The following is a 56,542-nucleotide window of genomic DNA, read 5'->3' on the forward strand; positions in this document are numbered from 1 at the left end:
CCCGATACTGGGTGTATCGGGGTGATCCCGACAACGCGGCGAGCGTGCGTGCCGGGCGCCGCCGGGCAGGCGCCACTTTCGACACACGCCCTAGGGCGGGGCTCCTCAGCCGCTCACGCCGGCCGGGACAGGGTCAGGGCCACGGCCTGTCCCTCGATGCCCCGGGCCAGCGCCACCGCGTGCCGCGGAGCGGTCTCCCGGGCACTGCCGCGCACGAGGTCCAGGCCGGCCGCGCACCGGGGGTCGGGACGGTCGAGGTTCGAGGTCGCGGGCACGACCCCGTGGTGCAGGGCCAGCGCGGCCACCGCGGCGTTCAGCGCACCGCCGCCGCCGACCAGATGCCCGGTCTGCGGCTTGGGCGTGCTGACCGGGACCGCGCCGGCCGCCGCGCCGAGCGCGGTCCGCAGGGCGGCCGCCTCGCTCGCGTCGCCCGCGACGGTCCCCGAGCCGTCCGAGGCGATGTAGCCGACGTCGCCGGCGTCCAGCCGCGCGTCCTCGAGGGAGCGGCGCACCGCCCGCGCGAGACCGCGCCCGCCGGGGTCGACCGCCGGCGGCGTCCGCCCGTCGTGCCCGGCGCCGTAGCCGGTCACCTCGGCGTAGATCCGCGCACCGCGCGCCAGCGCCGCCTGCTTCTCCTCCAGGACCAGCAGCGCCGCGCCCTCACCGGGCAGCCCGCCGCTGCGGTCGAGGTCGTAGGGCCGGTAGGCCCGCTGCCCCTGCTCGTTGCGGGTGGTCAGGATCCCGAGCCGGTCCAGCAGCGTCATCGACCACCAGCTGGTGGCGTCGTCGTAGCCGCCGGCGATCGCCACGTCCGCGTCCCCGCGGCGCACCGCGCGCATGGCCCGGCCGATCGCGGTCGCACCGGCGTCCGCGTACCCCGCGAAGAAGGTGCTCGATCCCCGGATGCCGTACGTCTGGGAGATGTTGAACACCGCCCCCGCCGGCAGGCCCTCGACGAAGAACAGCGGCGGCATGATCACATCACCGTGCCGGGCCAGGTGCTCCAGGTCGGCCGTGCCGTCCGGGCGGCGGATCACCTTCAGTTCCTCGATCAGCTGCTCCATGCGGCCCAGCGACTTGTTTCCGCCGAGGTACAGCCCCGCCCGGTGCCCGAGCTCCCCGCCGCCGGCCTGCTTGTGCGCCAGACCGGCGTCGTCGAGCGCGAGCCGGGCCGCCGCCAGCGCGAGCCGGTCACCGCGGTTGACGGTGCGCAGCTGCCGCTTGGTGGCGTACCGCTCGGCGTCGAAGCCGCCGATCTCACCGCCCAGGCGGGTCTGCAGCGGCGCGGGGTCGTACTCCCGGATCGGGCCGATCCCGCTCTCGCCGGCCACCAGCGCCTTGAAGTTCGCCTCCGGGCCCTCGCCCAGCGCGGTCAGCAGGCCGATGCCGCTGATGACGACCTGACGTCCGCTGCCGCTCATCGCGCTCCTCCTGCGTGTCGCTGTCGGATGGTGGTGGTCATCGCTTCTCCTCGTAGCGGCCCACGACCAGCCCGACGTTGGTGCCGCCGAACGCGAACGCGTTGACGAGCGCGTGCCGCACCTGCCGCCTGCGGGCCGTGTTCGGGACGAAGTCCAGGCCGAGCCGCCGGTCGGGCGTCTCCTGGTTGATGGTCGGCGGCACCACGCCGTGGTTGATCGCCCCGACCGCGGTGAGCAGGCTCAGCGCCGCGGACGCCGCCGTGAGGTGACCGGTCATCGACTTCGGCGAACTGATCACCAGGTCCTCGGCGGCGTCACCGAACACCTTCTTGATCGCCGTGGTCTCCGACAGGTCGTTGCCCGGCGTACTGGTGCCGTGCGCCACGACGTAGTCGATGTCGCCCGGCTGGAGGCCGGCGTCCGCGATCGCCGCCTCGATCGACTCGATGGCCCCGCTGCCGTCCGGCGGCGAGTCCGTCATCCGCCAGGCGTTCAGACTGGTGCCGTAGCCCAGGACCTCGGCGAGGATCCGCGCCCCGCGGGCCTTCGCCGAATCCAGCTCCTCCAGGACCAGGACGACACCGCCCTCGCCCAGGACGAACCCGGACCGCTTGTCGTCGAAGGGACGGCTCGCCCGCTGCGGATCGTCGTTGTACTCCTTCGTCAGCGCGCCCAGCAGGCCGAAGCACAGCACGTCCAGCCAGGTCGTCAGCGAGTCGTAGCCGCCCGCCAGCATCAGCTTCGCGTCGCCCTCCTGCAGCGACCGGAACGCCTCGCCGACCGCGTGCCCCGACGCCGAGCAGGCCGTCGACACACCCAGCATCGGACCGGTCGCGTCCAGCATCCGCGCCATCGCCGCCGACGCGATGTTCTGGCTGTAGGCCAGCGACGCCTTCGGCGCGAACGTGGAGAACGCGTCCGCCCGGCCGGTGGCGTCGCGCAGCGCGCCGACGTCCACCAGCCACTGCAGCGGAGGCCGGTCCACACAGGCGCCCATGGCCACACCCATGTCCGCGCCGTCGTACGTGCCGGCGTCCACCCCGGCGTCGCGCAGCGCCTCCCACGCGGCGCCGACACCGAACGTCCCGGGCCGCAGCAGGTCCCGCAGCCCCACCGAGGCGGGCACCGCGTCCTGGACCCGGTAGTCCTTGACCTCACCGGCGATCGTCACGTCGAAACCGGTGGTGTCGATCGTGGTGAGCCGGCCCACCCCGCTGCGCCCCTCGACCAGCCCCTGCCAGGTGCTCGGCGCGTCGTTGCCCAGCGGCGTGACGGCACCCACACCGGTGATGACCACCCTGCGGCTCATCGCGGCGCCTCCGTCTCGTCCAGCCTCATGCCTTCTCGTCTCCTTCTCCCGAATCCGTCGTGTGGACTGGCGTGTCGTGCGGGGGCGCGGGCGTGCACACCATCACGGCGTGCGCGACGGCCAGACCGCCGCTGTGGCTCAAGGTGATGTCCAGGGAAGCCATCCCGAGGGACCGGGCCACCACCTCCACCTCGCCGTACAGCCGCACCTGGGGACGGCCGGCGCGGTCGTTGACGACCTCGATGTCCGTCCACTCCATGCGCGGGCCCATGCCGGTGCCCAGGCTCTTCAGCACGGCCTCCTTGGCGGCCCACCGGCCGGCGAGGTGCTCACCGGCCCGCTTGCGCCGGTAGCAGTAGGCCAGCTCGCGGGCGGTGAACACCCGCTCCCGAAGCTCCGGCTGAGAAGTCATCAGCTCCTCGACCCGGGAGACCTCGGCCAGGTCCATGCCGGTGCGCACCCGCAGCGGCGGCGGGGCGGTGGCGTGCGGTGACCCCCCCGCCCCCCGCTCACGCAGCGGCCGCGGCGAGGGCGGCACGCTCAGCCACCAGATCCGTCAGGTTCTGGACGGTGAACAGGGTCAGCACTTCGTCCGCCGTGATCTTGCCGGCGAGCTCCACGACGTCGATCTGCGGGAGCGACTTCTTCAGCTGCGCCAGACCGACCTCGTTGATGATGTCGTTCTCGTCGGCGAACTCCTCGTCGGGGATCCCGCCCTGGAGCAGCTCGGCGATGTCCGACACCTTGATCTTCACGTCCGCGGCCTTCTCGATGCGGAACAGCACGTCGAGCAGGTCGATCGACTCCGCGTCCAGATCGCCCAGGAGCGTCGCCTCGGGCACCGCCTCCTCGACGTCGATACCGAGCGCGTCGGCGACCGCCTGCTGCACGATCGCGCCGAAGTCCTTACCGTCGTACGACATCTCTCTCAACCCTTCGTAGAAAACTGCCGGAGGAACAAACCGCCGCGTGCGCGGACCGGCCGCGCACGCCGTGCGTCAGGCCACCGGCTCCGGCCACGTCGCCGGAGCCAGTTCGCCGTGGAGCGCCGTGAGCCGGCGCGGGTCCCCGGTGGATCGTGTGCGGGCCTCGCCCAGGGTGCGGCGGGCCAGCCCGCTCAGCACCCGGCCGGGTCCGATCTCGGTGTACGCGCCCACCGGGTGCCGTGCCGCGGTCCGCAGCACCTCCACCCAGCGGACGGGGCCCGTGAGCTGGCGGCGCAGCAGTTGCCTGGCCTCCTCGCCCGAGCCGACATAGGTGCCGGTGACCGAGCTGATCACCGGCAGCACCGGGTCGGCGAACGCGTGCAGCGACAGCGCGTGGGTGAACTCCTCCTCCACCGCCTCCATCAGCGAGCAGTGGAACGGGGCGCCCACGTCCAGGCGCACGACCTTCTCCGCCCCGGCGTCCAGCGCCGTCCTCCCGGCCGCCTCGACGGCGTACTCGTGCCCCGAGATGACGGTCTGCAGGGGCTCGTTGTAGTTCGCGACCTGCACCAGGCCGACGCCGCCGGCGCTCGCACAGGCGGCCAGCACGTCCTCCGCCGGCAGCCCCAGCACCGCCGCCATCGCCCCGGGCACCTCACGGGCCACCTCGCCCATCAGCCGCCCGCGCAGCCGCACCAGTTCGAGGGCCGACTCCAGCGACAGCACCCCGGCCGCCACCAGCGCCGGATACTCGCCCAGACTGTGCCCGGCCGTCGCCGCCGGCCGGTAGCCGGCCGACTCCAGCAGCTCCCACACCGCCAGGCTGGTCGTCGCGATCGCGGGCTGGGTGATCTCCGTGCGGCCGAGCTCCTCGGCGCCGCCGCTCACGCAGATCTCCGACAGCGGCAGGCCCAGGATCTCGTCGGCGCGGGCGAACAGCCGCCGCGCCGAGGGGTAGGTCTCCAGGAGGTGCCGGGCCATCCCGGGCCGCTGGGAGCCCTGCCCGGGGAACATCGCCAGGCACCCGGTCTGCGTACCGTCACCGGGGCCGGTCCAACCGGTCATCGGGTCGTCCTTTCACGATTCGTCGCGGGGGTCCGCTCCCAGCCGGCCGCGTCCGGCGCGTCGGCGGGCGGTGTACGGTGCCAGCCGGCCGGCCGGCCCCAGCGGCGCCGCCCGTCGCCGGGCGGCGGGGCCAGCTCGCCGGGACCGCCGCGCAGCGCGGCGAGCACCACGAGCAGTCCGGCCAGTTCCTCCGGTGTCGGGTTGCCCCGCAGCACCGTCAGCGGGACCGTCCCCGGCGCGCCTTCCGGCGCGCGTTGCGACACGCTTGGCGGCGTGCTCCCGGGCGTGGCTCTCGGGGCGCTCACAGGGGCTCGTTCCCGTGCTTGCGCAGCGGCTGCCGGGCCCGCTTGGTCCGCAGCATGTCCAGGGACTTGATCAGCACCCGCCGGGTCTCCGCCGGGTCGATGACATCGTCGACGTGCCCGCGCTGAGCGGCGACGAAAGGATTCATCAGCTGCTCGGTGTACTCCGCGACCAGCTCCTTGCGCAGCTTCTCCGGCTCCGCCGCCTCACGCAGCTGCCGCCGGAAGATGATGTTCGCCGCACCGTCCGCGCCCATCACGGCCGTCTGGTTCGACGGCCACGCGAACGACAGGTCCGAGCCGATCGACTTGGAGTCCATCACGATGTACGCGCCGCCGAACGCCTTCCGCAGGATCACCTGCACCCGCGGCACGGTCGCCTCGCAGTACGCGTACAGCAGCTTCGCCCCGCGCCGGATGATCGCGTTGTGCTCCTGGTCGGTGCCCGGCATGAACCCCGGCACGTCCACCAGCGTCACCAGGGGGATGTTGAACGCGTCGCAGGTCCGCACGAACCGCGCGGCCTTCTCCGAGGAGTCGATGTCCAGCACCCCGGCCATCGCCGCCGGCTGGTTGCCCACGATCCCCACCGTGTGACCGTCCAGCCGCGCCAGCGCGCACACGATGTTCGGCGCCCAGGACTCCTGGACCTCCAGGTAGTCGCCGTCGTCGACGATGTGCCCGATGACCGTCCTGATGTCGTACGGTGCCCGGTCGTCGACCGGCACCAGGCTCAGCAGCTCCTCGCACCGCCGGTCCGGATCGTCCTGCGGACGCTCGTACGGCGGCGTCTCGGCGTTGTTCGACGGCAGGTACGACAGCAGCTCCCGCACGTTCTCGAAGCAGAACTCCTCGTCCGGCGCCACGAAACTGGCCACACCCGTCCGCGTGCCGTGCGTGTACGCACCGCCGAGCTCCTCGTGCGTGACCTTCTCGCCCGTCACCGCCTGCACCACGTCCGGCCCGGTGATGAACATGTTCGCCATGCCCTCGACCATGAACGTGAAGTCCGTCAGCGCCGGCGAGTACACCGCACCGCCCGCACACGAACCGAGCACCACACTGATCTGCGGCACCACGCCCGAGGCGCGCACGTTACGGGCGAACAGCTTCCCGAACCCCGCCAGCGCGTCGATGCCCTCCTGGATCCGGGCCCCGCCACCGTCGTTGAGACCGATGACCGGCGCGCCGACGGAATCGGCGAAGTCGAGCAACTGGTGGATCTTCGCGGCGAACGTCGCACCCAGCGCGCCGCCGCGCACCCGGGCGTCATGGGCGAAGACGAAGACCGTACGGCCGTCGACCTCGCCCCAGCCCGTGATCACGCCGTCGCCCTCGGGATGCGAGTTCTCCATGCCGAACCCCACCGCCCGGTGCTCGGCGAACAGGCCCAGCTCGGTGAAGGTGCCCGGGTCGAGCAGCCTCTCGATCCGCTGGCGGGCCAGCAGCTTTCCCTTGGAGAGATGCCGGGCGTCGGCTTCCGGGTCGTGCCCGAAGTGCGCCTGCGCCCTGCGGGCGGCGAGCTCGCTGGTCAGATCGGTCATCGTGGCCGCACGTGCCGGTGTCGGAGGCCGGCTGTCCGAGTCGGTCCTGCCGAGGTCCGGCAGCACGGCTGCGGGAGTGTCCGGAGGCGTCATTGCGGTCCCACTCCTTCCTGCCCTGTCGCGTTGGTGGCTTCGAGAAGGACTCTCCACCGCCGGGGTGGGAGCGGGACTGGAGCGCCTCTTGAAGACCGGTGTACTGCCAGGTCGCCCCGCCTCACACGGCCGGGCACCCCGCCCCGCCCGCCTCACACGGCCACGGCCCGCCCCGCCTCCTCCAGCACGCCCCCGCGCCCCGCGCCCAGCTCCTGCGCGAAGCTGCGCTGCAGCCCGTCCAGCCGGTAACGCGTCGGCAGCTCCGCCCCCGCCGGCTCCGCCACACTCAGGAAGTGCGCCTCCACCAGCTGCTCACAGGCGTCCTCCACGGCCGCGAAGTCCTTGCCGAGCACCGGGCACACCAGATACGCGTCGAACTCCGGCACCGGCAGATCACCCAGGCACCGCAGCGCCTCCCGCGCGTCGTGCGGCAGCGCCTTGAACGAGGCCGTGAAACTCGCCCGCACACTCAGCGAACTGTGCGCCAGCTCGTCAAGCCGCCGCCCCTCGTCACCGAGCCGCTCCGCGTACCGGCTCAACGACCAGTGCGGCCGCCCGTTCAACCGCAGCGCCGCCGCCCGCAGCGCCAGCGGCAGCCCCCCGCAGTACCGGGCGATCGCCGCCGCCGCCACCGGCTCCCGCTCGACCCGCTCCGCCCCCAGCATCCGCGCCAGCAGCCGCACACTGTGCCCGTGCGGCAGATCCGGCAGCGCGAGCACCCGCGCCCCCAGCGGCAGCCCCAGCCGCCCCCGGCTCGTGATCAGCACCGCGACCCCCGCACTGTCCGGCAGCAGCGGCTGCACCTGCGCCTCGTCGGCCGCGTCGTCGAGGACCAGCAGCAGCCTCCGCCCCGCCAGCGCCAGCCGGTACACCTCCGCCCGCTCGTCGGGATCGACCGGAAGCCCGCCCGGATCCGTCCCGAGCACCCGCAGCAGCCGGCCCATCACCGCGTACGGATCCGCCGGCCGCACCCCGCTGCCCCGCAGCGCCGCGTACAACTGCCCGTCGGGAAAGGCGGACCGCACCCGGTGACCCAGCCGCACCGCCAGCGCCGTCTTGCCCACACCGCCGCCGCCGACCACCACCACCGCCGCCGGCCGCGCGTCACCCGGCCGCGTCAACGTCCGCTGCACCGAATCCAGTTCACGCTCCCGCCCGGTGAAGTCCGGCAGATCCAGCGGCAGCATCTGCGGCACCTGCGGCACACCCGGAGCCGCCGGCACGCCCGGAGCCGCCGTCGCGCCCGAAACCGCCGGCACGCCCGGAGCCGCCGTCGCGCCCGAAACCGCCGGCCGGGCCGGAAGCACCGGTACGGTCCCGCCGGCCGCCGGCGCCGCGTCCGCGCCCGGCACCGCACCCGGCACCGCGCCACCCGGGCCCCGCCCGGCCGGCACGGCCGGAAGCCCCGCCACGTCCCCGCGCAGGACCGTCTCGTACAGCCGCTGCAGCCGCCGCGACGGATCCGTCCCCAGCTCCTTGGAGATCAGCCGCCGCATCGACTGGTAGTACTCCAGCGCGTCGACACTGCGCCCCTCCAGGTACAGCGCCAGCATCAGCCGCTCGCACAGCTGCTCGGACAGCGGATCGGTCAGCAGCGCGGACCGCAGCTCCGCAAGAACCGCGCCGGGCCGCCCCAGCCGGATCTCGGCGTCCGCCCACTGGCTGAGCGCCTCGTGGTGCAGCTGCCGCAGCGTCTCGCGCAGCCGCGCCGCCCAGTCGCCCTGCATCCCGCCGAGCGCGTCGCCCCGCCACAGGTGCAGCGCCTGCTGCAGCAGCACACTGCGCTCCCCGTCCCCGAGCCCCTCCCGCTGGGCGCTCTTGAGCAGCCGCCGGAACCGCACCAGATCCACCGCGCCCGGATCGACCGAAACCTGATACCCCGCGGGCGTCCGCACCAGACCGACCGGCTCGGGCAGGCCGACCGACGCACGGGCCAGAGCCCGCCGCAGCCGCGTGATGTAGGTGTGGACGACATTGCGCACCCCCGCGGGCGGCATGTCCCCCCACACCCGGTCGACCAGCGACTCCAGCGTCACCGGCCGTTCCGGATCGACCAACAGGACACCCAGAACGCTGCGTTGGCGCGCGGGGCCCAGATCGGCCAGGGCACCGCCCGTCCACAGCTCTATCGATCCCAGTATCCGGAGCTCCATCGAAGATCCCCCATCCATCAGTGTCCGGAAAGCTAACCTCCGGCCGGTGCAGCGCCCCTTGATTCCCGCTCGCCGCCGGGGGCGGCCCGGGGCGCGGCGGGGAGCTGCGGGGGAGCGGGGCAGGAACCTGCGAGGGGGGCGAACTCCCTTGAAGATCAAGGCCGTTCAGGGCGGAGGCCGGGCACCGGGGGGCCGCTCGCGCGCTTGGTGAGTTTCGGCCAGACTTCGGTACATCTCCACCACGGCGGATGACTGACATTTATCGTAGCGGTCGGCAAGATCGGGACTCGATCCGCCGAAAACGGGGCCGACCGACATGATCAGGACGGGAGCGGCACAAGGGATGCGTACAACGGGGGAACCGGTCGCCACACCTTGCACGCCATCCGCCCAGCCGCCCACGCGGGCCCCGCGGACGCGCCCGGGAGCCACGCTCAGAAGGTGACCGCCCCGCCCGCGGCCCGCCCCGCGCACTGTTCACGCGGAGCCCGCACGCGCGTCACCGACACATGCGCAACGTAGTCCCAGAACGTCGACAGCGTGGTCGCACCATGCTCGCGCGCCCACACGAGGCAATGAAGTAGCCGTGCGGAGAAGGGGGAATGCGGAATGCCCAGGCCAGGCCGTTCGAGAACCCGGCACCCAGGACCGGAGAAACGGATCGGCACCCCGGGACGCGCGGGATGAATTTCCTCCCCCGCCACGGAAACACCGCATCGGGAATCCTCGCCGGTTTATCCCGCCACCCGGGCGCCGACCGACTCCACGTCCAGGCCGAACGGGAAAGCGAAAACCTCATCGCCTCCATGCCGCTGCCCGACCCCTTCGACTTCGACCGGCTCGTGGGAAACATGGCGGAGGCCAGCGGCCGGCGCATCGTCATCCAGCCCATTCCCGAGCACCTGACGGGACTCGACGGCGCGTGCGGCCTCCTCGTCCGGCACGACACCCACCCCGTCGACCTGATCCTCCACCCCGAGGGCTGCTCCCCCTCCCACGAACTGGAACTGAAGGTGCATCAGCTGGTGCACCTGTGGGCCGGGGACCACACCGGCGTCGTCCGCCCCGCCACCCTCCCCGGGCCACCCGCGACGGCGCCGGCCGCCGGGCTCGGCACCCCCGGACCGCTGGAGCGCGACGTGCTCGTCGAACTGCGGGCCGACAAGGCGGCGCGCTACATCAGCCGCAGACGCGGACAACGGCCCGTCGGCGCGGGAACCGCCGTACGCCCCTCGCTCCGCGCGGGAGCGCAGCCCATCAGGCCGTGAGCACCCGCGGGAACGAGGAGGCCCGGGCGGGCCGCCGCCCGGCGGGGAGCGCTACGCCGGGCGCCCGTGCTCCTCGGCGGCCAGGATCTCCCGCATCGTCTCGCCGATGAAGGCCCGCAGCTCGTCCCAGGGTTCGCCGGGCAGGTCCTGCCCCGCGCCGCGCGCGACCATCACGGTGAACTTGTTGCGCACGGCCCGGGTCGACAGGATCAGCGAGTCGACCTCGGGATCGTCCTGCCGGAAGTAGACCGGCGGCACGTCGAAGGCCAGCGCCAGCGCGTCGAGGGCCTCCCTTGCCGGCTCGGCGACCTCCCCGGCCCGCAGCGCCCGGACCACCGCCTCGGTGAGCACCTCGGAGCCGGCCTTGCGGTTGCCCTCGGCGGCCAGGTGCGCGTCGGACGGCGCGCTGCCCCCGTAGGCCTCGGTACGCAGCGACTCCAGCTTCCGCGCGACGCGGGCGCCGTCGGCGGAGGGCTCCTGCCCGGGCTCCTCGGGCTGCCCGAAGGAACGCCGCTGCGCGGCGAGGAGTTCGGCGCGGGTCACCCGGTAGGCGGCCGCCAGCGCGGTCACCGCCTGGTCCGACAGCGGCCGCCGGCCCTGTTCCGCGGCCCGTACGGGCATGGGGGAGGCGGTGAGGGTGTGCTGCGCCGTGTCGGTCTGGGTCATCCCGGCGTCGCATCTCAGGTCGGCGAGATTCGGAGGCCCGGAGCGCGGAAAGAGTTCGTCGAGATCGGCGTCCAGAAATGCGGCGATCGCGGACAGCCGTTCCGGAGGGGGAGACGCCAATCCCTTCTCCCACCGATAGACGGCGTTCACCTTCACGTGAAGCCCGACGGCCAGGCTGGTCTGTGAAAGGCCTTTGGCGACACGGAGGCGACGCAACTTATTGCCGTCGAACACGCGGTCGGGCATAGGGGGTACTCCGTAGCGATGAGGTGTGGAGAAATTATAGGGCCTGGGTGGCGGAAGGTCTTGATATTCGAGACTTCGGCATAATCTTGTGACCCCTCGGTCATGCCCCGCGCGGCGGTGCCGACGGGCCGCTCCGATTGCCGCGGGGCGCATTTCCCCCTTTTCGCCCCCCGGGAGTCCGCGGGCGCGGACGGATCCCCTTTCCCCGCCGGGGAGCGCGCCCCGGCCGCCCGGAAGGGGCACGGCCGCCCGGCCGCCGGCCCACCTTCGCGCGATCCGGTCGAGTCACCCTCGCGCGATCCAGGAGAGCTTGACGCGATCGCAAGAAGTAGATAATTTCTACTCCAGGTGATCGGGGTCGTGGTGTCGCACGGCCTCCCACCCACCCCGGCCGGGGAGAGGGCACGAGCTCAGCGCCCCCTCCCGGGCGCCCGCAGCGTGCCCGTCCCTCGCAACCGCATGTGCGCCACGTCCGAAGAAACACCGGTGCGACAACACCGGCCCTTTTCGGGCGCCACGGTCGACGGCCCCCTTTTTCCGGGCCCGCCCCATCCGTCCGGTCTTCGACCACACCGGACGGCGTTGCCGAAATTCCCGCGTATCCGCACCGGGCGGAATACGGAAGGCCCGTTTTCGCCGCACCGCGGCCAAGCGGGGCCGGAACGCACCGACGCGTTCCGGAAAACCCTCCGCCGCCCGCCGGACATTCCTTTCCCTCTTTTCTGGTTTCCGCGTCGTCACAGGAGGCGATCCGTCATGCCCGCCATCTCCGTCGGTAACTCCCGCATCCACTACACCGTGACCGGCGAGGGTCCGGCCCTGGTGCTGGTCCACGGCGTCGGCAAGGGCGGCCAGGTCACCTTCGGCCACCTCGTCGAGGAGTTCGCCCGCCGCAACACCGTCATCCTCCCCGAGCTGTCCGGCAGCGAGGCCGCGACCGACGACGGCACCCCCCTGACCGTCGAACAGCTCGCCCACGAGGTCGCCGCCGTCATCGAACACGCCGGCCTCGGCCCCGTGGACCTGGTCGGCTTCTCCCTCGGCGGCGCCGTCGTCGCCGCCACCGCCGCCCTCCACCCCGCCCTCGTCCGCCGCCTCGTCCCCGTCGGCGGCCTGGTCAAGACCGACCTCTACATCGAGAACCTCATCGGCCTGACCCTCAGCCAGAAGCACGACCCCATGGCCTTCGGACGCGTGCTCAGCACCACGGCCTTCAGCCCCCGCTTCGTCCGCAGCCAGCCCAGCCTCAAGGACGTCGAGAACCTCGGCGCCGAACTCAGCCCCTCCCCGGGCCGGATCCGCCAGCTCGAACTCCTCGTCAACGTCGACATCCGCGACCTCGTCGGCCAGGTGCGGGCCGAGACCCTCGTCCTCGCCCCGTACCCGGACTCCGCCGTCCCCGCCGAGCACTCCCGCGAACTGGCCGCCGCCATCCCGGACTCCTCCTACACCGAGATCGACAGCGGCCACATGGTCATCTTCGAGAAGCCGGTCGAGTTCGTGAAGCTCGTCCAGGACTTCATCCACAAGCCCTGACCCACCCGGCCCGCCCCCACCAGACCCCACCGCGCCCACCGCACCCCGCAGCGACCTTCCGGGAGGAACCATGGCCAAGATCCTGCTCGCCGTCAGCAGCCACGAGACCCTGGGGGAGACCGGCCAACGGACCGGCTACAGCGTCTCCGAGGCCGCCCACCCCTACAACGTCTTCACCGCCGCCGGCCACGACGTCGACTTCGTCTCCGTGCGCGGCGGCGAACCGCCCGCCGTCGTCTTCGACGGCGAGGAGAACGACCCGGAGATCACCGGCTTCCTCGCCGACGAGACCGTCAAGGCCAAACTCGTCGCCACCCGCCGCGCCGCCGACGTCGACCCCGCCGCGTACTCCGCGATCTTCTACGTCGGCGGCCACGGCGCCATGTGGGACTTCCCCGACTCCCCGGACCTGGCCCGCATCGCCATGGACATCCACGGCCGCGGCGGCGTCATCTCCGCCGTCTGCCACGGCCCGGCCGCCCTGGTCAACCTCCGCCTGCCCGACGGCACCCCCCTCGTCCGCGGCAAGCGCGTCGCCTCCTTCAGCAACGAGGAGGAGAACTCCCTCGGCCTCGTCGAGGTCATGCCCTTCCTCCTGGAGGACCGGCTCAAGCAGACCGGCGCCCTGCACACCAAGGCGCCCATGTACGAGGCCCACACCCAGAACGACGGCCGGGTCGTCACGGGGCAGAACCCCGCCTCCGCCGCCCCCGTGGCGCGCCTCGTCCTCGCCGAACTCTCCCGCACCACCGGCTGAACAGCGGCCACCGGGCCCACAGCCCCACCGGGCCCACAGCCCCACCGGGCCTACAGCCCTCCGGCACGCACCCCGCCGTCACCGCACCGCCCCGCATCCCATCCGTCGCAGACCGGCCCCGGCCCCGCCGCCCGGGCCCCATGGAGGCAGACATGTACGGCTTGATCCAGGTCGCGGGCGTCATCGACCAGTCCGAGGCCGACCTCATCATCGAGGAGGGCGCCGACTGGCTCGGCTTCGCCCTGCGCCTGCCGGCCAAGAACGAGGACCTCTCCGAGGCCGACGCCGCCGCCATCGTCAAGGCGATCCAGCCCGCCACCAAGGGCGTCATCATCACCTACCTGACCGACGCCGACGAGATCGCCGCCTTCTGCGCCGACATGGGCGTCGGCGCCATCCAGCTCCACGGCGACGTCACCCCCGCCGAACTGCGCCGCCTGCGCACCCTCGCCCCCGACCTGTACGTCCTCAAGAGCCTCGTGGTGAAGACGGACAACATCGAAGAACTCCGCGGGATCGTCGAGAGCTCCGCCGAGTGGGTCGACATGTTCATCACCGACAGCTTCAACCCCGCCACCGGCGCCAAGGGCGCCACCGGCCTGACCCACGACTGGTCCGTCAGCGCCGAACTCGTACGGATCTCGCCCAAGCCCCTGATGATGGCCGGCGGCCTCACCCCCGACAACGTCGCCGCCGCCATCGAGGCCGTCCGCCCCGCCGCCGTCGACGCCCACACCGGCCTCGAGGACCCCGCCACCCGCCGCAAGGACCGCCTCAAGGTCCGCACCTTCGTCCGCGAAGCCCGCGCCGCCTTCGCCAAGGTGGCCGCCGAGGACGGACGGAACGCCTCCTGATGGCCACCCACACCGCGCCGCTCCAGGGCGTCACCCACCTCCTGCCCCAGACCGACCGGCTGCGCGCCCTGCACACCGTCGTCCGCGACCGCCAGGCCCGGCGCGAGGAGTTCGTGCCCACCGCCGCCCGGATCATCCGCCAGCTCCTCGACGCCGCGCTCGGCCTGCTCCCGCACGAGCCCCGCGACGTCACCACCCCCGTCGGCCGGACCTACCACGGCCTCGCCCCCGCCGGACCCGTCTACGGCGTGTCCGTCGCCCGGGCCGGCGACAGCATGGAGTCCGAACTGCGCCTGATGGCGCCCGCCACCCGCCTGGGCAAGATCCTCATCCAGCGGGACAAGACCACCAAGCTCCCGCACCTGCACTACGCCGCCCTGCCGGCCGGCATCGGCGAGGGGCACGTCCTGCTCCTCGACCCCATGCTCGCCACCGGCGGCACCGCACTGGCCGCCCTCGGCGTCCTCCTCGACCACGACGTGCCCGAGGAGAACATCGTCTTCGTCAACCTGCTCTCCGCACCCGAGGGGATCAAGGCCGTCCACGACCGCCACCCCGCGGTGCGGATCGTCACCTCCTCCGTCGAGGAACGCCTCAACGAGAACGCGTTCATGCTCCCGGGCATCGGCGACTTCGGCGACCGCTACTTCGGAACCGACGCCCCCGCCTGACCCCGCCCCCTCCGCACCCCGCCGGAGCGCGCGCGACCCCCGTACCCGCCCCGTACGGGGGAAGACCGCCGCTCCGGCCCTCGCCCCAGGAGCACTCCCGTGTCCACCACCGGCGCGTCCTCGCCGACCACGAAGATCTCCATCGTCTACTACTCCGGCACCGGCAACGTCCACACCCTCGCCCTGGCCGCCGAGGAGGCCGCCGCCAAGGCGGGCGCCGAGGTCCGGCTGCGCCGGGTCCCCGAGTACGTCGACGTCTCCCTGGCCCCCGAGTTCACCGAGTGGACCGAAGCGTGGCGGGAGAACGCCGCCGCCATCGCGCACGTCCCGGCCGCCACCGTCGACGACCTCGCCTGGGCCGACGCGCTCCTGCTCGGCGGCCCCGGCCGGTTCGGCATGATCCCCGCCCCGCTCAAGCACTTCATCGACCTCGCCTGGCCCCTCAACGCCCGCGGCGGCCTCGCCGGCAAGGTCATGTCCTCGTTCACCTCCACCGGCGCCCCGCACGGCGGCCAGGAGGCGACGATCCTCTCGCTCAACACCGTCTTCTACCACTGGGGAGGGATCATCGTGCCGCCCGGCGTCACCGACGACATCATGAAGACGCCCAGCAACGGCAACCCCTACGGCGTCAGTTCCGTCTCCGGACGCCAGGCCGTCCCGGGCCGGCTCGCGGAGAACGTCACCGACGACAACCGCGCCGCCCTCGCCCACCAGACCCGCCGGATGCTCGACGTCGCCGACGCCCTGCGCAGGGGCCGCACCGCCCGAGCCGCCGCCGGCCGCTGACAGCACGCCGCCGACCACACGCATTCCCAGGGGGACTTCACCTTGCCTACCGACGCGTCCGGCCGGGGCCCGGCCATACGCCCCTTACTCCTGCCCGACCTGCTCCTGCGCACCGCCGCCGAACGCCCCGGCGACACCGCGGTGATCAGCGGCGACCAGCAGCTCACCTTCGCCGAGCTGGTCGGACGAAGCCGAGGACTCGCCGCGCGCCTGCGGGAGACCGGCGTGGCGGCGGACAGCCGCGTGGGACTGTTCGTCGAACCCTCCGCCGAGCTGGTGACCGGCGTCTGGGGCGTCCTGTTCGCGGGCGGCGCCTACCTGCCGCTCGCCCCGGAGTACCCCGAAGAACGACTGCGCTACATGATCGAGCACTCCGGCACGAAGGTGATCGTCGCCCACGGCCACCTCGTCGAACGCCTCACCGCCCTGGCCCCCGCCGACACCGTGATCCTCCGCATCGAGGACGCCGACCACCCCGCCCCCGACGCCGGAACGGACACGGACACGGACGCGGGGAGGGCCACGGGGACGGAGCGGGACGCGGCCGTCGACCCCGCCTCCCTCGCCTACGTCATCTACACCTCGGGAAGCACCGGCCGCCCCAAGGGCGTCATGATCGAACACCGCAGCATCGCCTCCCAGATGACCTGGCTGCGCACCGACCACGGCATCGACCGCACCCGCGTCATCCTCCACAAGACGCCGATCAGCTTCGACGCCGCCCAGTGGGAGGTCCTCGCCCCCGCCGTCGGCGCCCTCGTCGTCGTCGGCGGCCCCGGCATCCACCGGGACGCCGAACGCCTGCTGCACACGATCAGGGTCCACGCCGTCACCACCCTCCAGTGCGTCCCGACCCTCCTCCAAGCACTCCTGGACACCGAGGAGTTCGGCACCTGCACCTCGCTGCGGCAGGTCTTCACCGGCGGCGAGGTCCTCTCCAAGACCCTGGCCCGCACCTTCCTGGAGACCCTCCCCGGCTGCGAACTGGTCAACCTGTACGGGCCGACCGAGTGCACCATCAACTCCTCGTCGTTCCGCGTGCCCCACTCCACCCTCGACGACGGCCCCCGCTCGATCTCCATCGGCGCCCCGGCCGCCGCCACCGAGTACCACATCCTCGGCCCCGGCCCCGGACTCACCGAACTCGCCGCCGGCGAGACCGGCGAGCTGTACATCGGCGGCGTCCAGGTCGCCCGCGGCTACCTCCACCAGCCCGACCTCACCGAGGAACGCTTCACCGACAACCCCTTCGGCCCCGGCCGGCTCTTCAGAACCGGCGACCTCGCCTCCTGGAACGCCGACGGCACCGTCCAGTTCGTCGGCCGCGCCGACAACCAGGTCAAGCTGCGCGGCTTCCGCGTGGAACTCGACGAGATCCGCCTCGCCATCGAGACCCACGACTGGGTCCGGCACGCGGCCGTCCTCGTCAAGGACGACCCGAGGACCGGCTTCCAGAACCTGATCGCCTGCGTCGAGCTCGACCCGAGGGAAGCCGCCCTCATGGACCAGGGCAGCCACGGCGCCCACCACCAGTCCAAGGAGAGCAAGCTCCAGGTCAAGGCCCAGCTGTCCAACCCCGGCATCCGCTCCGCGGCCGACCTGAGGGGCCTGCCCTCCCTCGACCTGCCCGGCCGCACCGCCACCCCGGCCCAGCGCGCCCAGGCCTTCGCCCGCAAGACCTACCGCTTCTACGAGGGCGCCGCCCCCGTCACCGAGGCCGACCTCCTGAAACTCCTGGCCCGCCGCCCCGCCCCCGCCCCCCGCGCCCGCCCCCTCGCCGACCTCGGCCTCACCGGACTCGGCACCATCCTGCGCACCCTCGGCCCCCACCTCAGCCCCGACCGGCTGCTCCCCAAGTACGCCTACGCCTCGCCCGGTTCCCTCTACGCCACCCAGGTGTACGTGGAGATCACCGGCTTCCCGGGAATCGCCCCCGGCATCCACTACCACCACCCCGTCGACCACCGCCTGGTCCTCGTCTCCCCGGCGCCCGAAACCCCCCGCGCCCCCGGCGCGCCCGGGGCGGAGGAGACGGGGCCCCGGATCCGGATGCACTTCCTCGGCCGGCACGGCGCCATCGAGCCCGTCTACAAGAAGAACATCAGGGAGGTCCTGGAGATCGAGGCCGGGCACATCGTCGGCCTCCTCGAAGAGGTCCTGCCCGCCCACGGCCTCGGCATCGAGGCGGCCCCGTTCGCCCCGCGGACCAAGGAGCGGCTGCGGGCCGCCGCCGCCGACCACTACCTCGGCGCCTTCGACCTCGTGCCCCACCGCGACCCCCGCACCGGCACCCGTACGGGCAGCGGCGCCGACGACGGTGCCGAGGTCGACCTGTACGTCCAGATCCACCCCGGCCGCGGCCTCGACAAGCCGCCCGGCCAGTACCTCCACCACGACGGCCGGCTCCTGCCGGTCTCCCCGGACCTCGTCCTGCGCAAGCACGTCATCGCCATCAACCAGGCGGTCTACGACCGGGCCGGGTTCGGGATCTCCGCGATCAGCCGCACCCCCGAGCGGTGGCGGCGCCACATCGACCTCGGCCGCACGCTCCAGCGGCTGTCGATGAACGACCTCGACCTCGGTTTCATGTCCTCCGGCTACAGCTCCCACAGCGGCGACGACCTGCCCTCCGCCCGCCGCATCGACACCGTCCTGAAGGACCTCGACCGGCCCCGCGGAGCGTCGTACTTCTTCGTCGGCGGACGCGTCAGCGCCGAACAGCGGCGCCACGAGGGCATGCGCGAGGACGCGGTCCACATGCGGGGCCCCGCGGAACTCATCCGCGACGACCTCGTCAACTACCTGCCGGACTACATGATCCCGAACAAGGTCGTCGTTTTCGACGCGCTGGCCACCACCGCCAACGGCAAGATCGACCTCAAGGCGCTCGCCGCCCTGGACCAGGTCGACGTGGGCGCGGCCGACCGGCCGTTCGTCGCCCCCCGCGACGAGACCGAACGCCGCGTCGCCCAGCTGTGGAAACGCGTGATGAAGCAGGAGAGCGTCTCCGTCCAGGACGACTTCTTCGCCTGCGGCGGCAACTCGCTCCTCGCCGTCTCCCTGATCCACCACGTCAACCGGGCCTTCGGGACCTCCCTGCCCCTGGAGACCGTCTTCACCTCCCCGACCGTGGAAGGCCTCGCCCGCCGCCTCGGCGGAGAGCAGACGCCCTCCTCCTCGCGCCTGGTCGTCCTGCGGGAAGGCCCCGGACGCCCCGTCCACTGCTGGCCGGGCCTGGGCGGCTACCCCATGAACCTGCGGCTCCTGGCCGAACGCGCGGGCCTGGACCGGCCGTTCCTCGGCGTGCAGGCGTACGGCATCAACCCCGGCGAGGCACCGTACGAGACGATCCGGGAGATGGCAGCCGAGGACGTCAAGGCCCTCACCGAGCGGCAGCCGGAAGGCCCCTACACCCTGTGGGGCTACTCCTTCGGCGCCCGCGTCGCCTTCGAGGCCGCCTACCAGCTGGAGCGGGCCGGCCACACCGTCGACCACGTCTTCCTCATCGCGCCGGGCGCCCCCAGGACCCGTACCCAGGGCCCCGGCCGGCGCACCGCCTCGTACACCGACGCCGTCTTCGTCGCCATCCTGCTCTCGGTGTTCACCGGCCGGATCGACGAGGAACTGACGGCCCGCTGCCTCGCCGAGGCCGCCGACGAGGAGGGCTTCGCCGCGTTCGTCGCCGACCGGGTCCCCGGCGCCGACCGCGACTTCGTCCTGCGGATCATCCGGATCGTCGCGCTCACCTTCGAGTTCAGCTACACCTTCCGCGAACTGCGCGAGCGGCGGGTCGCGGCCCCGCTGACCGTCTTCACGGCGCAGGGCGACGAGTACGGGTTCCTCGACGACGGCGGCGACTGCTTCACCACCCCGCCGACCGTCGTCGAACTGAGGGCGGACCACTACTCCCTGCTCAGGGACCCGGACGTCGACGAACTCGCGACGGCCATCCGCCGGCGCCTGAAGAACCGGAAGGACACCGTCATGCCGCACATCAGCATCAAGCACTTCCCGACGCCCCTCAGCGACGCGCAGCAGTCCGAGCTGGTGGCCTCGGTGACCAAGGCCGTGACCGACGCCTTCGGCTGCGACGAGGGGGTGGTGTCGATCGCGATCGAACCGGTCGACAAGGAGCTGTGGACCGAGGAGGTCTACATCCCGGAGATCCTCAACCGCCGGCACGTCCTGAGCAAGGTGCCCGACTACGGCCCCGACACCGACACCGCATCCGCCCCCGACACCGACCTCCACTGAGAAGGCGACCGTGAGCACTTCCTCCCTCCCGGACATCCCGCTCGTCCTCGGCGACGAGGTGGCCGACGCGCTGAACGAGGGCCGCCCGGTGGTGGCGCTGGAGTCCAACGTCATCACCCACGGCCTGCCCTACCCCGACAACGCCGCCACCGCCCGCAAGGTCGAACAGGCCGTGCGCGCGGGCGGCTCCGTCCCCGCGACCATCGCCGTCGACGCCGGCCGGATCGTCGTCGGCATGAGCGACGCCGACATCGACCGCTTCGCCTCCACCCCCGGCATCCCCAAGGTCAGCAGCCGCGACATGCCCGTCGTCCTCGCCCAGGGCCGCATGGGCGCGCTGACCGTCGCCTCCTGCCTGGTGGCGGCCGAACGCGCCGGCATCGCGTTCTTCTCCTCGGCCGGCATCGGCGGCGTCCACCGCGGCGCCGAACGGACCATGGACATCTCCTCCGACCTCGTCCAGTTCACCCGCTCCAAGGTCGCCGTCGTGTGCGCGGGGGCGAAGAAGATCCTCGACCTCGGCCTGACACTGGAGTACCTGGAGACCCAGTGCGTGCCCGTCGTCTCCTACCGCTCCGACGACTTCCCCGCCTTCTACTGCGTCTCCAGCGGCTTCCCCAGCCCGATGCGGCTGGACGACGACGAGGTCATCGCCCGGGCGGTCGAGAACCACTGGGCGCTCGGCAGCAACAGCGCGTTCCTCGTCACCACCCCGGTACGGCCCGAGGAGGCGATCGACAGCGACGAGGTGGACGCCGCGATCACCGAGGCCATGGCCGCCGCCGACCGCGACGGCATCCGGGGCCAGGCCATCACCAAGTACCTCATGCGCGCCGTCGACGCGGCCACCCAGGGCCGCTCCTCCCGGGCCAACATGGCCGTCCTCGTCAGCACCGCCGAGGTCGGCGGCCGCCTCGCCGCCGCCCACGCCCGCCTCAAAGCCGCCTGACTCCCACCACAGGAAAGGGACACGACACCATGACGAAGCTCGACACCCAGTCCACCGCCCGGGCCGCCTCCTACCGCCCGCTCATCTCCTCCGAGCGCGTGAAGGAGATCGAAGGACTGCGCCGGACCATGGCCGCGCACTCCGGCGGCGAGGAGGGCGAGCAGACCCACCCGTTCCTCGGCCTCACCCTGCGCGTCCCCGCCCAGGTCATGACCCCCTGCCCCGTCTCCCCGATGCTCGGCGGCGCCGTCTTCGCCGAAGTCCGGCCCGGCGACAAGGTCCTCGACATGGGCACCGGCAGCGGCTCGCTCGCGCTGATCGCCGCGAAGAAGGGCGCCGACGTCCTGGCCGTCGACCTCAACCCGCACGCGGTCGCCGCCGTCGCCGCCAACGCCCGGCTCAACGGCGTCGAGAGCCAGGTCGAGGCCCGCGAGAGCGACGTCTTCGACGCCGTCGAGGGCCGCTTCGACCTGATCGTCTTCAACCCGCCCTTCCAGTGGTTCGCCGCCGCCGACTACGCCGACGTCGCCGGAACCGACGCCGGCTACCAGGCCCTGACCCGCTTCTTCCGCGAGGCCCGCGCCCACCTCACGGAGAACGGACGCATGATCATGTTCTTCAGCACCATGGGCGACGTGGAGTACTTCGACAAGCTGATCGCCGACAGCGGCTTCGACCACACGGTGGTCCTCTCCACCACCCAGCCCGTCTTCGACGTCCCCGTCGACTTCACCGTGCACCGCCTGTCCTGACCTGACCCGCACACCCCCGCACAACCCGTTCGTGGCCCGGGGCCTCCCTCCCTCTCCGGGGGAGGCCCCGGGCCACGCCCCTTGTCCGCCCGCCCGTACGACGGGAGAGACCGGCCACCCATGAACATCGCCGTCACCGGGTCCATCGCCACCGACCACCTGGCGACCTTCCCCGGCCGCTTCACCGACCAGCTCCTCCCCGAACACCTCGCGACGATCTCCCTGTCCTTCCTCGTCGACGACCTCCAGGTCCGCAGCGGCGGCGTCGCCGCCAACATCTGCTTCGGCCTGGGCCGGCTCGGCCTCACCCCGCTGCTCGTCGGCGCCGCGGGCACCGACTTCGCCGACCACGACGCCCGGCTGCGCGCCTGCGGCGTGAACACCGCCGCGGTGCGGCGCAGCACCACCCGCCGCACCGCCCGCTTCATGTGCACGACCGACACCGACCACAACCAGATCGCGTCCTTCTACCCGGGCGCCATGACGGAGGCCCGGGAGATCGACCTCGCCGAGGTCGCCGACCGGGCGGGCCCCCTCGACCTCGTCCTCGTCGGCCCCGACGAACCGGAGGCGATGGTCCGCCACACCCGCGCGGCCCGCACCGCCGGCATCCCCCTCGCCGCCGACCCCTCCCAGCAACTCGCCCGCCTGGAAAGGGAATCGGCCCGCCTGCTCGTCGACGGCGCCCGCTTCCTGTTCACCAACGCCTACGAGAGCGCGCTGCTGCGGCAGCTGACCGGCTGGAGCGAGGACGAGGTACTGGCACGGGTCGGGACGTGGATCGTGACCCGCGGCGCCGACGGCGTCTCGCTCCTGACCGCCGGCCGCCCCGCCGCCCACGTCCCCGCCGTCCCCACGGACCGGCCCGTCGACCCCACCGGCGTCGGCGACGCCTTCCGCGCCGGATTCCTCGCGGGCCACGCCCGCGCACTCCCCGACGAGCGCGCCGCCCAACTGGGCTGCGCCCTGGCCGCGGTGGTCCTGGAATCCACCGGCACCCAGGAGTACACCCTGCGCCCCGGCGACCTGACCGACCGCCTGCTGCGCGCCTACGGGCCCCGGGCGGCACAGGAGAGCGGGCCGTGGCCCGGGCGGCGGGACACCCGACCGCAACCCGCCCCGGCCTGAGCCCCCCGGCCCCAGCCCCTCCGCCCCTCTGCACCCCGGCATCGCGGCACCCCGGCATCGCGGCACTCCGGCAGCCCGGCATCGCGGCACCCCGGCATCGCGGCAGCCCGGCACCGGGCCACCGGCCCGCCTCAGCCCGAGGCGGGCCGACCCGTCCCGGCCGGCTCCTCCTCGATGCCCAGCAGGTCCAGGAACGCCGCGCCCGCCGGCGTACGGCCCTCACGGCCCCAGATCACGTACTCGGCGCGCGACGGCGCGTCCGCGACCTCGATCGCCACCAGACCGGTGAGACCCGCGACGTACGTCGGCGGGAGCAGCGCCACCCCGAGACCCGCCCCGACCAGCCGCGCCAGGTAGTCGGCGTTGGTCACCTCGAAGGCGACCTCGCGGGTCAGACCGGCCGCGGCGAACGCCAGGTCCGACTGGGCCCGCCCGGCGGTCTTCGCCGGCAGGTCCACGAACACCTCCGCCGACAGCCGCCGCAGGTCGACCGCGCTCTCACCGGCCAGCGGATGATCCGGCGAGACCACCGCCACCAGCCGCTCCCTGGCCAGCTCCCGGGCCATCACCCCCCGGGGGCGGGCCGTCACCGGAATGCCGAGGAACGCCACCTCGACCTCGCCCAGCCTGACCCGCTCGACCAGCTCGTCACTCGCCCCCACACCGAGACTGACCTGCGCCTTGGGATGACGCCGGTGGAACTCCCGCAGCACGGCGGGAACATCCACGGCGGCGACGGTGGGGATCAGCCCCAGCGCGAGACGGCCGCGGACCTCCCCGACGGTCGCCGCGACGTCGGCCGCCGCCCGCTCCGCCGCGTCCAGGCACTGCCGGGCCTGCGGCAGGAACGCCGCCCCCGCCTCCGTCAGCCGCACCCGGCGACTGGTCCGCTCGAAGAGCCGCGCCCCCAGCTCCTTCTCCAGGCGCGCGATCTGGTGGCTGAGCGCCGACTGCACCACCAGACAGCGCTGGGCCGCCCTCGTAAAGCTGTTCGTCTCGGCCACGGCGATCACGTACCGCATCTGCTGAAGCTCCATCACCCCATCCTGATCCATCTCGATACGCGATGCACAGCGTGACAAGCATGTGTTGGACTCATCAATACCGGGGGGCCGACACTGATCAGGACCGCACGCGCGGCAGGTCCACCACAGGCCGCCGCCACGCGGCCGCGCCCTCCCCTTCCCGCACCTGAGCGCACCCCCGGACAGGCCCTCCCCGGCCGCCCGGGTCCTGCCCGCGCGCCCACGTGCCCGCGACACCGAAAGGACGAGCACCCGCCATGAGCACCAGCACCAGCACGAGCACCACGCCGGCGCGCACCGAGACCGCCACCACCATCGCCGACATGTGGGTGGACCCGCGCTGCCCCTGGGCCTGGATCACCTCGCGCTGGATGCTGGAGGTGGAGCAGGTCCGCCCCGTCCGGACGCGCTTCCACATCATGAGCCTGTCGGTCCTCAACGAGGGCCGCGAGGTCCCGGAGAAGTACCGCCAGGGCATGATCGACGGCTGGGCCTGCGTCCGCGTGTGCGTCGCCGCCCAGCACCACCACGGCGAGGCCGTCCTGCGCCCCCTCTACGAGGCCATGGGCCGCCTGATCCACCACGAGAAGGCCGGCCTGGGCCACGACATGATCAGCGCCGCCCTCGCGGAGGCGGGCCTGCCCGCCGACCTCGTCGACGCCGCCGAGGACACCTCCTGGGACCCGAAGCTGCGGGCCGTGCACCACGAGGGCATGGACCCGGTCGGCTCCGAGGTCGGCACCCCCGTCATCCACGTACCCGGCCCGGACGGCGAACCGATGGCGTTCTTCGGCCCCGTCCTCACCCCCGCCCCCCGCGGCGAGGCCGCCGGGAAGCTCTGGGACGGCGTGCTCGCGGTCACGAGCACCGACGGCTTCTTCGAGCTCAAGCGCGGCCGCGACCGCGACCCGATCTTCGACTGACCCGGCGGGAGCGAGGCGAGATGAAGACGGGATGCGAGGCGAGATGAAGAACGGACAGAACGTCCTGACGGCGGCCGTGACCGGCCTGGCGCCGGCCGTCTGGGGCAGCACCTACCTGGTGACCACCGAACTGCTGCCGCCGGACCGGCCGTTGCTCGCGACCACCATGCGGGCCCTGCCCGGCGGCCTGGTCCTGCTGGCCCTCGGCCGCAAGCTCCCGGCCGGCGTCTGGTGGTGGCGCGCACTGGTCCTCGGCGTGCTGAACATCGGCGCCTTCAACTTCCTGCTCTTCGTCGCCGCCTACCGGCTGCCCGGCGGCATCGCCGCCATGATCATGTCGGCGCAGCCCATGTTCGTCGTGATCCTCGCCGCCCTCTTTCTCGGCGAACGGCTCAGAGCCCTGTCCGCCGTGGCCTGCGTCATGGGCGCCGTGGGCGTCGTCCTCCTCGTCTTCAAGGGGACGGTCACCCTCGACGCGGTGGGAGTCCTCGCCGCGGTCGGCGGAGCCCTGTGCATGGCATCCGGCATCACCCTGACCAAACGGTGGGGCAGGCCCGAGGGCGTCAGCCTGCTCACCTTCACCGGCTGGCAGCTCACCGTGGCCGGCCTGCTCCTGCTCCCGTTCTGGCTGACCCTCGAAGACCTCCCCGACGGCCTCACCGGCACCAACGTCGCCGGCTTCGCCTACCTCATCACCTTCGGCGCGGTCCTCAGCTACATCATCTGGTTCCGGGGCATCGAACGCCTGCCGGCCGTCGCGGTCTCCTTCCTCGCGCTGGGCAGCCCGGTCGTGGCCGCGCTCCTCGGCTACCTCTTCAAGGACCAGACGCTGTCCGCCCTCCAGCTCCTCGGCGTGGCCGTCATCTTCCTGGCGATCCTGCTGGGCCAGCCCCGCGCGCCGAAGAAGAAGCCCGAGGACCCCGGCGTGCACGAGCACGGGGAAACCCCCGGGAAGAACCCGGCACCACCCCTCGCCAGCACCCAGCGGATCACGGCGGGCGCACCTCACCACGGCGGGAACCCCGCCGACCCCGCATCCGGAGAGATGACATGACGATTCAAGAAGAGACCAACGCGCCCGTCGCGCCGCCGCAGCAGGTGTCCCCGGCCAGGGGATGGCTGGGCGTGGCCGCCATCACCGCCAGTCTGTTCGTCTTCCTCACCACCGAGCTGATGCCGATCGGCCTGCTCACCCCGCTCAGCGAGAGCCTGCACGTCTCCGTCGGCGCGGCCGGCCTGATGGTGACGGCCCAGGGCGTCGCGGCCGGACTCGGCGTCCCGTTCATCGTGGCGTGGACCCGCCGCGTCAACCGCCGCCGCCTGCTGACCGCGCTCCTCGCCGTCCTCGCCGTCGGCAACCTGGTCACCTCGATCGCCCCGAACTACCCCCTGATCCTCGGCACCCGCCTGATCATGGGCTTCGCCAGCGGCGTGTTCTGGGCGATCGGCGTCAGCATGGCGATGCGGATCGTCCCCGAGAAGCAGGCCAACAAGGCCGCCGCCGTGGTGATGTCCGGCATCGCGATCGCCACCGTCGTCGGCATCCCGCTCGGCACGCTCCTGGAGAGCGCCGGCGACTGGCGCACCACCTTCCTGATCTGGTCCGGACTGAGCGCGCTGGTCTTCCTCGCCGTCGCCTTCACGATCCCCTCCCTGCCGTCCGCGAACGCGGTCTCGGTCCGCGAGGTCTTCTCCCTGCCCGTCAAGAACGTGCAGCTGCGCGTCGTCCTGATCATGGTCGTGCTCTTCGTCCTCGGACACTTCGGCGCCTACACCTTCGTCCGCCCCTACCTGGAGGAGACCACCTCCGCCACGGTCGGCTTCATCACCGTCGTCCTCATCGTCTTCGGCGTCGGCGGCGCGATCGGCAACTTCGTCGGCGGCCAGACCGTCAACAAGAGCCTCAAGGGCAGCTTCGTCGCGGGCGGCCTGCTCCTGATCGCCGCGCTCGGCATGCTGCTGCTCATCGGCACGAGCGACATCGGCGTCATCGCCGCCATGGTCCTGTGGGGCGTCGCCTTCGGCGTCGTCCAGCTCAGCCAGATCAACATGACCCTCGCCGCCGCGCCCGAGACCTTCGAGGCCGCCATGTCGCTCAACACCATGGCGTACAACACCTGCATCGCCCTGGGCGCCCTCATCGGCGGCCTCTTCGCCGACCACACGGGCGTCACCAGCGTCGTCTGGCTCGGCATCGTCCTGGTCGCCCTCGCCGTCCTCCTGCGCGCCGTCGCCGGCCGCAAGGCCGCGGCGACGAGCTGACGGCCCCACCCCGAGACCACCGAAGCGCGGCCCCGTACCCCGCCCGAGCGGGGCACGGGGAAGGACCCGGCGCCCGCCCCCGTCGCAGGGTCCACCCCGCCTTCGGTGCCCGTGGGCGCGTACTCCTCCCGGCAACGAGGAGTACGCGCCCACCACGCTTTCCCGCCCCATGAAAGGCAGACTCACTCCCATGAAGTCCCCCGCCCCCACCACCCCCACCAGCCCCGCCGACCCCACCGGGACCGGGACCGCCGCGGTGACGGCCGCCGGTCTGGCGGCCGACCTGTCCGTCGACCTGACGGCGGGCCGCTGGACGCCGACCCACCTGGACCGGCGCCTCGCCCAGCTCCTCGTCACCGCCTCGGCGGGCGACGGCCAGCTCACCCCCGAGCGCCTGCGCACGGCCCTGTGGGAGGGCGGCGAACCGTTCCTGCGCCAGCCGGACAACCGTTTCGCCCAGCTCCTGACCCACCTGACCGGCACGCCCCCCGCCCCCCGCGACACGACGGTCCCCACCCTGCTCCACCGCCTGGCCCGCTGACCCGCACGGACCGCACCCAAACCCCGCTGACCTCGCCACCCGCCGACCCGCCCGTACGGCCCCGGGAACCGCGGAGCGCGCTGCCGGCGTCCGTCTGTCCGGGAGTTCGCAAGATCACGAACGGCGGACCCCCGGACGACCGCCCCCGGACGACCGCCCCGGACGATGCCCCTGACGAAGGACGTGCCTGTGACGGCAACAGCCGCCCGCTACCTGTACCTGACCCGCCACGGCGAGGCCTCGCCGGACGAGACGACCCTGACCGACGCCGGCCGCCGCCAGGCCGTCCTGCTCGGGGAACGGCTGCGCGGAGCCCCGCTCGCGGCGATCCACCACGGCCCGCTCGCCCGCGCGGAGCAGACGGCACAGCTGGTCGGCGAGCAGCTCGACGGCGTCGCCCTGCACCGCTCCGCACCAGCCGGCGACTACATCCCGTACATGCCGGGCCGCGAGGAACTGCCGCCGGAGTCGGCCGACGCCATGCTCGGCCACCTGGCCCTGTTCCCGGCCGAGGAGCGCGAACAGGGCCCCGGCCTCGCCCGGGAGGCGGTGGCCCGCTTCACCGGACCCGTCGCCGGCGACGTACCGCGCCACGAACTGGTCGTCACCCACAACTTCCTCATCGCCTGGCTGGTCCGCGACGCCCTGGAGGCCCCCGAGGCGCGCTGGATGGGCATCAACCACGCCAACGCCGCGCTCACCGTGATCCGTTACGCGCCCGGCCGCCCGGCGTCGGTCCTGCTGTTCAACGACACCGGCCACCTCCCGGCCGACCTGCGCTGGACGGGCTTCCCGCCCGAACTCCACATCTGACCGCCGGGTGCCGCCGTCTCCGCGTGCACCGCCCCGCTCCCGGCCCTACGGTGACGGCATGAGCGACCCGGAGCGGAACAAGGCCACGGCCAAGGCCTTCTACGACCTGATGTTCAACCAGTGCCGCCCCGCCGAGGCCGTCGAGCGGTACGCCGGCGACACCTACATCCAGCACAACCCGCACGTCGCCGACGGCAAGCAGGCGTTCGTCGACTACTTCGAGCGGATGGCCGCCGAGTACCCGGGCAAGCACGTCACCTTCCGGCGCGTCCTCGCCGAGGGCGACCACGTCGTCCTGCACTGCCACCAGACGTGGCCCGACGAGGAGTACGCCGGAATCGACATCTTCCGCTTCGACGCCGACGGCAGGATCGTCGAGCACTGGGACGTCCTCCAGGTCGTCCCGCCCACCAGCGCGAACGACAACACCATGTTCTGACGGGCGGGGAAGCCCACCGGCTCGGAGACTGTCAGCCATGGGTGGAGGACAGAACAGGACCAGCGGCAGGGCCAGCGGCAGGACCAGCGGCGAGGGCGGCGAACCGTGCGACGGGACGACGGCCGACGACGACGTACTCGACCTGGTGGGGCGGCTGGCCGGCCTCCTGGTCGCGGGCGGTTACGAGGGGACGCTCCGCGCGGAGGAACGGCTGCGCGCGGTGGCCGCGGCGTACGGCCGCGAGGCGGAGGTGACCGTCCTCGCCGACTCGGCGGTCGTGACGGTCGGCGGGGCGACCCGGGTCGTGGCACACGCGCCGGACGTCCCGGTCCTCGCGCGGGTCAGCGAGTTGAAGCCGTGGCTCGCCGAGGTCGCCACCGGCCGGGTCCCCGCCGGCGAGGCCCGGCGGCGCCTGGAACGGATAGCGGCGGCCCCCCATCCGTACGGGCCCTGGCTGCGCCTGCTCGGCGTGGTGCTGTTCTCGGTCGGCTTCGGGGTGTCGATCCAGCCGACCTGGCAGGAGGTGTGGATGACCGCCCTGCTCGGCCTCGTCGTCGGAGCGCTCCACGTGGGAGGGCAGGTGACGGGCCGGCCGGGATGGCTCGCGCCGCTCGCCGCCTCGGGGATCGTGGGGACCGTGGTGCTCGTGGCGGCCCGGGAGGGCTGGGTGACGGGCGGCACGATCGAGCTGATGATCCCGGTGCTGTTCGTGTTCATCCCCGGGGACGCGATCACGATGGCGATGGTCGAGCTGTCGGTGGGCCGGATCACGGCCGGCGCGGCCCGTCTCGCCCAGTCCCTGGCCCTGCTCGGGGCCCTGGCGTTCGGGCCGGTCCTCGCGGCGGCGGCGCTCGGCATGGACCAGTCGGAGATCTTCGACGAGCCGGTGGCGCCCGAACTGGGCGCATTCGCGGGCTGGTTCGCCTGGGTGGTCTTCACGGTCGGCGTGATGCTCGTCTTCGGGATGCGCGCCAAGGACCTGCCGTGGTCCCTGGCGCTCGTCCTCGTCACCTACGGGACGCAGCTCCTGACCGTACGGGCGCTGGGCACGCTCGCCGGGACCTTCGCCGCGGCGGCGGTCATGGCCGCGATCTGCCTGCTGCTGGGCCGCAGGCCCGGCGCCCCGCCGCCGTACGTGCTGTACCTGGCGGCGTTCTTCGTCCTCACACCGGGCTCGCACGGACTGCGCGGCATGGACGCGTGGCTGGGCGGCGACCCGGTGCGGGGGGTCCAGGACGTGGCGGGCATGTTCGGCCTGATCGCCGCGATCGCGCTGGGCATGCTGGCCGCGGCGGTGACGGTGGGCACACAGACCACACAGACCACACAGGACACACAGACCACGCGAGCCACACAGACCGCACGGGCCGCACCGAGTGCACCGAGCACGCCCTCACCCGAACGGCCCAACGAGCCCACCCGCCCCTGACATCAGTCGAGACAGAACTCGTTCCCCTCGGGATCGGTCATCACGATGAACCCCTCGCTCAGCGGGGGAGCGGGCTCGTCACGCCGCACCCGCTTCGCTCCGAGCGCGACGAGCCGGTCGCACTCGGCCTCCAGCGCGGCCATCCGCTCCTCCCCGCGCAGCCCGGGCGCCGCGCGGACGTCGAGGTGGACACGGTTCTTGGCGACCTTGTCCTCCGGCACCTGCTGGAAGAACACCCGCGGACCGTCCCCGTCCGGGTCCTCGATGGCGGACCGCGTGTTGCGCTGCGACTCCGGTACGCCGATCCGCGCGAGGAACTCCTCCCAGGCGGCCAGCGGGTCGGCCCCCTCGGGCAGGTCGACCCCGGGCGGACCGGGATGGACGTACCCCAGGGCGTCGCGCCAGAAGGACGACAGGGCCCGGGGGTCGTGGGCGTCGAAGGTGACCTGGAAACTGCGGCTCATCACGATGCTCCGTTCGTAGCGGCTGTTCGTACCGGCCGTTCGCAGCGGCTGTGAGAACCACCCTGACACCGATGGAGGACAGAACCGGTCCGCAATCTCTGCGAGTCTGGACGGCATGGAGACCAAGAAGAGCGACGGCGGCGAACAGGGCACGACGGAACGGGTCCTGACCCTCCTGGGCCTCCTGCAGCAACGCCGGCTGTGGACCGGCCCGGAACTGGCCGACCGCCTCGGAGTCACCCCGCGCACGGTGCGGCGGGACGTCGAGCGGCTGCGCGCGCTCGGCTACCCGGTGCACGCGGCCCAGGGCGTGGGCGGCGGCTACCGCCTCGGCCCCGGCCAGACCCTGCCGCCCCTGCTCCTCGACGACCGGGAGGCCATCGCCACCGCGGTCTCCCTGCTCGCCGGGGCGGGCGGAGAGGTCGCGGGCGCCGGCGACGCGGCGCTGCGGGCGCTGACGAAACTGGACCAGGTCCTGCCCGCCCGCCTCCGGCACGAGGTCCGGGCGCTCTCCGGCTCGGTGGACTCCTTCGGCACGGGCCGCACCCCGGTCGACCCCGAGACGCTCATGACCCTGGCGAGAGCCTGCCGGGACCAGGTGGAAGCGGCCTTCGACTACCCGTCAGGAGACGAGCGGCACCGCCGCAGGGTCGAACCCCACCGCCTGGTCACCTCCGACCGCCGCTGGTACCTCCTCGCCTACGACCTCGACCGCGACGACTGGCGCACCTTCCGCGTCGACCGCGTCACCGACGCGACCCCCCGGACCTGGCGCTTCCGCCCCCGCGAGACCCCCGACGCGGCCGCGTACGTCCACGAAGGCGTGGCGAGCCGCGCCTACCCCCACCAGGCCCGCTTCCTCGTCCACGCCCCGGCCGAGACGGTCCGCAACCAGATCCCGGCCTCGGCGGCCGTGGTCCACCCCCGGGGCCCCGCCCACTGCGAGATCCACAGCGGCGCCGCCGGCCTCGACTTCCTGCTCCTGCACGTCCTCCTCCTGGGCCACGACTTCGAGGCCCTGCACCCCCCGGAACTCAAGACCCGCTGCCAGGCCCTGGCCCGACGACTCCTCGCGGCCGCCGAACCGTCCCCGCCACCCCCGACTCCGCCCCGGGACCTCGGGGCGTGAGAGGGACCCAGGTGTCACGGCCGACGTCCCGGCCGACGCGGACAGGGCGCACCGCACGCCGCCCCACTACGTCAACGCCGTTGACCGAGAGGGGCGCGGCCTGCCTAGGATCCGCCGTACCCCTGTCCCCACGCCAGACCCGCTGACTTGTGGAGCGCCGTGACCACCCCGACCCCTGAGCCGCAGACCACCGCCGAACCGGCCTTCTTCGCTCCCGCCCTCGACTTCGCCTTCGAGATCCGCGCGTCCCTCGCACCCTCCGTGCACATCGGACACGGCGCCGGGGAAGCCACCGAGTACATCCCCATCACCGGCGGCACGGTCGAAGGCCCCCGCCTGCGCGGTACGGTCCTGGCCGGCGGCGGCGACTGGTGCGACAGGCGCGGCGAGGTCTACCAGCTCGACGCCCGCTACCTCCTCCAGGCCGACGACGGCGCGGTCATCGACATCACCAACCGCGGCTACTACCACGAGGACGACCCCGCGGCCCCCGCCCAGTACGACGGGGATCTCCAGGTGTCCGAGGCGGGCGTGTACTACCGCACCGCCCCCGTCTTCCGCACCGACGTCCCCGCCCACCTCTGGCTCGCCCGCACCGTCTTCGTCGGCCTCGCCCGCGGCGACGACTCGGAGGTCGCCATCCGCTTCTACGCCGTGTCCTGAAGCGCGGCGGCGCCCGGTGCGCTCCGGCCCGTGCGCCACGGGACGCGCCACGGGCGCCGTACCGGAGCCCCCCCCGCGCCCCCGGCCCCGCGCCCTCAGCCGGCGCCGCCGAGGAGCAGCCGGGCCGCCCGCATCGCGCCGTCGGAGCGGACCGCGCCTGCCACGGCCTTCGCCCGCGCGGCGGTGTCGGGGGACAGGGCCGTGGCGAGCGCGGCCGACAGGGAGCCGAACGTCGCGACGGACCCGTCATGGGCGGCACCGACGCCCAGCTCGGCCACCCGCGCCGCCCAGTACGGCTGGTCCGCCAGCTGCGGCACCACCACCTGTGGAGCACCGGCACGGGCGGCCGTCGTCGTCGTACCGGCACCGCCGTGGTGGACGACGGCGGCCACGCGCTCGAACAGCCGCTGGTGGTTGACCTCGCCGACGGCGAAGCAGTCCTCGCCGTCGTCGACGAGATCGAGACCGGCCCACCCGCGGCCCACCAGGACCCGGCGGCCCTGCGCACGGACCGCCTCGACGGCCGCCTGGGCCGCGTCCTGCCCCTCCCGTACGGCCATGCTGCCGAACCCCACGTACACGGGCGGCGCCCCGGCGTCCAGGAAGGCCACGAGCTCCGCGGGCAGCGGCCGCTCGTCGGGGAGCGTCCACGCACCGGTCTGCACCACGTCGAGGTCCGGGATCTCCCGCCACGGGTCCAGCGACGGATCGGTCGCCAGCCACGGCCGGGCACCGAAGCCGTAGTCGCGGACGCCGCGCACCGGCGGCAGGCCCAGCGTCGCCCGGCCCGCGTCCAGGGCCTCGCCGAACAGCGCGTCGATACTCTCGGCGTCCAGCCGCCACAGCTCCCGGTGGTCGGTCACCTCCGGCGGGAACGGCCGCCCGGGGTAGGCCAGCGGACGACGCAGCGGCGAGGGCAGGGTCAACTGCTGGAAGACCGCCGACACGTAACGGACGCCCAGCTTCTCGGCCACGGACCGCGCGCCCGCGATGGCCGGCATCGCCCCCGTCGCGAGGAGCACGTCGCATCCCTCGGCCACCGCCGGCATGACCTCGCACTGACTGGCGATCAGTTCGGCGGCACGCTGCGGCAGATTCCCCTTCGACGGCGGCGGAGCCGCGGTCGTCAGCGCACGCGCCGACTGCCCGATCCCCACCACGGAGATCCCGATCCCGGCCAGCCGCTCGCTGAAGTCCTCGTCGGGCGGAGCGCACACCCGCACCTCCGCACCGAGCTCCCGCAGCCGGACCGCGAGCCCCACCAGCGGCTCGACATCTCCACGCGACCCATACGTCGACAACAGCACGCGCACGGTATGAACTTCCTGTTCTGGCGGTTACCTGACAGCCAGACCCTACCGACCACCCCGACTCGCCTCGCCGCCCCACCGACCGGCACGAGCGGGCGTACGGCTCCGCTTCCCGCAGGGACGCAGCCCGAAGCGACCTGACGTCCTCCCCTTCCACCCGCCTCATACCGCGTCGTCACGCAACCGGAGAAGGTACGCGGCGGTGAGCGCGACCGCGGGGTCCGCGTCGTGCGACAGCCCGGCGAGGGTCCGCCGCGCCGCCGCGCCCGGGATGTCCGCGAGCGCCTGCGTCAGCCGCCTGCGCGCCGCCGCCGGGGTGGCGTGATCGGCGACCCGGTCACCGAGCGCGGCCGCGACCCGGTCGGCCGTCGCGGCATCGCTCGCCAGCATCCCCAGCACGTCGGCCGCGTCGGTGTCGTTGCGCCCCTCCTCGACCATCCCGATGAGCGTCGGGACCGCCTCGGCCGTACCGCGCCCCCCGAGGGCGAGCGCCGCGTACCGGCGTACCGTCACGTCGCCGCCGGCGAGCGCGGACCGCAGGTGCGCGGTCGCCTGGTCGCCCGGCAGCTCGGCCAGGGCCTTGACGGCACGCTCCCGTACGGCCGCCACCGGCGATCCGAGACCCTCGGCCAGCAACGCGGGACCGCTCCCGCCCGCCCGCGCCAGCGCCCAGCGCAGGGCTCCCGCGACGACCGGGTCGGACTCGCTCAGCACCGCCTCGACCAAGGCCTCCGCCCGTACGGCTCCGTGGGCCGAGGCGAGGGCCGCGCGCTGGCGCGCGTCGGCGCTGGGAGACGCCAGTGCCTGCAGCAGCGCCACGGTCCGCAGCACGCCCTCCCAGCCGTCGGGGTCCTCGGCGTCGATCCGGCGCAGCCGCGTGAGCAGCTCGGTCTCGGCCGCGATCCGCTCGCGGGTCCGGCGGACGAGGTCGCCCACGAGCGCCGACGGCGTGAAACCGGGATCCTCGAGCGCGAGCCCGATCTCCCGCAGCGACAGGCCCAGCGACCGCAGGCTCTCGATGTGGAAGATCCGCCGGACGTCGTCCGCGCCGTACTCCCGGTACCCGGAGCCGGTACGGCCCGAAGGCCGCACCAGACCGAGCGACTCGTAATGCCGGAGCATGCGGGCGCTGACCCCGGACCGCCGCGCCACCTCACCGATCAACATGGCCCTATCGTCCGGTGCCGGACGCCCCGGTGCCGGACGACCCGACGTGCGGCGCCCCCGTGAGAGCCACCACACGCCTGGCCTCCTCGACCGCCGACGCGAACCCCGAGTCCGGGTCCCGCAGCAGCCGCTCCGTGGCCAGCGCGTGCACCCGCCGACGCGGGTCCTCCGCCTCCGCCTCCGCCACGGCCCGCAGCACCGGCACGATCACCTCCCCCAGCGCGACCAGCGCCTGGCTGAGACTCAGCCGCGTCTCCCGCCCGCCGCGCCCGAGCTGCCCCGCCAGAACCGCGGCCAACGCCGCCTCCCCGCCTTCCGGTACGAGCACGACCGCGGCCCGCCACGCACTGCGCGCCACCTCGTCGTCGGCGTCCGACAGCAGCGCCTCGCCGATCGCCGGCCACGCCCGCCGGTCCCCGAGCTTGGACAGCGTGTGCAGCGCCTGACTGCGCGCCTGCGGCCGCTCCGAGCGGACCTCGCCCAGCAGCCGGGGGAGCGTCAGGGACACCGGGTGGCGGGTGAGCGCCCAGGTCAGCATGTCGCGGACGAAGAACTCGGGCTCGACCGCACACCGCTCGACGAGAGGGCCGACATATCCCGCCCCCGGCGCCGTACCCGCCGCCAGAGCGGCCCGCAGCCGCACCGACGGACGCCCGTCCTCCAGCGCCCGGAGCACGCGCGCCGCGTCCACGTCCGTCCCCGTCTCCGTGTTCCCGTTCGTCGTGGTCATCGGCAACCACCTCCTCGGACCACAGCCAAGACCTTGTCACCGTGTCAAGGTCAAACAGGACGGGCCGCCTCGCCCGGGAAGCAGGGCTCAGCCAGGCTCAGCCAGGCATCAGTAAGGCAGGACGGCGTCGACGTAGACCTTCGGGTCATCCGGCAGCTCCCCCGGACGGGAGGCACCCATCACCGTGGACTGCGAAGCCACGCCGCCGGCGGGTACGCGCGGGAAGTCGAACTCGTTCGTCGCCACCCACTCCCTGCCGTCGCCGACGCTGACCTTCACCTTGATGCTCCGCGTCCTGTCCGCGGAATTGGTGAGGCTGCACGCGACGAGGATCCCGCTCTCGCCGCGGGTGGCCCGGATCTCCACATCGCCCACCGTGACGATCTTCGTCTTCCCCAGGCGGCTGATGGCCGGTGACGGCTCCGGACCGGGCTCCTGGGGGGCCGGAGCACGGGAGGCGCTGCTCTGCGTGGCGGGGGAGGCGGGCAAGGACGCGGAGGGAGGGGCGTTCCGAGGGGGGGTCCCGTCACTCGAGCAGCCGGTGACCACCGCGACCACGAGGGCCACGAGGGAACCGAGGCGCACAGAACCCCGTGACGTGCGGCGCGGGGCGCGGGAGCGTTCCATGGGGAGGGATCCTGACCGGGTGCGCCCCGCCGCGCCACACAGGAGGACCGACTCCGTCAGGTGTGTGCCGTCCCCACGATTTCCCGGGATCCCTGCAACCTTTCACGCGGTCGAGATGTCATGGAGAGCGAACGCATCGAAGGCGCGTTCGCTTTTTCCAGGGGGGATCCACATGACTCACCGCTCGTTCCCGCGTGCCCGCGTCTCCGCGGCCGTCGTCGCCGTCGGCATGTCCGCGGCCTTCGTCGCCGGTACGGTGCCCGCGTCCGCGGCCACCACGCCGCAGGTCAGCTGCACGTCCGGCAAGGCGGGGCTGGCGAGCAAGCTCCAGCGGGACATCACCGCCGCCCTCGCCGCGCGCCGCGGCACCGTCGCCGTCGGCCTGCGCGACCGCAGCACGAACACCACGTGCACGCTCCGCGCCACGACCTCGTTCGACTCGGCCAGCGTCGTGAAGGTGACCGTCCTCGCCGCCCTCCTCTGGGACGCCAAGAAGACCAACCGCTACCTGACCTCCCGCGAGGCCGGCCTCGCCACCGCCATGATCACGAAGTCCGACAACGCGGCCACCAGCACCCTGTGGAGGCAGCTCGGCCTCACCAAGATCAAGGGCTTCCTGACGGCCGCGGGCATGACCCGCACGGTGCCGGGGACCGGCGGCTACTGGGGCCTCACCCGCATCAACGTCACCGACGAGCAGCGACTGCTCTCCCTGCTCACGGCCAGGAACAGCGTCCTGAGCGACAACGCCCGCGCCTACATCCTCAAGCTCATGGGCAACGTCATCACCTCCCAGCGCTGGGGCACCCCCGCCGGCGTGCCCTCCACCGTCTCCGTCCACGTCAAGAACGGCTGGCTCCAGCGCGCCACGCGCGGCTGGCGCGTACACAGCGTCGGTACGTTCAAGGGCGCCGGCCACGACTACACCGTCTCCGTCCTCACCGACGGCAACAGCACGATGACCTACGGCGTGAACACGATCCAGGCCGTGGCCAGGGTGATCCACCGCGACCTGGTCCCGACCACGTCCACCGCCACCACCCTCTACACCCCGACCACCAAGCCCAGCGAGGCCTTCATCGCGGTACCCCAGGGCTGACGGACCCCGGGCGGGGCGGCGGCGGCCCAGCCTGACCCGCACGACCCCGTACCCCCGCACGACCCCGTACCCCCGCACGACCCCGCCCCCCCGTACGGTCCGTTCCTCCCGGAGGTCCCCGCCCGCATGCCCGTCGCCGACGACGTCCCGAACCCGCCACCACCCGCACGCCCCCGCCGCAGGGCGCCGTGGCCGCGGCCGTTCCTGGTGGGCCTGGTGTGCGGTGTCGTCCTGGCCGGGTGCCTGCTCACCGCGCTGCGGTGGCCGCAGGACGACGTGACCTACCGCAGCACGCCCCCGCCTTCGCTGGTCTACCCGGACGACGCGCCGCACCACCTCGCCCTCGTCCGCCGCAGCTCCCTGTACGGGAGCGACACCTTCCGGCTGTTCATCGGCCGGGGGCCCACCCCCGCCTACGGGCACTGGCTCGACGTCGACGCCGCCCTCGGGCAGCGGGGGGTGGAGTCGACGCGGTGGACACGGGAAGGCGTACGGGTCCGGTTCCCGGGCGGGCACGAAGTCTTCGTGCCCGCCCGGGCGTTCCTCTACGGGAGATGACCACCGCGGGGACCACGAGCGCGACCGTCGCATAATGGTGGCCGACGTGAGCGGGTTCTACGGGGGGAACGCGATGTTCGGAATCATCAGGCCGTGCCGCCACCGGCTGGGCGAGGGGCTGCGGACGGAGTGGATGGCGCATCTCTGCGGCCTGTGCCTGGCCCTGCGCGGCGAGTACGGCCAGTTCGCGCGGGTGGCGACCAACTACGACGGCCTCGTCGTCTCGGTGCTCACCGAGGCCCAGTCGGAGCGCAGCGGGGACTGGCGCCGGGAAGCCGGCCCCTGCCCCCTGCGCGGGATGCGCTCCGCCGACGTGGCGCAGGGCGAGGGCGCGCGGCTCGCGGCGACGGTGTCGCTGGTGCTGGCCGCCGCGAAGATACGCGACCACGTCGCCGACGGCGACGGCCTGGTGGGACGCCGCCCGGTGACGCTCGCGGCGCGCCGCATCGCCCGCGGCTGGGACCGGGCGGGCGCGGCGGGCGGCGAACGCCTCGGCTTCGACACGGCGGTGCTCGTCGGGGCGGTCGAGCGCCAGACGGAGATCGAGCGGTCCACCGGCCCCGGCGGCTCGCTGCTGACCGTCACGGAACCCACGGAGACGGCGACCGCCGCCGCCTTCGCGCACACCGCGGTCCTCACCGGCCGCCCGGGCAACGCCGCACCGCTGGCCGAGGCCGGGCGGCTGTTCGGCCGGCTCGCGCACCTGCTGGACGCCGTGGAGGACCTCGACAAGGACGCGGCGGCGGGCGCCTGGAACCCGATCACCGTGACCGGCGCGACCCGCGCCGAGGCGCGGCGGCTCTGCGACGACGCCGTCCACGGCATCCGCCTCGCCCTGGCCGACGCCGAGTTCGTCGACGGCCGCCTGGTGTGGGCACTCCTGGGCACCGAGTCGGAACGCGCCGTCGACCGGGCTTTCAACCCCCGCCCCCACGACCACCACCAGCACCGCCGGCATCCCCACGAGGAACGAAGCCCGCGACGCGTGCTGCCGTGGCTGGGACTCCGCACGGCGACGGCGCCGGGCACACCGCCGGAGACCGGCACGGCCACCGCCTGCGGCGACGCCACGGCACACGGCGCCCCGACGGCGGTGGGCATGGACCGATCGTCGGAGGGGGAGTGCCGGCGGTGCCGGTCCTGGCGCCGCCTGTGCGCCGACTGCCGTCTGTGCTCCAGCTGCTGTGAATGCGACGACGGCGACGCGGAGCCCCCGGAGTTCGGCGAGGGCCACGGCGGCGGTTCGAACCGTGACGGCTCCGGTGGGGACGGCTGGTTCGGCGGCTCCGGCGGAGGCGGCCATTCGGGCGGCTCGGGCGGATCAGGCGGTTCGAGCGGCGGGTCGGGCGGCTGGGGCGGCGGCTCGGGCGGTGGCGGACGCGGGTCCGGCGGCTCAGGTGGATCCGGCGGCAGGTCAGGAGACGGCTGCGGCTGCGGCGACGGCGGCTGCTGCAACCCGTGCAACTGCTGCTGCGACTGAACGCGGACTCGCCGCACCGTCAGGGCGCCGTGGTCCCGACGCGCCGGCCGGCGGGGGCGGCACCCCCGCCCCCGCCCACGGCGCTCGCACCTGCGCCCCCTGCCGGCGTGCCCGGGAGGACATCCTTGTGCGGAAGCCCTTGCGGGAGGGGAAGGGGCGTCGGCCGCTCAGTCGCCGCCTTCGACCGAAGGGGACGTCCAGCCCGGGAGTGACGAGCCGTCCGCGAGGCGTCCGGTGAGGCCGAGCGGTGCCGTTCCGGCAGCGCGTGCGGCCAGCAGGCGTCCTCGGGTGCTCGCCCGCACCGCGCCCGTGGCGGTGACGCCCACGACGCGGCGGCTGCCCGCGGCCAGGGCGTAGCGCGTTCCGCCGGGGGCGGACCAGGACGTCCCGGCGAGGACGTCCTGCCCGAACCGCCCGCACGCCGCGGTGCGGTGCACGGTCGTGACGGGCACGGACCGTCCCGGCACCTCCAGCGTGATGTCCGCCCGCCCCCGTCCCTCCCACGTGTCGGCCCGCGCGCACACCCACACCGCGCGCCCCGCCTTCTCCGGCAGCGTCTGCGCCGCGAACTCCCAGCGGTTGACGGAGCGGACACCGCTGTCCCGGAGGCGTACGAGGGAACACGCCGAGTGCGTCCAGGCCGCGAGCCCGAGCGGGCCGGTCGCCTCGCGCGGCCGGCGCGCCTGCTCGCCGGGGACCGGCAGCGGCGTCCACGTCAGGTGCGCGGGGACGAGGCCGCCCAGGTCGGCGACGAGGAAGGCGTGGTCCTCCACGATCCGGCGCGACGAGCGCAACTCCAGTACCGGTACGTCGCCGCAGGCCGCGGCGGCGGTCGCCGTCCCCGGCCCGGTGCCCGTGACGGGCTCGGGCTCGGTGGTCCCGTCCGCCGCCACGCGCAGAGGCCGCGCGGGGGAGCCGGGGGCGCGCAGATCGCGCGTGCCGGCCTCGGCCACCCAGGGGGCGAGGAGGTACCGGGTCCGCTCGCCCGTGCGGGCAAGGACGACGGCCGCCGCGGTCGTCACGTCGCCGTTGTCCGCCCGCGTCTTCACCAGCGCGGGCCGGCCGTTGCCCGCACCCGCACCTGTACGCGGCTCGGTGTAGCGCACGAGCATGCCTCCGGCCCACAGCAGGACGACGTCCGTCCCGTCCACGCTGCCCGCGTACAGCAACGACGGACGCACAGGACCGGAGGAGGCCGAGGTGCCGCCCGCCCACGCCGCCGTCGCCCGCCGGACCAGGGCCTGGTCGCCGGTCCGGTTCCCGCGGGCGGGCCAGACGGTGAAGTCGACGCGCGAGGTGTCGGCCCATTCGTCGGCCGGGACGAGCACCGGGGCCACCCCGGCCGGGCTGACGGACGCCGCCGAGCGCGGGGGAGCGGTGGCGGGCGATCCGTCCAGGACGCCGACGGCGGTCCCGGTGAGCAGCGCCGCGGCGGCGGCGAGAGCGGTCAGGCGGACGCGGCGGCGACGCCGCAGCAGGTCGGTCGGCCGCAGATGGACCGTGCAGGGATCGAACTCGGGCCGCTTGAGCAACTCGGCTACGTCAAAGGCGAGTTCAGGCGCCCCGGCCGCGCGGAGCGTCCGCAGCCGTTCGGCCTCCCGCACGGCCCGCTCGGGCTCGGCCGCGCCCGCCTCGCGGAGCAGCGCCGCGGCGGACGGGGGAGCGAGGCCTTCGAGGGACGTCAGCGCGAGGGCCGCGCGCGTCGCGGGTTCGGCCGCCGCCAGCGCGCGGTCGAGGGCGAGTTCGTCCGTTCCGCCGGCGCGCGGGAAGAGCCGCAGGCCGAACGCCCCGGGCAGGGCCGCTCCGTACGCGACCCGCAGCGGCGGCCGCAGGGCCTCGCGGACGACCCGGACGCGCAGCCAGTCGTGGACCGAGCCGCCGGCGCTCCCGCCGGGGCGGGGCACGGGGACCCGAGGAGCGTCGCCGACGGAGTCGGCCTCCCCCCGCTGCGGCGGTCCGCTTCGTGTACCGGCTCCCGCGCGGCCGAGACCGCGCTGGACCAGGGCGTGGGCGGCCAGCACCCTGCGGTGACGGCCGAGTTCCGGCGGCAGGATCAGATGCGCCAGCCGCACGAGGGCGGGGTAGTGCTCGACGAGCGCCGCCTCGGCGGCGTCACGGGACGGTGGCCGGGGGGTGGGTATCGACGTGGTCCGGTGACGGGCGTTCGTCCGAAGGATTTGCATACCGGGGAAACGACTCTGCCCGGGTGACGTCACCTCGGACCTGTGACCGGGGCCGGCGCCTGCGCGCACCGCCGCCCGGCGGTCCCCGCACGCCCGCCGGCCTCAGTCCGCCGGGCCCGGGCCTCAGACCTCGATGACGATCTTCCCCGAGGTGTGGCCCTCCTGGTTGAGGGCGAAGGCCGCCGCGGCGTCGGAGAGCGGGAACGTGGCGGCGACGTCGACCGTGAGCCGGCCCTCGTCCGCGAGGGCGCCCAGAGCCGCGAGGTCCTCGCTGTCCGGGCGCACCCACATCCACTGGCCACCCGCACCGAGCACCGCGTGGTCGGCGATGGAGGCGTGCCGCCCGCCCTCGGCCAGCACGGCCAGCGTGGTCTCCAGAACCCCGCCCACGAAGTCGGCGACGACCGTGACCCCCTCCGGCGCCAGGGCGCGCACGCGGTCGGCGAGCCCCTCCCCGTACGTGACGGGCTCGCAGCCCAGTCCGCGCAGCCGGTCGTGGTTGCGCGGCGAAGCGGTGCCGATAACCCGCGCCCCCCACGCCCGGGCGAGCTGGACGCCGATGGACCCGACCCCGCCGGCCGCGCCGTGCACGAGAACGGTGTCGTCGGCGGTCGTCCCCAGACGCCGCAGAAGCTGGTAGGCGGTCAGCCCGGCCAGCGGCAGCCCGGCGGCCTGCGCCCAGTCCAACGAGGCCGGCTTGGCCGCGAGAGCGCGTACGGGCACGCTCACGAACTCGGCGAACGTGCCACCGTGCACGTAGTCCTTACGGGCGTACGCCATCACCTCGTCGCCGACCGCGAACTCGGGTACGTCGATGCCGACCCGCTCCACCGTGCCACTGACGTCCCAGCCGGGCACCGTCGGGTGGACGACGTCCATCATGCCGTCGAGCCCGCCCGCCATGATCTTCCAGTCGACCGGGTTGACCGCGGCGCACCGGACCTTCACGAGCACCTCGCCGGGGGCGACCTTCGGCAGCGGCAGCCGGGTCTCACGGAGCACTTCCGCCCCGCCGTAGGTCTCGTACGCCATCGCCCTCATGGTGCCCGCGGACATCCGTGACCTCTCCCTGTGCCGATCTGTGCAGATTCGCCCCGACTGGTGCTGTTCCATCTGAGCACGGCGAATCCCGGACGGGCCGAGGACGCGCCGCACCCTCGGGGCCGTACGGAGGCCGTGGACGCTCAGCGGTTCCGTTCCTCCGTCACGGCGGCCGGGAGGCGCCGCGCGACCCGGTCCGCGAGCTTCTCGAACTCCGCCCTCAAAAACGGGGTCGCGAGCTTCGCCAGGCCCTTGAAGCGCAGCGACGCCCGGTACCGCAGGAGGACGGTCCCGTCCCCCCGCGCCTCGAAGCGCATGTCGTCGGTCGCCGTGACCGACGTGTTCGTCCCGACGAACACCAGACGCGCCGGCTCCCTGACGTCGAGGCGGTACAGCAGCTCGGTGGTCCGCCCGTTGAAGCGCGAGGTGTTGCGCCACTCCGCGCCCGGCCGCACGGGTCCTTCGCCGACCCGGACGCAGCGCACCGTTCCCGGGTCCCACCGCTCGGCGTGCCGGAAGTCCTCCAGATAGGAGACGGCCTCGTCCACGGTGACGGGAAGGACGATGTCACGTTCCACGACGATCACGGCCTCACCTCCCGGGGCGGCTGGAACGGGGTGCGTGAACTGGTCATGCCCCTTGCTTCCTCCACGACGCGCCCGACGGATGCGGGGGAGGGTCCGGGGGGCCGGATGTGTGGAAGCGCCGCACGAAAACGCCGCACGAAAACGCCGCACTAAAGCGCTGCGCAAACGCTGCGCATTGAATCCGGGCGAGGCTGCGCCAGATCCTGAGAACCGCGGGGCACCCCCCCGCACCCCCCGAGCCCCCGCCCCCCGGCCCGGTGCCCCTCGCACCGAGCGGATCCCCCGACCCCGACCAGCGGACCTGGCGCGCGTCGGCCGAGAAGGAGTCGTCATGAGCGCAGCGACCACGGCACACCGCCTCCCCGACCCGGCCGCCGAGATGAACGACGAAGACGTCGGCGCGGGCCTCGCCCGCGGCGACGAACGCTGCCTGGAGCTGGCGTACCGGCGCTGGGGCGGTCTGGTGCACACCCTGGCCAACCGCGCGATCGGCGACTCCCGCGAGGCGGAGGACGTGACCCAGCAGGTCTTCCTCGCCGCCTGGCGCGGCCGTCACCGCTACCGCCCGGAGCAGGGGCCGGTCTCCGCCTGGCTCGTCGGCATCACACGGCACAAGATCGCCGACACGCTCTCCGCGCGCACCCGCCGAGCCGAGCTCGTGGCGGCCGCGGGTACGGCCCTGCCGCCCCGGGCCGCGTCCCCGGACGGCGCCGACCACGTACTCGACCGCGTACTCGACCACGTCGTCGTCATGAGCGAACTGGCCCGTCTGCCGCGCCTCCAGCGCGACGTCCTCACCCTCGCCTTCTTCGACGACCTGACCCACGCCGGCATCGCCCGCAAGACCGGCATGCCGCTCGGAACCGTCAAGAGCCATGCCAGGCGCGGCCTCCTGCGGCTGCGCGGAGACCTCCCGCGGTCCTTCCCGTACGGCACCGACGGCACCGAAAGCAACGGCACCGACCGCACCGACCGCACCGACCGCACCGGCACCGACCGCACCGACTCCACCAGGGGAAACCGTTGAACGACCGCAGCATCGCCGTCGTCGGGGCCGGAGTGGCGGGCCTGACCGCCGCCTTCCTCCTGTCACGCACCCGCGACGTGGTCCTCTACGAGGCCGACTCCCGCCTCGGAGGCCACGCCCACACCCACGAACTTCCGACCGCCGAGGGCGGCACCGTCCACGTCGACACCGGCTTCATCGTCCACAACGAACGCACCTACCCCCACCTCCTGCGCCTCTTCCGCGAACTCGACGTCGCCACCCAGGACTCCGAGATGAGCATGTCGGTACGCTGCGACGGCTGCGGCCTGGAATACGCCGGCGCCCGGGGCCTGCGCGGCCTGCTCGGCGGAGGCAACGCCCTGCGCGGTCGGCACCTGCGGATGCTCGCGGACGTACCGCGCTTCCACCGGGCCGCCCGCCGCCTGCTCGCCTCCGGCGACGAGACGGCGACGCTCGGCTCGTTCCTCGACGCCCACCGCTTCTCGCCCTACTTCGTCGGCCACTTCGTCCTGCCGCTCGTGTCCGCCGTCTGGTCCTGCGCCCCCGACACCTCCCTGAAGTACCCCGCCGCCTACCTCTTCCGCTTCCTGGACCACCACGGCCTGCTCTCCACCACCGGCTCGCCGCAGTGGAAGACCGTCACGGGCGGCTCCTCGGCCTACGTCGAGAAGGCGGCCAAGAGCATCACCGCCGTCCGCACCGCCACACCCGTACGGGCGGTCACGCGCGGCCCCGACCACGTACGCGTGACCACCGGGGCCGGGGAGTCCCGGCGCCACGCGGCCGTCGTGGTCGCCGTCCACCCCGACCAGGCCCTGCGGATCCTCGCGGACGCCACCGCGGAGGAACGCCGCGTCCTGGGCGCGTTCACCTACTCCCGCAACCCCACCGTCCTGCACCGGGACACCGGGGTGCTGCCGCGATCACCGCACGCGCAGGCATCCTGGAACTACTGGCTCCCCTCCTGCGCCGCCCGCCCCGGTTCCGTCCGGGTGAGCTACGACATGAACCGGCTCCAGCGCCTGCCGCTCGCCGAGCGGCACATCGTGACCCTCAACGCCGGCGACCGCGTCGACGAGACCACCGTGCTCGCCCGCATGGAGTACGAACACCCCGTCTACACACGGGAGTCCGTCATGGCCCAGCGCGACCTTCCCCGCCTCACCACCTCCGTCACCGCCTTCGCCGGCGCCTACCACGGCTGGGGCTTCCACGAGGACGGCTGCCGTTCCGGGGTCGAGGCGGCCCGAGCCCTGGGAGCGACGTGGTGAACACCCCCCTCACGCCGGCCGCCGGCACCGCACCGCACGGCCCGCTGCCCCCACCCCTGCTCCCGCGGGTCCCCGCCCTGTACACCTGCGAAGTCGCCCACACCCGCGTCGGGCCCGTGCGCCACTCCCTGCGCCGGCGCACCTACCTCTGGCTCGTCGACCTCGACGACCTGCCCCGACAGCCCCGCCTCCTGCGCCCCCTCGCACGCTTCGACGCCCGCGACCACTTCGGCGGCCGGGCCCCCACCATCCGCGCCGGCCTCGACGCCTTCCTCGCGTCCCGGGCCGTGGACGACGCCGACGGCCAGGTGCTGATGCTCGCCCACGCCCGGGTCCTCGGCCACGTGTTCAACCCGCTCACGCTGTACTGGTGCCACGACCGGACCGGCCGGCCCGTCTGCGTCGTCGCCGAAGTGCACAACACCTACGGCGGACGGCACTGCTACCTCCTCCGGCCCGACGCGCACGGCCGCGCCGACGTCGCCAAGGACTTCTACGTCTCACCGTTCCTCGACGTCGACGGCTCCTACCGCATGCGGCTGCCCCTGCCCGGCGAGAACCTCGACCTCACCGTGCAACTGCGGGCACCGGACGGATCCCGGCCGCTCACCGCCACGGTCCGGGGCAGCCGCCGCCCGGCCGGCACGCGCGACCTGCTCACCGTCGCGCTGCGCCACCCCTGGTCGACCGCGGCCGTCAGCGCCGGCATCCGCCTGCACGGCATCCGCCTCCACCTCAAGGGACTGCCCGTCCGCCCCCGCCCCACTCCGCCCACCAGGGAAGGCATGCTGTGACCGTCTCCACCCCCTTGGCCGCGCACACCCGCACAGCCACCGCCCACCCGTCCCCCGACGCCCCCGCCGACGCTCCCGCCCCCTCGTCCGCCGTCGACGCCGAGCGGTGGCCCGACGTGGCCCGCCTCCCCCGCGCCTCCGCGGCGCGCACCGCCCTCGCACGGCTCGTCGTCGAACGCGCCCTCGCCCGACTGCCGCTGCGCATACGGCAGAACGACCACCACGACCCGACGCGGACCGAGAGCGGCCCCCCGACACTGACGCTGCGCGACCCGGCGGCGTTCTACCGGAGGATCGGCGCCGACGGCCTCATCGGCTTCGGGGAGTCGTACATGGCCGGCGAATGGGACAGCGACGACCTGGCCGCCGTACTCACCGTTCTCGCGACCCACGTGGACGACCTCGTACCCGCCACGCTGCGCCGGTTCCGCGGCCTGTGGGCGCACCGGCGCCCGGCCGGCGACCGCAACACCGTCGAGGGGGCCCGTACCAACATCCACCGCCACTACGACCTGTCCAACGACCTGTTCGCCCTCTTCCTCGACCCGACGCTCACGTACTCCTCAGCCCTCTTCGACACCCTGCCCGCCACGACCGACGCCCCCACCGCCACCGCCACCGCCTCCGCCTCCGACGACATCCTCGCCTCCGCCCAGCACCGCAAGATCGACGGGCTTCTCGACCTCGCCGGCGTCGGTCCCGGGACGCGGCTCCTCGAGATCGGTACGGGCTGGGGCGAACTCGCCATCCGCGCGGCCCTCCGGGGCGCCGACGTCCTGACCCTCACCCTCTCCGTCGAGCAGCGCGACCTGGCACTGCGGCGCATCGCCGACGCCGGCGTGACCGACCGGGTCACGGTCGACATCCGCGACTACCGCGAGGCCGAGGGCCGGTACGACGCCATCGTCAGCGTCGAGATGATCGAGGCGGTCGGCGCCGAGTTCTGGCCCGACTACTTCACCGCCCTCCGGCGGCTCCTCGCGCCCGGCGGAAGCATCGCCCTCCAGGCGATCACGATGCCGCACGAGCGGATGCTCGCCACCGCCCGGACGCACACCTGGATCAGCAAGTACGTCTTCCCCGGCGGTCTCATCCCGTCCCCCGAGGCCATCGCCGAGGAGACCTCCGCCGCGGGCCTGACCCTCACCCACGACACCGGGTTCGGGGACCACTACGCCGAGACGCTCCGCCTCTGGAGGCAGCGGTTCGTCGAGCGGTCGGCGGAGGTCGACGCCCTCGGCTTCGACGCGGTCTTCCGCCGCATGTGGGAGCTGTACCTGGCCTACTCCGAGGCGGGGTTCCGCTCGGGCTACCTCGACGTCCGCCGGCTCCGCCTCGTGGCGACCGGCCCGGAACACGGGGCCCGCGCATGAACGCCTCCGCGTTCGCGGTCAACCTGGCGGCCGCGGCGGCCACCGCCCTCGCGGTCATGCTGGTCACGTTCGCCCTGGCGCTCGTGAAGGGCGTCCACCGCATCGTCGACGTCGCCTGGGGTCTGGCGTTCACGGCCGTCGCCCTGGTCACCTACGGCCTCTCCGCCGGCCACGGCGACGAGGTGCGACGGCTCGCCGTCACCCTCGCCACCTGCCTGTGGGGCCTGCGGCTCGCGCTCCACATCGCCCGCCGGGGACGCGGCCAGGGCGAGGACCCCCGCTACGCGCGGATGCTCTCCCGCGCCCCCGGCCGCCCCGCGCTCGTCGCCCTGCGCAAGGTCTACCTCCTCCAGGGCGCCCTCGTCTGGCTCGTCTCGCTCCCCGTGCAGGCGGCGGCGTACCTGCCCGACGGAGTGGACGCCCTGCTGGTCCTCGGCCTCGTCCTGTGGGCGGCCGGAGTGGCCTTCGAGGCCGTCGGCGACCACCAGCTCGCCCGCTTCAAGGCCGACCCGGCGAACCGGGGCAGGATCATGGACCGGGGACTGTGGTCCTGGACCCGGCACCCCAACTACTTCGGCGACTTCCTCGTCTGGTGGGGGCTCTACCTGACCGCGTGCGCGAGCTGGCCCGCCGCCGCCCTCACGATCGTCTCGCCCCTGACGATGACCGGGCTGCTCGTCTGGGGGAGCGGCAAGCGGATGCTGGAGGCGCACATGGCCGCCCGCCCCGGCTACGCGGCCTACCGGGCGCGGACGAGCGGCTTCCTGCCCCGCCCACCACGGTCCCTGTGACCCCTGGGACCCCGGCCGTCCTTACGGTCCCTGAGGCTCCTCGTACATCTGGCAGATCGCGTCCAGCGCCTCACGCAGGCTGCCCGGACGCATGAACCCCGCGCTGGACCCCCCCGCCCACCCGGGACCCGCGAGCACGACGACCGGCGTCGTACGGGCTCCCCTCACCCCGAACGTCATCTCCGACACGTGCCGGGCGAGCGCGTGCGAGGCCGTCGACCGCGCCTGGGCCCACAGCACGACCACGCCCGGCCCCGTGCGGCGGACGGCCGCGACCAGCGCCTCGGCGGGGACCGCGCCACCGAACATGCGCGTCGGCAAACCCCGTTCGGCGAGGCCTGCCGCGAGGGCCTCCAGCGGCAGCGTGTGGAACTCCGCCGGCGCACAGGCCAGGACGACCGGCGTCGTCGACCGGGGCGATACGGGCCCGCTGACCGCGGCGCGCCGCAACGCGGTCGACACGTGCCACGACAGCAGGTGCTCCACCTCGACGTAGCGGTCCTCCGAGGAGGCCCACTTGCGGCCCGCGGCGTGCAGGGTGGGAGCCATCACCTCCTCCCAGGCCGCCACGAGCCCGTACTCCTCGATGACCTGCTCCAGCAGGGCCTGCATCGCCGGACCGTCGAGCCGTACGGCCGCACGCGCCAGCCCCCGGCCCTCCTGACGTACGTCCCCGAGGGGCAGCCCGCTGCCGTACCCCGGGCGGCGTCCCGCCTCCGGCCGGTCCGCCGGCGCGGGCAGCGGCACGTCCTGAGCAACGGCCGGAGCCGACGGAGCCCCGGCCACACCCGACCCCGCGCCCGCTCCCGCTTCTGCTCCCGGCCCTGTGCCGGGCCCGTCGCCGACGGCGCCGCCACGGGCCGCGCGGGCCGCGTGGGCCGCCTCGGCGGGCGGTACGCCGGTAGCGGTGAGACGGCACATCTCCTCGAGCATCGCCACGTCCCCGGGCGCCCAGCGCCGGTGCCGCCCGCCCTCCCGGAGCGCGGGACCGATCCCGTACCGCTTCTCCCACGAACGCACCGTGGTGGGGGAGACGCCGAGGCGCCGTGCCACCGCACCGGTGGTGATGCCGTGGGTGGTCCCTTCTGACATGCCACTCACAGTACGACGCACGAGCGATGCGAGTGCCCCCGGGAAAGCGCATCCGCGTCCGTGTCCCGCACGGAATGGACCAGTGACGAACAGACGGCGCGAAGAACAGAGAGGTAAGCCTCATGCGCACTCACCTCCTGGAAGGGCCGGTCCTCGCGGCCGGCGTCTGGCAGTCCGGACTCGCCCAGGTGCTCGGCGGGCTGGTCGTCGTGGCGGTGCTGATCGGCGCCTTCGTCTTCGGGACGCGGGTCAACACCAGGGAACTCCCGCCTCCCGACCCGGAATCCCACCCCCATCGGCCCGAATCCGCCGGGCTGCCCGGGGAGACGACCGAGTACCGCAGGCCCTCCGAGGTCCCCCTGACCGACGGCGAGCACCGGCTCATGCCGTACAACCTCAGGACCACGGGCGAGTCCGTCCCGCGGCCCCCGAGCGAGGAGAAGCGCACGTGGTGAACCCTTCCCCAGGGGAACGCACGGACGGCCGCACCGATGCCCGTGCGGGCGGCCGTACGGGCGCCCGTACGGACGTCGTCGTCGTCGGCGCCGGCGCGGCGGGCCTGGCCTGTGCGGCCGACCTCGCCGCCGCCGGCGTGGACGTCCGCCTCCTGGAGGCGGACGGGGCGCCGGGCGGCCGCATGCGCACCGACCAGGTGGCGGGTTTCACGGTCGACCGCGGCTTCCAGGTCTTCAACACCTCCTACCCGCAGGTCAAGAGGCGCCTCGACCTGCGCCGGCTGCGCCTTCGCCCGTTCAGCCCCGCCGTCCTCGTGTCGACCCCGGGCGGGATCCGGCGGTTCACCGACCCCACCCGGGACCTCCGGCGCAGCGGCGACCTGCTGACCGGCAGGGCGGCGACCCCGAGGGACCTGCTCGCCGCCGGAACGCTGTCGGCCCGCGACATGCTGGAGCCGGTCGCACGGCTGCGCTCCCGGCCCGACACCACGACCCACCTCGCCCTGAGGAAGGCCGGGGTGTCCCAGGAGCTGGTCGAGACCTTCTTCCGGCCCTTCCTGTCCGGTGTCTTCCTGGAGGAGGACCTCGCGACCTCCGCCCGTGTCTTCCACCTCGTCTGGCGCGCGTTCCTGCGGGGGACGCTCTGCCTGCCCGCGGACGGCATCCAGGCGGTCCCCGCCCAGCTGGCCGACGCCCTTCCGGCCGGGGTGCTGTCGACCGGGACACCGGTCGACGGGCTCACCGGCGGGGGAGTCGGGCTCGCCGACGGCACCCGGGCCGACGCCCGGGCCGTGGTCGTCGCCACCGGCCCGCGCGCCGCGGCCCGCCTCCTGCCGGGGCTCGAAGTCCCCGCCGTACGGACCGTGAGCACGGTCTACCACGCGGCGGAGCGCTCCCCCCTGGCCGAACCCACGCTCGTCGTGGACGCCCGCCGCCGCTTCCTGAACACCTGCGTCCTGACCGAGGTCCACCCGCGGTTCGCGGGGGACGGCCGCGCCCTGGTGTCGACCTCCGTGCTCGGCGAGCTCTCCCCGGAACGGGAGGTACGGCTCCGGGAGGCGCTCGCCGAGGTGTACGGGACGGACACCCGCTCCTGGGAGACCGTCCACCAGGTCACGGTGCGCGACGCCCTGCCGGCCATGCCGCCGCCGCACCCGCTGACACGGACCACCCGCCTGGGCGGCGGCCGCTACGTGTGCGGCGACCACCGCACCACGGGCTCGCTGCAGGGCGCCCTCGCCTCCGGCGCCCGAGCGGCCCGCGAGGTCCTGGCCGACCTCGGCCACGGCCCGGGCCGCGGGCGTCGGGCGGAGAGGGCCTCGTACGGGGCGTCGAGGCCGTCGGCGTAGACGCCGGTGAACAGCCAGGTCGCCGATATGCCGATCCGCGGGCTGACGTCAGGGGACGGGGCCGCTCCAGAAGGCCGACGGCTGGGTGAAGCCGACGCTCACCTCCACGTCGAGCCGGTCGGCCGAGCCGGGCGGCAGGTCGAAGCCGTAGGCCCCGACGGCCTTCCGGCCGGTGAGCAGGGAGCCGTGGAACCCGAGCATCGGCGGCTCCGCCTCCGCGTCGAAGACGTCCGCGAGCTCCCTGCCGCCCGCGTCCCTCGCCCTGACGGCCACAGTGTCCAGATCGAGCCGCTCCCCGGCGCCGTTGCGTACCGCCACCTCCACCGCGAGCGCCTTGTTGCCGGTCTTGTGCCCGGACGCGCCCTGCGTGGGCGTGAACGTCCTGGGCGCCGACACGGTCACCTCGACGCCGTCGGGGAACTTCCAGGTCTCCCCGAAGGCGTGCGTACCGTCCGCGGAGGACGCGGAAGCCGACGGGGGAGTCGACGGGGGAGCTGAGGGGGGAGTCGGCGCGGAAGCCTGCGCGGGGGTCGGCGCCGCTTCCGTCCGGACCTGCGTGGCCTGGCCCTGCCCCGGGTCCTGACCGCCGCCGCTGTTGCTGTCGCTGTCGAAGGCCCCTGCGCCCACGAGGATGCCGATGACCCCGACGACGAGGCCGATCCCGCCGAGCAGAACGGCGAGCAGCGGCCACCTGCGCTCCGGCCGCCGCGGGGACGGGCCGTTCAGCGGCCCGTTCAGCGGCCCGGACGGCGGCCCGGACGGCGGCCCGGACGCCCCTCCGGACGGTGGTCCGGAGGGGCGTGGTTCAGGGGGAGAACCGTTGCTTCCGGTGTCTTCGGTGCCTTCGGCCATGAGATGCCTCCGCACTCAAAGCGCGACGCGCGATCACCTCAGCGTAGGACGGCGGCCGACGGCCTGCACCGTGGGCTCACCGCCGGTCTGCCCGCCCGGCGCCCCCGTCACGGCGGAGACGACGCCGCGAGCCGGGCCCGCAGCTCGTCCCCGCCCTCGTCGTACCCGGCCGGCAGCCCGGGCAGGAGGGCGAGCGCGGCGGTGATCAGCTCCACCGGCGCCCGCGGGTCCTCGCGCACCGCCCGGAACAGGACCTCGGCGTCCATCGGGGTCAGCCGGTAGCGCCAGGCGGGGTGGGCGTGCGACGCCGCGTAGTGGGCGGTCAGGACGTCGAGGGGGGACAGCTCGGCTCCGGACCGGCGCAGGAGCACGGCCAGGCCGTACCGGTTGACGAACCCGCAGATCTCCTCGGCGCCGGCCCGGTTGATGCGGTGCGCGTCGTGGACCTCGTAGACCAGGGCGTAGACGAGCGCGCGTTCCCGGTCCGTGCACGGCTGGGGAAACGACTCCTCCCGCCACAGCAGCTCGACATCGTCCGGCCGTACGAGGGGACGCCGGCCCGCGCCGGCGCCGGGGCGGACCGCCAGACGGACGGCACCGAGCGCGACGGCGTCCTCGGAGAAGGCACGGACGTACCGGACGCCCTCGCCGGCGGTCCCCGGATCGGCCTCCCGGCAGGCGTCCCGTACCTGCGCGACGGCGGGCCCGTCCGTCCACACGAACGTCCAGGTACGCGCCGACGCGGACCATTCGGCCTCGATCCCGCCGGTGCCGCGCCCGTCGGGGGCGAGGCCGAACCGCTCCGTGAGCGTACGGGCGAGTCGGCGAAGGCGCGGGGCGCGGTCGGAGGCCATCGGCCTCAGTATCCGCCGGACACCCGCGCCGCTGCACGGTCGAGCGCGCCACCCCGGTCCCGCCCGACGCCCCCGGCGAGGCCCTGCTCCGCGCCCCGCCGCGCCTGCGCCTGACCCGGCCGACCCACCCCCCCACTGGCCCCTAACGATCCCGCCGCGCCCCGCGGTACGCCGCGCCCAGGGCCGTCATGGCCCGGAGGAGGCCCGGGGCGTCGACGGTCGCGTAGCTGATGACCAGGGCGGGTGGGCGCGAGGTGTCGGTGAGGGCGTAGAACTGGCCGCCGCGCACGAGGACCGAGTGGCGCCTCGCGAGTCTGACCACCGTCTTCTCGTCCACGTCGGCCGGCAGTTGGAGGTACGCCTGCAGGCCGCTGTCCCGGCCCAGCAGCACGGAACCGGGAAGGGCCTTCGCGGCCTGCCGGCGGATCGCCTGGCGGCGGCGGTGGAGCTCCGAGGCGAGTTTGCGCTGGTGCCGGTCGAAGGCGCCGGTGTCGACGAACCGGGTCAGCGCCAGCTGTTCGAGGCCGGAGCAGCCGATGTCCCAGCCCGCGCGGACGTGCTCGATCGAGGCCATGAGTTCCGAGGGGCCCGCCAGCCAGCCCAGGCGCAGGGCGGGGGCCAGGGCCTTGCTCGCGCTCCCCGCGTACACCACCCGGTCGGGGGCCAGGCGCTGGAGCGCCGAGACCCGGTCGTTGCGGTGCAGGAAACCGCTGTCGAAGTCGTCCTCGATGACGAAGCCGTCGACCGCGCGGGCCCAGGCGACCAGCCGCGCGCGCCGCGCCTGGCTCAGCCGCGTACCGGTGGGGAACTGGTTGCCCGGCGTCACCAGGACGGCCCGGACCCCGCTCCGCTCCAGCAGGTCCACGCGCAGCCCGTCCTCGTCCACCGGGATGCCGACCGGGCGCAGGCCCGAGTTGGTGATGAACTCCCGCTCACCGGGGTGGCCGGGGTCCTCCACCCCGATCGTCGTGTGACCGCGTTCCTGCAGCGTCTGGCACAACAGGGCCAGCCCCTGGGCGAATCCGGCCGTCACCATCACGTCGTCCGGACGGGTCCGCACCCCCCGCACCCGCCCCAGGTAGCCGGTCAGCACCCGCCGCGTCAGCAGCACCCCGGACGGCGGCGAGTAGCTGAGCTCCTGGCGGCCCGCCTCGCTGACCACGCTCGTCATGCAGCGGATCCACTCCTGCCGGGGGAAGCCCACCACGTTCGAGGTTCCCGTCCGCAGGTCCCACAACGGCTCCGAGGCCGGGTCGGGATCCGCCGGCACGAGCGTGGAGGGCAGACCGCCGGGCGGACCCGCGCGCAGCGACACCCTGGTCCCCGACCCCCGCCTGCTCGCCAGGTACCCCTCGGCCGACAGCTGCTCGTACACCTCCACCACCACGCTGCGCGCCACCCCGATGTCCACGGCCAGTTGGCGGCTCGACGGTATCCGGCTGCCCGGCAGCAGCGTGCCCTCCTCGATCAACCCCCGTAACGCGTCCCTTACTTGAGCGGTCAATGAAAGGGGCGATGCCCGGTCCACGGTGATCGCCAGTTGCCACGACAAGTGGTCTCCTCCCTGACAGCCAAAGTGGTATGGCACCCGCATCGTCGCATTTGATCTAGTCGTGTCGCACACGCAATCGCCGCCGGCAGACCACCGGCGGGTACGGGGGCGGTTCGGGGGAACCGGAACGATGTGGTCCGGACGCGCGCCTCGCGCGGCGTCCGGACGGGTACGCCGCGACGCACGTCGCGGCGCACCGCGGCGCGCAACGAGGCGCGACGCGACGCACATCGCGGCGCGCCGCGGCGCGACGGCTCTCCCCGAATCCCATGATCCGTCAGGATCGGGAAGGTTCGTTCGTCATGCCGCTGTTATCAGCGTTGGATCCAGTCAGGACCGCGACCGCGGGGACCGCACGGGGGCCGGAAGCCGTACGGGTCCGGGTGGTCCGCGAGTCACTCCCGCCCGTCGACGCGCTCAGCCTCTACACCGCTCTCGCCGAGACCCGCGAACACGGCGACGTCTACCTCTTCGAGAGCCTGGAAGGACCGGACCGCGACCGGCACTTCGCCGCCGTCGGCTGCGGACGCCTCGCCGAACTCCGCGTCCACGCCGGGCACGTGGAACTCGTCGCGGACGGCGAGCTCGGCGACGCCCTCGCCGGTGCCCTGACCGCCGTCGCCGGCCCGCCCGCGCACTCCGGAGCGCCCGGACGTCCCGAACACCCCCACCGGCGCTGGGCCCTTCGCGACCCGCACGCCGTGTGGCCCCTGCTGCACGCCCTCCAGGGCTGCTTCGACGTCGACACCGACGTGCCCACCGGGACCTTCGCCTTCGGCTTCCTCACCACCCTCGCCTACGAGGCGGCCTGGTCCATGGAGGACCTCCCCGCCCCCCGCGAGACCGGACCGGAAACCCCGCGCTGCACCCTCACCCTCTACGCCGACACCGTCTGGTACGACGTCCGCGACGGCGGCGTCCACCACCTCCGAGCCGAGGGCCCGCTGCTCCCCTCCGCCGACGGCCCCGAACCCCTGCGGGCCGTCGTCGACCGGGTCAGCACCCGGGTCAGCACCCGGAACGGCACCGGCAGCGGCACCGGGAACGCCGCCGCCGACACCGTCCCGCCGGCCCCCGCCCCGCTCTCCGTCCACGACACCGTCGATCAGGAGACGTTCCACACCCGCGCCAAGCGGTGCCTCGGCCACATCGAGATCGGCGACGCCTACCAGATCCAGATCGGCCACCGCATCGACGTGGAAAGCACGTTGACCCCGCTGGAGGTCTACCGCCGGCTCCGCCACCGCAACCCGTCCCCCTACATGTACCTCGTCCCCTGGGCGGGCCGGACCGTCATCGGCGCCAGCCCCGAACTGTTCGTCCGCATCCAGGACGACACCATCTCGATGCGCCCCATCGCCGGCACCACCCGGCGCGGAACCGACCCCGCCGACGACGAGCGGCGCGTCGCCGAACTGCGCGCCAGCGCCAAGGAACAGGCCGAGCACGTCATGCTCGTCGACCTCTGCCGCAACGACATCGGACGCGTCAGCGCGCCCGGCACCCTGCGCGTCGAGACGATGATGGAGGTCGAACCCTTCGCCTACGTCCACCACCTGGTCTCCACCGTGGCCGGCCGGATCCGGCCCGGCACGGACGTCTGGACGGCGATCGGCGCGACCTTCCCCGCCGGCACCATGACCGGAGCGCCCAAGCTCCGCGCCATGGAGATCATCGACGACATCGAGGACCACCCGCGCGGCATCTACGCCGGCGCCCTCGGCCTGATCGACGTACGCGGCTTCGCCGTCCTGGCCCTGTGCATACGCACCGTCGTCCACGACGGCGTCCGCTACAGCACCCAGGCCTCGGCCGGCCTGGTCGCCGACTCCGACCCCGGCGCCGAATGGCGCGAGACGCTGGCCAAGATGAGCCCCGCCTACTGGGCGCTCACCGGTGAGGAGCTGATGGCGTGAAGGTCCTCCTCGTCGACGCGTACGACAGCTTCTGCCACATCATCGACCAGTACCTCCTCACCCTCGGCGCCGAGACCGAGG

Annotated in this window: 53 protein-coding genes and 1 pseudogene (1 of these 54 cut by a window edge); 31 read left to right on the plus strand and 23 right to left on the minus strand. The window is 73.7% G+C overall.

Features of this window, described 5'->3' with window-relative positions; all coding sequences use genetic code 11:
• Positions 1–113: 113 nt before the first annotated feature.
• From AB0G79_RS26970 to AB0G79_RS27005, 8 genes are all read right to left on the minus strand, one after another.
• The gene (locus AB0G79_RS26970; RefSeq protein ID WP_360810767.1) at positions 114–1,421 is read right to left on the minus strand and encodes a beta-ketoacyl synthase N-terminal-like domain-containing protein; all 1,308 of its coding nucleotides are present in this window, start codon (positions 1,419–1,421) and stop codon (positions 114–116) included.
• A gap of 37 nt (positions 1,422–1,458) precedes the next feature.
• Positions 1,459–2,730, minus strand: coding sequence for a beta-ketoacyl-[acyl-carrier-protein] synthase family protein (locus tag AB0G79_RS26975; protein WP_360810770.1), 1,272 nt, complete (start codon positions 2,728–2,730; stop codon positions 1,459–1,461).
• A gap of 25 nt (positions 2,731–2,755) precedes the next feature.
• Positions 2,756–3,178 (minus strand): holo-ACP synthase, encoded by a 423-nt coding sequence (acpS, locus tag AB0G79_RS26980; RefSeq protein WP_360810772.1) that lies wholly within the window; start codon positions 3,176–3,178, stop codon positions 2,756–2,758.
• 61 nt (positions 3,179–3,239) lie between these two features.
• The gene (locus tag AB0G79_RS26985; protein WP_360810774.1) at positions 3,240–3,653 is read right to left on the minus strand and encodes a phosphopantetheine-binding protein; all 414 of its coding nucleotides are present in this window, start codon (positions 3,651–3,653) and stop codon (positions 3,240–3,242) included.
• Between the two features lie 75 nt (positions 3,654–3,728).
• Positions 3,729–4,721 carry an ACP S-malonyltransferase gene (fabD, locus tag AB0G79_RS26990; RefSeq protein ID WP_360810775.1) on the minus strand — a complete coding sequence of 331 codons (993 nt, stop codon included), beginning with the start codon at positions 4,719–4,721 and terminating at the stop codon, positions 3,729–3,731.
• The gene (locus tag AB0G79_RS26995; RefSeq protein ID WP_360810776.1) at positions 4,718–4,984 is read right to left on the minus strand and encodes an acyl-CoA carboxylase subunit epsilon; all 267 of its coding nucleotides are present in this window, start codon (positions 4,982–4,984) and stop codon (positions 4,718–4,720) included. Before AB0G79_RS26995 ends, fabD begins: the two co-directional genes overlap by 4 nt.
• 38 nt (positions 4,985–5,022) lie before the next feature.
• Positions 5,023–6,660, minus strand: a complete 1,638-nt coding sequence (locus AB0G79_RS27000) for an acyl-CoA carboxylase subunit beta (protein WP_360810778.1) — start codon at positions 6,658–6,660, stop codon at positions 5,023–5,025.
• 152 nt (positions 6,661–6,812) lie between these two features.
• The gene (locus AB0G79_RS27005; RefSeq protein ID WP_360810780.1) at positions 6,813–8,813 is read right to left on the minus strand and encodes a BTAD domain-containing putative transcriptional regulator; all 2,001 of its coding nucleotides are present in this window, start codon (positions 8,811–8,813) and stop codon (positions 6,813–6,815) included.
• Between the two features lie 806 nt (positions 8,814–9,619).
• On the opposite strand from AB0G79_RS27005, the gene AB0G79_RS27010 reads away from it, so the two are divergent.
• Entirely contained in the window at positions 9,620–10,081 is a 462-nt protein-coding gene (locus AB0G79_RS27010) for a hypothetical protein (protein ID WP_360810782.1), read from the plus strand.
• 51 nt (positions 10,082–10,132) lie between these two features.
• Here the strand turns inward: AB0G79_RS27010 and AB0G79_RS27015 are convergent, their stop codons facing one another.
• Positions 10,133–10,747 carry a transcriptional regulator gene (locus AB0G79_RS27015; protein WP_360810933.1) on the minus strand — a complete coding sequence of 205 codons (615 nt, stop codon included), beginning with the start codon at positions 10,745–10,747 and terminating at the stop codon, positions 10,133–10,135.
• Between the two features lie 63 nt (positions 10,748–10,810).
• Positions 10,811–11,146 (minus strand): annotated as a pseudogene (locus AB0G79_RS27020) (helix-turn-helix transcriptional regulator); the annotation flags it as partial.
• A 603-nt stretch (positions 11,147–11,749) separates the two neighbouring features.
• On the opposite strand from AB0G79_RS27020, the gene AB0G79_RS27025 reads away from it, so the two are divergent.
• The 9 genes from AB0G79_RS27025 to AB0G79_RS27065 all read left to right on the plus strand — a co-directional run bounded on the left by AB0G79_RS27025 (position 11,750) and on the right by AB0G79_RS27065 (position 22,683).
• Positions 11,750–12,529, plus strand: coding sequence for an alpha/beta hydrolase (locus AB0G79_RS27025; protein ID WP_360810784.1), 780 nt, complete (start codon positions 11,750–11,752; stop codon positions 12,527–12,529).
• A gap of 70 nt (positions 12,530–12,599) precedes the next feature.
• Complete coding sequence (locus AB0G79_RS27030) at positions 12,600–13,286, plus strand: type 1 glutamine amidotransferase domain-containing protein (RefSeq protein WP_360810786.1); 687 nt, start codon at positions 12,600–12,602, stop codon at positions 13,284–13,286.
• 152 nt (positions 13,287–13,438) lie between these two features.
• Positions 13,439–14,140 carry a phosphoribosylanthranilate isomerase gene (locus AB0G79_RS27035; RefSeq protein ID WP_360810788.1) on the plus strand — a complete coding sequence of 234 codons (702 nt, stop codon included), beginning with the start codon at positions 13,439–13,441 and terminating at the stop codon, positions 14,138–14,140.
• Positions 14,140–14,811 (plus strand): uracil phosphoribosyltransferase, encoded by a 672-nt coding sequence (gene upp / locus AB0G79_RS27040; RefSeq protein ID WP_360810790.1) that lies wholly within the window; start codon positions 14,140–14,142, stop codon positions 14,809–14,811. The genes AB0G79_RS27035 and upp overlap by 1 nt, the downstream gene beginning before the upstream one ends.
• A gap of 99 nt (positions 14,812–14,910) precedes the next feature.
• Positions 14,911–15,600, plus strand: coding sequence for an NAD(P)H-dependent oxidoreductase (locus AB0G79_RS27045; protein ID WP_360810792.1), 690 nt, complete (start codon positions 14,911–14,913; stop codon positions 15,598–15,600).
• A gap of 42 nt (positions 15,601–15,642) precedes the next feature.
• A complete protein-coding gene (locus tag AB0G79_RS27050) occupies positions 15,643–19,854 on the plus strand; it encodes an amino acid adenylation domain-containing protein (RefSeq protein WP_360810793.1) in 4,212 nt (1,403 codons plus the stop codon).
• Positions 19,855–19,864: 10 nt separating this feature from the next.
• On the plus strand, positions 19,865–20,803 hold the full coding sequence (locus tag AB0G79_RS27055) for a pseudouridine-5'-phosphate glycosidase (RefSeq protein WP_360810795.1): 939 nt from the start codon (positions 19,865–19,867) through the stop codon (positions 20,801–20,803).
• A gap of 29 nt (positions 20,804–20,832) precedes the next feature.
• On the plus strand, positions 20,833–21,555 hold the full coding sequence (locus AB0G79_RS27060) for a HemK2/MTQ2 family protein methyltransferase (protein WP_360810797.1): 723 nt from the start codon (positions 20,833–20,835) through the stop codon (positions 21,553–21,555).
• A 120-nt stretch (positions 21,556–21,675) separates the two neighbouring features.
• Positions 21,676–22,683 (plus strand): carbohydrate kinase family protein, encoded by a 1,008-nt coding sequence (locus AB0G79_RS27065; RefSeq protein ID WP_360810799.1) that lies wholly within the window; start codon positions 21,676–21,678, stop codon positions 22,681–22,683.
• Positions 22,684–22,814: 131 nt separating this feature from the next.
• On the opposite strand, the gene AB0G79_RS27070 is transcribed toward AB0G79_RS27065, so the two are convergent.
• Complete coding sequence (locus AB0G79_RS27070; protein ID WP_360810801.1) at positions 22,815–23,720, minus strand: LysR family transcriptional regulator; 906 nt, start codon at positions 23,718–23,720, stop codon at positions 22,815–22,817.
• A 245-nt stretch (positions 23,721–23,965) separates the two neighbouring features.
• Here AB0G79_RS27070 and AB0G79_RS27075 point away from each other — a divergent pair, with 245 nt between their 5' ends.
• The 7 genes from AB0G79_RS27075 to AB0G79_RS27105 all read left to right on the plus strand — a co-directional run bounded on the left by AB0G79_RS27075 (position 23,966) and on the right by AB0G79_RS27105 (position 30,115).
• Positions 23,966–24,631 (plus strand): disulfide bond formation protein DsbA, encoded by a 666-nt coding sequence (locus tag AB0G79_RS27075; protein ID WP_360810803.1) that lies wholly within the window; start codon positions 23,966–23,968, stop codon positions 24,629–24,631.
• Between the two features lie 43 nt (positions 24,632–24,674).
• Positions 24,675–25,685, plus strand: coding sequence for an EamA family transporter (locus tag AB0G79_RS27080; protein ID WP_360810805.1), 1,011 nt, complete (start codon positions 24,675–24,677; stop codon positions 25,683–25,685).
• Entirely contained in the window at positions 25,682–26,893 is a 1,212-nt protein-coding gene (locus tag AB0G79_RS27085; RefSeq protein WP_360810807.1) for an MFS transporter, read from the plus strand. The genes AB0G79_RS27080 and AB0G79_RS27085 overlap by 4 nt, the downstream gene beginning before the upstream one ends.
• A 190-nt stretch (positions 26,894–27,083) precedes the next feature.
• The gene (locus AB0G79_RS27090; RefSeq protein ID WP_360810809.1) at positions 27,084–27,434 is read left to right on the plus strand and encodes a hypothetical protein; all 351 of its coding nucleotides are present in this window, start codon (positions 27,084–27,086) and stop codon (positions 27,432–27,434) included.
• Between the two features lie 189 nt (positions 27,435–27,623).
• Entirely contained in the window at positions 27,624–28,247 is a 624-nt protein-coding gene (locus AB0G79_RS27095) for a histidine phosphatase family protein (RefSeq protein WP_360810811.1), read from the plus strand.
• 58 nt (positions 28,248–28,305) lie between these two features.
• The gene (locus AB0G79_RS27100) at positions 28,306–28,686 is read left to right on the plus strand and encodes a nuclear transport factor 2 family protein (RefSeq protein WP_360810813.1); all 381 of its coding nucleotides are present in this window, start codon (positions 28,306–28,308) and stop codon (positions 28,684–28,686) included.
• A 37-nt stretch (positions 28,687–28,723) separates the two neighbouring features.
• Positions 28,724–30,115: a threonine/serine exporter family protein gene (locus AB0G79_RS27105; protein ID WP_360810815.1), complete on the plus strand. Its 1,392-nt coding sequence runs from the start codon at positions 28,724–28,726 to the stop codon at positions 30,113–30,115.
• 2 nt (positions 30,116–30,117) lie between these two features.
• On the opposite strand, the gene AB0G79_RS27110 is transcribed toward AB0G79_RS27105, so the two are convergent.
• On the minus strand, positions 30,118–30,579 hold the full coding sequence (locus AB0G79_RS27110) for a VOC family protein (protein WP_360810818.1): 462 nt from the start codon (positions 30,577–30,579) through the stop codon (positions 30,118–30,120).
• A gap of 115 nt (positions 30,580–30,694) precedes the next feature.
• Here AB0G79_RS27110 and AB0G79_RS27115 point away from each other — a divergent pair, with 115 nt between their 5' ends.
• Entirely contained in the window at positions 30,695–31,708 is a 1,014-nt protein-coding gene (locus tag AB0G79_RS27115) for a WYL domain-containing protein (RefSeq protein WP_360810820.1), read from the plus strand.
• Positions 31,709–31,867: 159 nt separating this feature from the next.
• Entirely contained in the window at positions 31,868–32,371 is a 504-nt protein-coding gene (locus AB0G79_RS27120) for a DUF3237 domain-containing protein (RefSeq protein ID WP_360810822.1), read from the plus strand.
• A 95-nt stretch (positions 32,372–32,466) separates the two neighbouring features.
• Here AB0G79_RS27120 and AB0G79_RS27125 read toward each other — a convergent pair whose 3' ends face one another.
• From AB0G79_RS27125 to AB0G79_RS27140, 4 genes are all read right to left on the minus strand, one after another.
• On the minus strand, positions 32,467–33,684 hold the full coding sequence (locus tag AB0G79_RS27125; RefSeq protein ID WP_360810824.1) for a glycosyltransferase: 1,218 nt from the start codon (positions 33,682–33,684) through the stop codon (positions 32,467–32,469).
• A 159-nt stretch (positions 33,685–33,843) separates the two neighbouring features.
• Entirely contained in the window at positions 33,844–34,848 is a 1,005-nt protein-coding gene (locus tag AB0G79_RS27130; RefSeq protein WP_360810826.1) for a MerR family transcriptional regulator, read from the minus strand.
• Between the two features lie 4 nt (positions 34,849–34,852).
• Complete coding sequence (locus AB0G79_RS27135) at positions 34,853–35,578, minus strand: HEAT repeat domain-containing protein (RefSeq protein WP_360810828.1); 726 nt, start codon at positions 35,576–35,578, stop codon at positions 34,853–34,855.
• 108 nt (positions 35,579–35,686) lie between these two features.
• Positions 35,687–36,067: a hypothetical protein gene (locus AB0G79_RS27140; protein WP_360810830.1), complete on the minus strand. Its 381-nt coding sequence runs from the start codon at positions 36,065–36,067 to the stop codon at positions 35,687–35,689.
• Positions 36,068–36,434: 367 nt separating this feature from the next.
• On the opposite strand from AB0G79_RS27140, the gene AB0G79_RS27145 reads away from it, so the two are divergent.
• The 3 genes from AB0G79_RS27145 to AB0G79_RS27155 all read left to right on the plus strand — a co-directional run bounded on the left by AB0G79_RS27145 (position 36,435) and on the right by AB0G79_RS27155 (position 39,342).
• The gene (locus AB0G79_RS27145) at positions 36,435–37,304 is read left to right on the plus strand and encodes a serine hydrolase (protein ID WP_360810919.1); all 870 of its coding nucleotides are present in this window, start codon (positions 36,435–36,437) and stop codon (positions 37,302–37,304) included.
• Positions 37,305–37,430: 126 nt separating this feature from the next.
• Positions 37,431–37,862: a hypothetical protein gene (locus AB0G79_RS27150; protein WP_360810832.1), complete on the plus strand. Its 432-nt coding sequence runs from the start codon at positions 37,431–37,433 to the stop codon at positions 37,860–37,862.
• A gap of 73 nt (positions 37,863–37,935) precedes the next feature.
• Positions 37,936–39,342 (plus strand): DUF5685 family protein, encoded by a 1,407-nt coding sequence (locus AB0G79_RS27155; protein WP_360810921.1) that lies wholly within the window; start codon positions 37,936–37,938, stop codon positions 39,340–39,342.
• Positions 39,343–39,509: 167 nt separating this feature from the next.
• Here AB0G79_RS27155 and AB0G79_RS27160 read toward each other — a convergent pair whose 3' ends face one another.
• From AB0G79_RS27160 to AB0G79_RS27170, 3 genes are all read right to left on the minus strand, one after another.
• Positions 39,510–41,525, minus strand: coding sequence for a hypothetical protein (locus AB0G79_RS27160; protein WP_360810834.1), 2,016 nt, complete (start codon positions 41,523–41,525; stop codon positions 39,510–39,512).
• A gap of 123 nt (positions 41,526–41,648) precedes the next feature.
• Positions 41,649–42,566 carry an NADP-dependent oxidoreductase gene (locus AB0G79_RS27165; protein ID WP_360810923.1) on the minus strand — a complete coding sequence of 306 codons (918 nt, stop codon included), beginning with the start codon at positions 42,564–42,566 and terminating at the stop codon, positions 41,649–41,651.
• 143 nt (positions 42,567–42,709) lie between these two features.
• A complete protein-coding gene (locus tag AB0G79_RS27170; RefSeq protein ID WP_360810836.1) occupies positions 42,710–43,153 on the minus strand; it encodes an SRPBCC family protein in 444 nt (147 codons plus the stop codon).
• Positions 43,154–43,484: 331 nt separating this feature from the next.
• On the opposite strand from AB0G79_RS27170, the gene AB0G79_RS27175 reads away from it, so the two are divergent.
• Genes AB0G79_RS27175 through AB0G79_RS27195 form a run of 5 tightly spaced genes read left to right on the plus strand, consistent with a single transcriptional unit; the run spans position 43,485 to position 48,391 of the window.
• Positions 43,485–44,180, plus strand: a complete 696-nt coding sequence (locus tag AB0G79_RS27175; RefSeq protein ID WP_360810839.1) for a sigma-70 family RNA polymerase sigma factor — start codon at positions 43,485–43,487, stop codon at positions 44,178–44,180.
• Complete coding sequence (locus AB0G79_RS27180; RefSeq protein ID WP_360810841.1) at positions 44,177–45,433, plus strand: FAD-dependent oxidoreductase; 1,257 nt, start codon at positions 44,177–44,179, stop codon at positions 45,431–45,433. Before AB0G79_RS27175 ends, AB0G79_RS27180 begins: the two co-directional genes overlap by 4 nt.
• A gap of 56 nt (positions 45,434–45,489) precedes the next feature.
• Positions 45,490–46,227, plus strand: a complete 738-nt coding sequence (locus AB0G79_RS27185; RefSeq protein ID WP_360810925.1) for a DUF1365 domain-containing protein — start codon at positions 45,490–45,492, stop codon at positions 46,225–46,227.
• A 14-nt stretch (positions 46,228–46,241) separates the two neighbouring features.
• Positions 46,242–47,600, plus strand: a complete 1,359-nt coding sequence (locus AB0G79_RS27190) for a cyclopropane-fatty-acyl-phospholipid synthase family protein (RefSeq protein ID WP_360810927.1) — start codon at positions 46,242–46,244, stop codon at positions 47,598–47,600.
• Positions 47,597–48,391, plus strand: a complete 795-nt coding sequence (locus AB0G79_RS27195) for a DUF1295 domain-containing protein (protein WP_360810843.1) — start codon at positions 47,597–47,599, stop codon at positions 48,389–48,391. Before AB0G79_RS27190 ends, AB0G79_RS27195 begins: the two co-directional genes overlap by 4 nt.
• A gap of 21 nt (positions 48,392–48,412) precedes the next feature.
• On the opposite strand, the gene AB0G79_RS27200 is transcribed toward AB0G79_RS27195, so the two are convergent.
• Positions 48,413–49,483, minus strand: coding sequence for a MerR family transcriptional regulator (locus AB0G79_RS27200; RefSeq protein WP_360810845.1), 1,071 nt, complete (start codon positions 49,481–49,483; stop codon positions 48,413–48,415).
• A 122-nt stretch (positions 49,484–49,605) separates the two neighbouring features.
• Between AB0G79_RS27200 and AB0G79_RS27205 the strand changes: the two genes are divergently transcribed.
• Together AB0G79_RS27205 and AB0G79_RS27210 are read left to right on the plus strand one after the other, a co-directional pair.
• A complete protein-coding gene (locus AB0G79_RS27205; protein ID WP_360810847.1) occupies positions 49,606–49,938 on the plus strand; it encodes a DUF6479 family protein in 333 nt (110 codons plus the stop codon).
• Positions 49,932–51,287 (plus strand): FAD-dependent oxidoreductase, encoded by a 1,356-nt coding sequence (locus AB0G79_RS27210; protein WP_360810849.1) that lies wholly within the window; start codon positions 49,932–49,934, stop codon positions 51,285–51,287. The genes AB0G79_RS27205 and AB0G79_RS27210 overlap by 7 nt, the downstream gene beginning before the upstream one ends.
• A gap of 48 nt (positions 51,288–51,335) precedes the next feature.
• On the opposite strand, the gene AB0G79_RS27215 is transcribed toward AB0G79_RS27210, so the two are convergent.
• The 3 genes from AB0G79_RS27215 to AB0G79_RS27225 form a co-directional block, all read right to left on the minus strand.
• Complete coding sequence (locus AB0G79_RS27215) at positions 51,336–52,139, minus strand: hypothetical protein (protein ID WP_360810851.1); 804 nt, start codon at positions 52,137–52,139, stop codon at positions 51,336–51,338.
• Between the two features lie 107 nt (positions 52,140–52,246).
• Positions 52,247–52,993: a hypothetical protein gene (locus AB0G79_RS27220; RefSeq protein ID WP_360810853.1), complete on the minus strand. Its 747-nt coding sequence runs from the start codon at positions 52,991–52,993 to the stop codon at positions 52,247–52,249.
• Between the two features lie 142 nt (positions 52,994–53,135).
• Positions 53,136–54,776 carry a PLP-dependent aminotransferase family protein gene (locus AB0G79_RS27225; RefSeq protein WP_360810855.1) on the minus strand — a complete coding sequence of 547 codons (1,641 nt, stop codon included), beginning with the start codon at positions 54,774–54,776 and terminating at the stop codon, positions 53,136–53,138.
• Positions 54,777–54,847: 71 nt separating this feature from the next.
• Between AB0G79_RS27225 and AB0G79_RS27230 the strand changes: the two genes are divergently transcribed.
• Together AB0G79_RS27230 and AB0G79_RS27235 are read left to right on the plus strand one after the other, a co-directional pair.
• Complete coding sequence (locus AB0G79_RS27230; RefSeq protein WP_360810857.1) at positions 54,848–56,461, plus strand: anthranilate synthase component I family protein; 1,614 nt, start codon at positions 54,848–54,850, stop codon at positions 56,459–56,461.
• Positions 56,458–56,542: the beginning of an aminodeoxychorismate/anthranilate synthase component II gene (locus AB0G79_RS27235; RefSeq protein ID WP_360810859.1), read on the plus strand. It continues 539 nt past the right edge of the window; the window shows 85 of its 624 coding nt (coding positions 1–85); its start codon is at positions 56,458–56,460; the stop codon falls past the right edge of the window. Before AB0G79_RS27230 ends, AB0G79_RS27235 begins: the two co-directional genes overlap by 4 nt.

This window comes from Streptomyces sp. NPDC020807 (genome assembly GCF_040641575.1).
Classification (GTDB): Bacteria; Actinomycetota; Actinomycetes; order Streptomycetales; family Streptomycetaceae; genus Streptomyces.

Coding starts and splice junctions, on each gene's coding strand:
- AB0G79_RS27030 (WP_360810786.1), top strand. CDS start 12,600: ATGGCCAAGATCCTGCTCGCCGTCAGCAGCCACGAGACCCTGGGGGAG.
- AB0G79_RS27105 (WP_360810815.1), top strand. CDS start 28,724: ATGGGTGGAGGACAGAACAGGACCAGCGGCAGGGCCAGCGGCAGGACC.
- AB0G79_RS27100 (WP_360810813.1), top strand. CDS start 28,306: ATGAGCGACCCGGAGCGGAACAAGGCCACGGCCAAGGCCTTCTACGAC.
- AB0G79_RS27010 (WP_360810782.1), top strand. CDS start 9,620: ATGCCGCTGCCCGACCCCTTCGACTTCGACCGGCTCGTGGGAAACATG.
- AB0G79_RS27150 (WP_360810832.1), top strand. CDS start 37,431: ATGCCCGTCGCCGACGACGTCCCGAACCCGCCACCACCCGCACGCCCC.
- fabD (WP_360810775.1), bottom strand. CDS start 4,721: ATGACCGGTTGGACCGGCCCCGGTGACGGTACGCAGACCGGGTGCCTG.
- AB0G79_RS27005 (WP_360810780.1), bottom strand. CDS start 8,813: ATGGAGCTCCGGATACTGGGATCGATAGAGCTGTGGACGGGCGGTGCC.
- AB0G79_RS27230 (WP_360810857.1), top strand. CDS start 54,848: ATGCCGCTGTTATCAGCGTTGGATCCAGTCAGGACCGCGACCGCGGGG.
- AB0G79_RS27195 (WP_360810843.1), top strand. CDS start 47,597: ATGAACGCCTCCGCGTTCGCGGTCAACCTGGCGGCCGCGGCGGCCACC.
- AB0G79_RS27065 (WP_360810799.1), top strand. CDS start 21,676: ATGAACATCGCCGTCACCGGGTCCATCGCCACCGACCACCTGGCGACC.
- AB0G79_RS26970 (WP_360810767.1), bottom strand. CDS start 1,421: ATGAGCGGCAGCGGACGTCAGGTCGTCATCAGCGGCATCGGCCTGCTG.
- AB0G79_RS27115 (WP_360810820.1), top strand. CDS start 30,695: ATGGAGACCAAGAAGAGCGACGGCGGCGAACAGGGCACGACGGAACGG.
- AB0G79_RS27110 (WP_360810818.1), bottom strand. CDS start 30,579: ATGAGCCGCAGTTTCCAGGTCACCTTCGACGCCCACGACCCCCGGGCC.
- AB0G79_RS27155 (WP_360810921.1), top strand. CDS start 37,936: ATGTTCGGAATCATCAGGCCGTGCCGCCACCGGCTGGGCGAGGGGCTG.
- AB0G79_RS27085 (WP_360810807.1), top strand. CDS start 25,682: ATGACGATTCAAGAAGAGACCAACGCGCCCGTCGCGCCGCCGCAGCAG.
- AB0G79_RS27160 (WP_360810834.1), bottom strand. CDS start 41,525: ATGCAAATCCTTCGGACGAACGCCCGTCACCGGACCACGTCGATACCC.
- acpS (WP_360810772.1), bottom strand. CDS start 3,178: ATGGACCTGGCCGAGGTCTCCCGGGTCGAGGAGCTGATGACTTCTCAG.
- AB0G79_RS27215 (WP_360810851.1), bottom strand. CDS start 52,139: ATGGCCGAAGGCACCGAAGACACCGGAAGCAACGGTTCTCCCCCTGAA.
- AB0G79_RS27175 (WP_360810839.1), top strand. CDS start 43,485: ATGAGCGCAGCGACCACGGCACACCGCCTCCCCGACCCGGCCGCCGAG.
- AB0G79_RS27080 (WP_360810805.1), top strand. CDS start 24,675: ATGAAGAACGGACAGAACGTCCTGACGGCGGCCGTGACCGGCCTGGCG.
- AB0G79_RS27200 (WP_360810845.1), bottom strand. CDS start 49,483: ATGTCAGAAGGGACCACCCACGGCATCACCACCGGTGCGGTGGCACGG.
- AB0G79_RS27035 (WP_360810788.1), top strand. CDS start 13,439: ATGTACGGCTTGATCCAGGTCGCGGGCGTCATCGACCAGTCCGAGGCC.
- AB0G79_RS27060 (WP_360810797.1), top strand. CDS start 20,833: ATGACGAAGCTCGACACCCAGTCCACCGCCCGGGCCGCCTCCTACCGC.
- AB0G79_RS27075 (WP_360810803.1), top strand. CDS start 23,966: ATGAGCACCAGCACCAGCACGAGCACCACGCCGGCGCGCACCGAGACC.
- AB0G79_RS26975 (WP_360810770.1), bottom strand. CDS start 2,730: ATGAGCCGCAGGGTGGTCATCACCGGTGTGGGTGCCGTCACGCCGCTG.
- AB0G79_RS26985 (WP_360810774.1), bottom strand. CDS start 3,653: ATGTCGTACGACGGTAAGGACTTCGGCGCGATCGTGCAGCAGGCGGTC.
- AB0G79_RS27130 (WP_360810826.1), bottom strand. CDS start 34,848: ATGTTGATCGGTGAGGTGGCGCGGCGGTCCGGGGTCAGCGCCCGCATG.
- AB0G79_RS27135 (WP_360810828.1), bottom strand. CDS start 35,578: ATGACCACGACGAACGGGAACACGGAGACGGGGACGGACGTGGACGCG.
- AB0G79_RS27145 (WP_360810919.1), top strand. CDS start 36,435: ATGTCCGCGGCCTTCGTCGCCGGTACGGTGCCCGCGTCCGCGGCCACC.
- AB0G79_RS27090 (WP_360810809.1), top strand. CDS start 27,084: ATGAAGTCCCCCGCCCCCACCACCCCCACCAGCCCCGCCGACCCCACC.
- AB0G79_RS27165 (WP_360810923.1), bottom strand. CDS start 42,566: ATGAGGGCGATGGCGTACGAGACCTACGGCGGGGCGGAAGTGCTCCGT.
- upp (WP_360810790.1), top strand. CDS start 14,140: ATGGCCACCCACACCGCGCCGCTCCAGGGCGTCACCCACCTCCTGCCC.
- AB0G79_RS27000 (WP_360810778.1), bottom strand. CDS start 6,660: ATGACGCCTCCGGACACTCCCGCAGCCGTGCTGCCGGACCTCGGCAGG.
- AB0G79_RS27225 (WP_360810855.1), bottom strand. CDS start 54,776: ATGTGCGTCGCGTCGCGCCTCGTTGCGCGCCGCGGTGCGCCGCGACGT.
- AB0G79_RS27070 (WP_360810801.1), bottom strand. CDS start 23,720: ATGGAGCTTCAGCAGATGCGGTACGTGATCGCCGTGGCCGAGACGAAC.
- AB0G79_RS27025 (WP_360810784.1), top strand. CDS start 11,750: ATGCCCGCCATCTCCGTCGGTAACTCCCGCATCCACTACACCGTGACC.
- AB0G79_RS27220 (WP_360810853.1), bottom strand. CDS start 52,993: ATGGCCTCCGACCGCGCCCCGCGCCTTCGCCGACTCGCCCGTACGCTC.
- AB0G79_RS27015 (WP_360810933.1), bottom strand. CDS start 10,747: ATGACCCAGACCGACACGGCGCAGCACACCCTCACCGCCTCCCCCATG.
- AB0G79_RS27205 (WP_360810847.1), top strand. CDS start 49,606: ATGCGCACTCACCTCCTGGAAGGGCCGGTCCTCGCGGCCGGCGTCTGG.